Origin of the sequence: Spirosoma arboris, assembly GCF_009754945.1 — a bacterium.
Classification (GTDB): Bacteria; Bacteroidota; Bacteroidia; order Cytophagales; family Spirosomataceae; genus Spirosoma; species Spirosoma arboris.
Window position 1 is genome coordinate 403700 of record NZ_WPIN01000007.1, and the last position, 47714, is coordinate 451413.

Annotated in this window: 52 protein-coding genes, 1 tRNA gene and 1 pseudogene (1 of these 54 cut by a window edge); 29 read left to right on the top strand and 25 right to left on the bottom strand. The window is 45.6% G+C overall.

Annotation, left to right across the window (positions count from 1 at the left end):
• From GO755_RS20690 to GO755_RS20705, 5 genes and pseudogenes are all read left to right on the top strand, one after another.
• Nucleotides 1-45 carry the final stretch of a DUF6766 family protein gene (locus GO755_RS20690; protein WP_317165925.1) on the top strand. It extends 498 nt beyond the left edge of the window, so only the last 45 of its 543 coding nucleotides appear in the window; its start codon lies beyond the left edge, outside the window; the stop codon is at nt 43-45.
• A gap of 16 nt (nt 46-61) precedes the next feature.
• Nucleotides 62-145: pseudogene (locus GO755_RS42020) on the top strand (hypothetical protein); the annotation flags it as partial.
• Nucleotides 146-160: 15 nt separating this feature from the next.
• Nucleotides 161-346 carry a hypothetical protein gene (locus GO755_RS20695; RefSeq protein WP_157587184.1) on the top strand — a complete coding sequence of 62 codons (186 nt, stop codon included), beginning with the start codon at nt 161-163 and terminating at the stop codon, nt 344-346.
• Between the two features lie 526 nt (nt 347-872).
• Entirely contained in the window at nt 873-3761 is a 2889-nt protein-coding gene (locus GO755_RS41490) for a PAS domain-containing protein (RefSeq protein ID WP_227687028.1), read from the top strand.
• 112 nt (nt 3762-3873) lie between these two features.
• Complete coding sequence (locus tag GO755_RS20705) at nt 3874-4278, top strand: response regulator (protein WP_157587186.1); 405 nt, start codon at nt 3874-3876, stop codon at nt 4276-4278.
• An 87-nt stretch (nt 4279-4365) separates the two neighbouring features.
• Here the strand turns inward: GO755_RS20705 and GO755_RS20710 are convergent, their stop codons facing one another.
• On the bottom strand, nt 4366-4980 hold the full coding sequence (locus GO755_RS20710) for a cysteine hydrolase family protein (protein WP_157587187.1): 615 nt from the start codon (nt 4978-4980) through the stop codon (nt 4366-4368).
• Nucleotides 4981-5146: 166 nt separating this feature from the next.
• Here GO755_RS20710 and GO755_RS20715 point away from each other — a divergent pair, with 166 nt between their 5' ends.
• On the top strand, nt 5147-6094 hold the full coding sequence (locus GO755_RS20715) for a hypothetical protein (RefSeq protein ID WP_157587188.1): 948 nt from the start codon (nt 5147-5149) through the stop codon (nt 6092-6094).
• Between the two features lie 36 nt (nt 6095-6130).
• A complete protein-coding gene (locus GO755_RS20720) occupies nt 6131-6607 on the top strand; it encodes a low affinity iron permease family protein (protein WP_157587189.1) in 477 nt (158 codons plus the stop codon).
• A gap of 114 nt (nt 6608-6721) precedes the next feature.
• Here the strand turns inward: GO755_RS20720 and GO755_RS20725 are convergent, their stop codons facing one another.
• From GO755_RS20725 to GO755_RS20735, 3 genes are all read right to left on the bottom strand, one after another.
• Complete coding sequence (locus tag GO755_RS20725) at nt 6722-7162, bottom strand: SDR family NAD(P)-dependent oxidoreductase (RefSeq protein ID WP_317165926.1); 441 nt, start codon at nt 7160-7162, stop codon at nt 6722-6724.
• Between the two features lie 126 nt (nt 7163-7288).
• Nucleotides 7289-7894, bottom strand: a complete 606-nt coding sequence (locus GO755_RS20730; protein WP_157587190.1) for a hypothetical protein — start codon at nt 7892-7894, stop codon at nt 7289-7291.
• Nucleotides 7895-8004: 110 nt separating this feature from the next.
• Nucleotides 8005-8520, bottom strand: a complete 516-nt coding sequence (locus GO755_RS20735) for an inorganic diphosphatase (RefSeq protein WP_198174882.1) — start codon at nt 8518-8520, stop codon at nt 8005-8007.
• Between the two features lie 473 nt (nt 8521-8993).
• Between GO755_RS20735 and GO755_RS20740 the strand changes: the two genes are divergently transcribed.
• Entirely contained in the window at nt 8994-12602 is a 3609-nt protein-coding gene (locus GO755_RS20740) for a response regulator (RefSeq protein WP_157587192.1), read from the top strand.
• A gap of 332 nt (nt 12603-12934) precedes the next feature.
• Here GO755_RS20740 and GO755_RS20745 read toward each other — a convergent pair whose 3' ends face one another.
• The gene (locus GO755_RS20745; RefSeq protein WP_157587193.1) at nt 12935-13138 is read right to left on the bottom strand and encodes a hypothetical protein; all 204 of its coding nucleotides are present in this window, start codon (nt 13136-13138) and stop codon (nt 12935-12937) included.
• A gap of 649 nt (nt 13139-13787) precedes the next feature.
• Between GO755_RS20745 and GO755_RS20750 the strand changes: the two genes are divergently transcribed.
• From GO755_RS20750 to GO755_RS41495, 5 genes are all read left to right on the top strand, one after another.
• Nucleotides 13788-13967 (top strand): hypothetical protein, encoded by a 180-nt coding sequence (locus GO755_RS20750; RefSeq protein WP_157587194.1) that lies wholly within the window; start codon nt 13788-13790, stop codon nt 13965-13967.
• Nucleotides 13968-14083: 116 nt separating this feature from the next.
• Complete coding sequence (locus GO755_RS20755; RefSeq protein WP_157587195.1) at nt 14084-14716, top strand: HD domain-containing protein; 633 nt, start codon at nt 14084-14086, stop codon at nt 14714-14716.
• Between the two features lie 47 nt (nt 14717-14763).
• Nucleotides 14764-14910, top strand: a complete 147-nt coding sequence (locus tag GO755_RS20760; protein WP_157587196.1) for a hypothetical protein — start codon at nt 14764-14766, stop codon at nt 14908-14910.
• Between the two features lie 137 nt (nt 14911-15047).
• The gene (locus GO755_RS42025) at nt 15048-15506 is read left to right on the top strand and encodes a hypothetical protein (protein ID WP_317165929.1); all 459 of its coding nucleotides are present in this window, start codon (nt 15048-15050) and stop codon (nt 15504-15506) included.
• Entirely contained in the window at nt 15413-15847 is a 435-nt protein-coding gene (locus tag GO755_RS41495; protein ID WP_317165927.1) for a DDE-type integrase/transposase/recombinase, read from the top strand. The genes GO755_RS42025 and GO755_RS41495 overlap by 94 nt, the downstream gene beginning before the upstream one ends.
• Nucleotides 15848-16058: 211 nt before the next feature.
• On the opposite strand, the gene GO755_RS20770 is transcribed toward GO755_RS41495, so the two are convergent.
• Nucleotides 16059-16382 carry a hypothetical protein gene (locus tag GO755_RS20770; protein WP_198174883.1) on the bottom strand — a complete coding sequence of 108 codons (324 nt, stop codon included), beginning with the start codon at nt 16380-16382 and terminating at the stop codon, nt 16059-16061.
• Nucleotides 16383-16695: 313 nt separating this feature from the next.
• Nucleotides 16696-16923 (bottom strand): hypothetical protein, encoded by a 228-nt coding sequence (locus tag GO755_RS20775; protein WP_157587199.1) that lies wholly within the window; start codon nt 16921-16923, stop codon nt 16696-16698.
• A 729-nt stretch (nt 16924-17652) separates the two neighbouring features.
• Here GO755_RS20775 and GO755_RS41865 point away from each other — a divergent pair.
• The 7 genes from GO755_RS41865 to GO755_RS20810 all read left to right on the top strand — a co-directional run bounded on the left by GO755_RS41865 (nt 17653) and on the right by GO755_RS20810 (nt 21937).
• Complete coding sequence (locus tag GO755_RS41865) at nt 17653-17778, top strand: hypothetical protein (RefSeq protein WP_262887023.1); 126 nt, start codon at nt 17653-17655, stop codon at nt 17776-17778.
• 268 nt (nt 17779-18046) lie between these two features.
• On the top strand, nt 18047-18829 hold the full coding sequence (locus GO755_RS20785; RefSeq protein ID WP_157587200.1) for a DUF2490 domain-containing protein: 783 nt from the start codon (nt 18047-18049) through the stop codon (nt 18827-18829).
• Nucleotides 18830-19310: 481 nt separating this feature from the next.
• Nucleotides 19311-19535, top strand: a complete 225-nt coding sequence (locus GO755_RS20790) for a hypothetical protein (protein ID WP_157587201.1) — start codon at nt 19311-19313, stop codon at nt 19533-19535.
• Between the two features lie 158 nt (nt 19536-19693).
• On the top strand, nt 19694-20176 hold the full coding sequence (locus GO755_RS20795) for a hypothetical protein (RefSeq protein WP_157587202.1): 483 nt from the start codon (nt 19694-19696) through the stop codon (nt 20174-20176).
• Nucleotides 20160-20507, top strand: a complete 348-nt coding sequence (locus GO755_RS20800) for a hypothetical protein (RefSeq protein ID WP_157587203.1) — start codon at nt 20160-20162, stop codon at nt 20505-20507. Before GO755_RS20795 ends, GO755_RS20800 begins: the two co-directional genes overlap by 17 nt.
• Nucleotides 20508-20658: 151 nt before the next feature.
• Nucleotides 20659-21114 carry a response regulator gene (locus tag GO755_RS20805; protein WP_157587204.1) on the top strand — a complete coding sequence of 152 codons (456 nt, stop codon included), beginning with the start codon at nt 20659-20661 and terminating at the stop codon, nt 21112-21114.
• 280 nt (nt 21115-21394) lie between these two features.
• The gene (locus GO755_RS20810; protein ID WP_157587205.1) at nt 21395-21937 is read left to right on the top strand and encodes a hypothetical protein; all 543 of its coding nucleotides are present in this window, start codon (nt 21395-21397) and stop codon (nt 21935-21937) included.
• Nucleotides 21938-22136: 199 nt separating this feature from the next.
• Here GO755_RS20810 and GO755_RS20815 read toward each other — a convergent pair whose 3' ends face one another.
• From GO755_RS20815 to GO755_RS20835, 5 genes are all read right to left on the bottom strand, one after another.
• Nucleotides 22137-22400, bottom strand: coding sequence for a hypothetical protein (locus GO755_RS20815; RefSeq protein ID WP_157587206.1), 264 nt, complete (start codon nt 22398-22400; stop codon nt 22137-22139).
• Nucleotides 22401-22431: 31 nt separating this feature from the next.
• A complete protein-coding gene (locus tag GO755_RS20820) occupies nt 22432-22854 on the bottom strand; it encodes a hypothetical protein (RefSeq protein WP_157587207.1) in 423 nt (140 codons plus the stop codon).
• Nucleotides 22855-23464: 610 nt separating this feature from the next.
• Nucleotides 23465-23911, bottom strand: a complete 447-nt coding sequence (locus GO755_RS20825; RefSeq protein ID WP_157587208.1) for a response regulator — start codon at nt 23909-23911, stop codon at nt 23465-23467.
• Between the two features lie 463 nt (nt 23912-24374).
• On the bottom strand, nt 24375-24713 hold the full coding sequence (locus tag GO755_RS20830) for a LytTR family DNA-binding domain-containing protein (RefSeq protein ID WP_157587209.1): 339 nt from the start codon (nt 24711-24713) through the stop codon (nt 24375-24377).
• A gap of 342 nt (nt 24714-25055) precedes the next feature.
• Nucleotides 25056-25394, bottom strand: coding sequence for a hypothetical protein (locus GO755_RS20835; RefSeq protein WP_157587210.1), 339 nt, complete (start codon nt 25392-25394; stop codon nt 25056-25058).
• A gap of 460 nt (nt 25395-25854) precedes the next feature.
• Between GO755_RS20835 and GO755_RS20840 the strand changes: the two genes are divergently transcribed.
• Both GO755_RS20840 and GO755_RS20845 read left to right on the top strand, forming a co-directional pair.
• Nucleotides 25855-26352, top strand: coding sequence for a helix-turn-helix domain-containing protein (locus tag GO755_RS20840; protein ID WP_157587211.1), 498 nt, complete (start codon nt 25855-25857; stop codon nt 26350-26352).
• Between the two features lie 287 nt (nt 26353-26639).
• Nucleotides 26640-26900 carry an integrase core domain-containing protein gene (locus tag GO755_RS20845; protein WP_317165928.1) on the top strand — a complete coding sequence of 87 codons (261 nt, stop codon included), beginning with the start codon at nt 26640-26642 and terminating at the stop codon, nt 26898-26900.
• Between the two features lie 832 nt (nt 26901-27732).
• Here GO755_RS20845 and GO755_RS20850 read toward each other — a convergent pair.
• Nucleotides 27733-28938, bottom strand: coding sequence for a site-specific integrase (locus tag GO755_RS20850; RefSeq protein ID WP_157587213.1), 1206 nt, complete (start codon nt 28936-28938; stop codon nt 27733-27735).
• Between the two features lie 91 nt (nt 28939-29029).
• Between GO755_RS20850 and GO755_RS20855 the strand changes: the two genes are divergently transcribed.
• Nucleotides 29030-29141: transfer RNA gene (locus tag GO755_RS20855), tRNA-Phe, on the top strand.
• 278 nt (nt 29142-29419) lie between these two features.
• On the opposite strand, the gene GO755_RS20860 is transcribed toward GO755_RS20855, so the two are convergent.
• From GO755_RS20860 to GO755_RS20875, 4 genes are all read right to left on the bottom strand, one after another.
• On the bottom strand, nt 29420-31273 hold the full coding sequence (locus tag GO755_RS20860; RefSeq protein WP_227687020.1) for a MutS-related protein: 1854 nt from the start codon (nt 31271-31273) through the stop codon (nt 29420-29422).
• Nucleotides 31274-31362: 89 nt separating this feature from the next.
• A complete protein-coding gene (locus tag GO755_RS20865) occupies nt 31363-31779 on the bottom strand; it encodes a Fur family transcriptional regulator (RefSeq protein ID WP_111345849.1) in 417 nt (138 codons plus the stop codon).
• 66 nt (nt 31780-31845) lie between these two features.
• Nucleotides 31846-33651 (bottom strand): ABC transporter ATP-binding protein, encoded by a 1806-nt coding sequence (locus GO755_RS20870; RefSeq protein WP_157587214.1) that lies wholly within the window; start codon nt 33649-33651, stop codon nt 31846-31848.
• 91 nt (nt 33652-33742) lie between these two features.
• Nucleotides 33743-34732: a gliding motility protein GldB-related protein gene (locus tag GO755_RS20875; protein ID WP_157587215.1), complete on the bottom strand. Its 990-nt coding sequence runs from the start codon at nt 34730-34732 to the stop codon at nt 33743-33745.
• A gap of 39 nt (nt 34733-34771) precedes the next feature.
• Between GO755_RS20875 and GO755_RS20880 the strand changes: the two genes are divergently transcribed.
• The gene (locus GO755_RS20880) at nt 34772-35668 is read left to right on the top strand and encodes a porin family protein (protein WP_157587216.1); all 897 of its coding nucleotides are present in this window, start codon (nt 34772-34774) and stop codon (nt 35666-35668) included.
• Nucleotides 35669-35752: 84 nt separating this feature from the next.
• On the opposite strand, the gene hisF is transcribed toward GO755_RS20880, so the two are convergent.
• The 5 genes from hisF to hisH all read right to left on the bottom strand — a co-directional run bounded on the left by hisF (nt 35753) and on the right by hisH (nt 39035).
• Nucleotides 35753-36508 carry an imidazole glycerol phosphate synthase subunit HisF gene (gene hisF / locus GO755_RS20885; protein WP_157587217.1) on the bottom strand — a complete coding sequence of 252 codons (756 nt, stop codon included), beginning with the start codon at nt 36506-36508 and terminating at the stop codon, nt 35753-35755.
• A complete protein-coding gene (locus GO755_RS20890) occupies nt 36508-36930 on the bottom strand; it encodes a GNAT family N-acetyltransferase (protein WP_157587218.1) in 423 nt (140 codons plus the stop codon). The genes hisF and GO755_RS20890 overlap by 1 nt, the downstream gene beginning before the upstream one ends.
• A gap of 20 nt (nt 36931-36950) precedes the next feature.
• The gene (locus tag GO755_RS20895; protein ID WP_157587219.1) at nt 36951-37613 is read right to left on the bottom strand and encodes a hypothetical protein; all 663 of its coding nucleotides are present in this window, start codon (nt 37611-37613) and stop codon (nt 36951-36953) included.
• 7 nt (nt 37614-37620) lie between these two features.
• Entirely contained in the window at nt 37621-38343 is a 723-nt protein-coding gene (gene hisA, locus GO755_RS20900) for a 1-(5-phosphoribosyl)-5-[(5-phosphoribosylamino)methylideneamino]imidazole-4-carboxamide isomerase (RefSeq protein ID WP_157587220.1), read from the bottom strand.
• 101 nt (nt 38344-38444) lie between these two features.
• Nucleotides 38445-39035 carry an imidazole glycerol phosphate synthase subunit HisH gene (hisH, locus tag GO755_RS20905; RefSeq protein ID WP_157587221.1) on the bottom strand — a complete coding sequence of 197 codons (591 nt, stop codon included), beginning with the start codon at nt 39033-39035 and terminating at the stop codon, nt 38445-38447.
• A gap of 1 nt (nt 39036) precedes the next feature.
• Here hisH and GO755_RS20910 point away from each other — a divergent pair, with 1 nt between their 5' ends.
• The gene (locus GO755_RS20910) at nt 39037-39186 is read left to right on the top strand and encodes a hypothetical protein (protein ID WP_157587222.1); all 150 of its coding nucleotides are present in this window, start codon (nt 39037-39039) and stop codon (nt 39184-39186) included.
• A 28-nt stretch (nt 39187-39214) separates the two neighbouring features.
• Here GO755_RS20910 and GO755_RS20915 read toward each other — a convergent pair whose 3' ends face one another.
• Entirely contained in the window at nt 39215-40126 is a 912-nt protein-coding gene (locus GO755_RS20915) for a DUF72 domain-containing protein (RefSeq protein WP_157587223.1), read from the bottom strand.
• Nucleotides 40127-40286: 160 nt separating this feature from the next.
• On the opposite strand from GO755_RS20915, the gene GO755_RS20920 reads away from it, so the two are divergent.
• Nucleotides 40287-42962, top strand: coding sequence for a valine--tRNA ligase (locus GO755_RS20920; protein WP_157587224.1), 2676 nt, complete (start codon nt 40287-40289; stop codon nt 42960-42962).
• A 144-nt stretch (nt 42963-43106) separates the two neighbouring features.
• Nucleotides 43107-43625, top strand: coding sequence for a D-glycero-alpha-D-manno-heptose-1,7-bisphosphate 7-phosphatase (locus GO755_RS20925; RefSeq protein ID WP_157587225.1), 519 nt, complete (start codon nt 43107-43109; stop codon nt 43623-43625).
• Nucleotides 43626-43703: 78 nt separating this feature from the next.
• Here GO755_RS20925 and GO755_RS41870 read toward each other — a convergent pair whose 3' ends face one another.
• Together GO755_RS41870 and GO755_RS20930 are read right to left on the bottom strand one after the other, a co-directional pair.
• The gene (locus GO755_RS41870) at nt 43704-43832 is read right to left on the bottom strand and encodes a hypothetical protein (protein WP_262887025.1); all 129 of its coding nucleotides are present in this window, start codon (nt 43830-43832) and stop codon (nt 43704-43706) included.
• An 87-nt stretch (nt 43833-43919) separates the two neighbouring features.
• Complete coding sequence (locus tag GO755_RS20930; RefSeq protein WP_157587226.1) at nt 43920-45404, bottom strand: type III PLP-dependent enzyme domain-containing protein; 1485 nt, start codon at nt 45402-45404, stop codon at nt 43920-43922.
• A 277-nt stretch (nt 45405-45681) separates the two neighbouring features.
• Between GO755_RS20930 and GO755_RS20935 the strand changes: the two genes are divergently transcribed.
• Complete coding sequence (locus GO755_RS20935) at nt 45682-47055, top strand: UDP-N-acetylmuramate--L-alanine ligase (protein WP_157587227.1); 1374 nt, start codon at nt 45682-45684, stop codon at nt 47053-47055.
• A 37-nt stretch (nt 47056-47092) separates the two neighbouring features.
• Nucleotides 47093-47644, top strand: a complete 552-nt coding sequence (locus GO755_RS20940; RefSeq protein ID WP_157587228.1) for an LOG family protein — start codon at nt 47093-47095, stop codon at nt 47642-47644.
• The last annotated feature ends 70 nt before the right edge of the window (nt 47645-47714 follow it).

Below are 47714 nucleotides of genomic sequence, written 5' to 3' on the forward strand. Positions count from 1 at the left end.
GACGAGCGAATTCTGATTTCAGTCGCGGCAAAACTGGCAGAGTGAGTTTCTCTCCGTACTCTCAATTGTGATCCTCTCTATTTTTCTGCGTCGCCTCAATCCAAGCCGGTCGATGCACCAAATCAGCAGACAGGAGACTAATTGAACGGGGACCAAGTTTATGGCTCATCTCATTACCTATAGTCGATACCATTTTTTCAATGGAATTCTTCAAGAAGCTTTTTCAAAAAAGAGGCTCCAACACATCGGATTCTCCGGCAAAGTTGAATTGGCGGATTCTTTGAGTCAGGTTGCTGAACTGCCGTTAAGTGATCAGCATAAGGAGGCCTTGCTTGAATGTGATTAAGCGGTAGTCTTCAATCCCAAAGCTCATTTACCCTATTCTATACAGCTTTTGGCAACCAATGCACTGGATGATCGAGAGAAGACGATTGGAAGCGATATGACTTAATTAGAAAACCTCACTTTAAAACCAATTACCCACTTTTTACTCAAGTTTGTATAACTACCCATTGGGAATCCACTCGCAGAGACAGAAAAATGCCGGTCAACGGTTTTAGGGTAAAGTGTAGCGAGAGAATAGAGAATTGTATAATTTCTGCAGGTTGCTTAACTGCTTATCACAAAGCAGTTTCCCGTAGGATAAAACTATATTTTATTCGATTAGGTTATTTGCAACAAGAATTACTTTTGTCACTCACAATCAACGGATGTGGACCTTGCTTGTGACTTAGGGCCCGAATGAGTAAGTGGTTTTAATTCAGGTAAAAGATCAAGAAACTACGTACAGGTAGGATCAAGCCATTCTTTTATTAACTGTGGGAATAACGACTACTGAAGATGAGTATCCCTTTTTAAAGGGCGGTGGAGAAATGGGTGAACTCACCCGCAGGTATGACTGGACGATGACGTCCCTGGGAACACCCGATCAATGGCCCCAAAGCCTGCGGACAACGCTCAGCATACTCCTCAACTCTCGCTTTCCCATGTTCCTGTTTTGGGGACCCGAGCACCTTTGTTTTTATAACGATGCGTACCGGCCTAGTCTGGGTAATGACGGAAAGCATCCGTACGCGCTTGGCAAACCCGGAGCCCAGGTGTGGCCCGAAATTTGGGAATTTATTAAACCTCTGATCGATCAGGTGCTGGCCGGTCAGGGCGCTACCTGGAACGAAGATCAACTGTTGCCCATCTACCGGAACGGCCAGATGGAAGATGTGTACTGGACGTTTAGCTATAGCCCCGTCAGTGATGAATCAGGGCATCCCCGTGGTGTGTTTGTCACGTGTACCGAAACCACCAGGTCCGTTATTGCCCGCCAGGAAACGCAGCAGGCGCAACGGCAGATACTGGATTCCTTCGAAGAATCTCCCGTAGGCATTGCCATCATTAACGAAGAGAACTTAACGTTCCGCATGGCCAACCCCTTCTATGGCCAGCTCGTCGGCCGAACACCCGGGCAACTCCTTGGTAAACCTTTATTGGAGGCACTGCCCGAAATCAAGGGCCAAGGCTTTGAGGAACTACTCCGGCAGGTGATCGCCACGGGTATTCCTTATATCGCTTCTGAAACAGCCGTTAACTTGGTTCGCCACCATCAACCGGAAACGATTTATGTGGATATGACCTATCAGCCCCGGCGGGAAATCGATCCAAAGACTCGTGAGGAACGTATTTCGGGTGTGCTCGTGGTAGTAACCGATGTGACTCAGCAGGTACGAAGCCGGCAACTAATAGCTGATCGGGAAGCCCGATTCCGCTCCTTGATTGAGCAGGCACCCGTGGCCACCGGCTTGTTCGTAGGAAAAAATTTAACCATTGAGCTGGCCAATGGGCCTATGCTCCGCTTTTGGGGGAAAGGGCCTGATGTGTTTGGTAAACCGTTAGCGGAGGTGCTGCCCGAATTGGCCGAGCAACCTTTCCTCAACATTTTGGACCAGGTGTATACGACCGGCCAAGCCTACCAGGCCATGGCTGATCGTTGCGATTTAGTAATCGACGGCCAGGTACGTAACTTTTACTTCAATTTCGCCTATCAGCCCATCGTGGATGAGCAGGGCCAGGTCTATGCCATTCTGGATATGGCAGTCGATGTGACCGAGCAGGTGCTGGCCCAACAAGCCTTGCAGGAGAGCGAGCGCTTTTCCCGCACCGTCTTCTACAACTCTCCCGTCGCCAAGCTGGTCTATATTGGAGAGGATATGATCCTACGGGAAGCCAATGAAAAGATGCTTGCCATCTTCGGGCGGGATGCTTCGATCCTGGGAAAGCCCATCATGGAAGCCATCCCCGAATTAAAACAGACTCGCCTACTGGAGAAGTACCGACGAGTACTGGCCACCGGCGAGATTCATGTGGAAGTGGCCGAGCGCATTGAGCTCCTCAAGCAGGGTGAGTCCTATTGGGGTTATTACGATTATACTTATAAGCCGCTGTTTGACACCACTGGGAAGCCGTATGGGGTTATTTTCACGGTGATCGAAGTCACCGAACAGGTACTGGATCGGCAAAAGCTGGAAGAAACCCAAGCCAGCCTGCGGGGGGCCATCGAGTTAGCACAACTAGGTACCTGGAGCATTGATGTAGCCACCCATGGACTGACCTATTCAGACCGCTTGATTGAGTGGTTTGGCTATGATCCTAAAGCGCAGGACTACACTCAGGTGATTCCTATTTTGGATCCCAGCGATCAAGAGCGGGTTGATAGGGCCATCGCCTGGGCACTTCATCCTGAATCTAACGGAATTTATAATGAAATTTATACCGTCATTCATCCTCAGACGGGCCAGAGACGAGTCCTGCATGCCCAGGGAAAGACGGTCTTTGATACTAATGGGAAAGCGGTTCGGCTCAATGGTACCGCTCAGGATATTACGATCCAACGGAATAGTCAGCTCGTTCTGGAACAGCAGGTACAGGAGCGCACCGAAGAGCTGGCTGCCACGAACGAGGAATTAGCGGCTATCAATGAAGAATTGGAGGCCAGTAATGAAGAATACGCGGCCATCAATGAAGAATTAGAAGAGGCCAGCGGGCAGTTGATGCGCTCAAATGAGAATTTACAACGCTTTGCCTATGTGGCTTCTCATGATTTGCAGGAGCCCCTGCGCAAAGTCCAACAATTTGGGGACTTGCTTAAGTCTCAGTATGCTGACCAATTGGGCGAAGGAGTTAGCTATCTGGAGCGGATGCAGTCAGCCGCTAGCCGCATGTCCAGGCTCATTAAGGATTTACTTGACTTCTCACGCATCTCCACCCAACGAGATACAGTGAGTTCGGTGGAAATGCGTGAGGTGATCCAGTCAGTACTAACTGATTTAGAACTGCGGATTCAAGAAAGTTTGGCTGTCGTCGAGGTTGATTCTCTACCGATCGTCGAGGGGGATCGGTCGCAGTTAGAGCAGCTTTTTCTCAACTTAGTGAGCAACGCGTTAAAGTTTCATCGGGCAGAGATTATCCCCCAAATTCGCATTCGTTCTCAACTTGTCCAGGCGGTTGAACTTCCTCCCTCGGTAAAGCCCGTATGGTCAACTCCGGTCTATCACCGGATCGATGTGATCGATAACGGTATTGGCTTTGATGAGAAGTATTTGGATCGCTTGTTTAAAGTGTTCCAGCGATTGCATGGGCGGAATGAATTTGCGGGCACCGGCATTGGATTGGCGATTTGTGAGAAAGTGGCTTCTAATCATGGCGGAGCCATTACGGCCCACAGTAGTCCCGGACAGGGAGCCACCTTTAGTGTGTATTTACCGGCTTAGCCTAAACCGGTCAGTTGAGTAACGCATACACAACTTAAATTTCGATTAGCGAATAAATTATTAGGCGCTTATTCCGAAATTAGCGACCACTCAACCGTATCGAATTAACTGTATGCCTAGGACCAACCCACCCCAAATCTGGATTGTCGATGATGATGAGGATGATCAATACTTGTTCGCGGGCGCTTTTAAATCCCTGTCCCCTTCGCTTCGCGTTCAGCTCTTCAATGATGGCGAGGATCTCCTACCCGCCCTCGCGCAAAGCACCCGATTACCCGATCTGATTATTTTGGATTTGAATATGCCCCGTGTGAATGGGTTTGAGGCGCTCAAGTTACTACGGGCGGAGCCGTCTTATCAACGTTTACCAGTCATTGTGCTAACCACATCGGACCAGTTAGAAGACCAGACAAAAGCCTTGGCATTAGGCGCGGATGGTTTTCTGACGAAACCGCCCTCGTTTGATAAAATTCTAATTCTGTTTGAACAGCTTGTGCAGCAATGGCAACTGGTCTAATGAATGGTTTACTAGTCCAAATTATTTAGCTCCGTATGCCGATTCCTCACCGGTCTCGTTTTAATCGTGTAGGATTAGATGCGGGCATTATTCCACATACCTGTCAGTCAGCAAAGCCTCCAAATTCATTTGCGGGGAAGATGTGATGTCGGCTTTCAACATCCGCTTCATATATACCAGCGCCGTTTGCGTATGCTCCTCCGATGCCGAGGCTACACAGTCAGCCGGAACCGATACAATTAATTCACGCATATAGGCATCAATGGCCGAGAACAAGATGCAGGCATCGGCGCTCAGGCCAGTTAGTATCACGTGCTTCACCTGTAAATAGCCCAGCAAGGTGGCTAACGTTGTCTCATAAAAAGCAGAATGTTTAGGCTTAAGCACAAAATAATCATCCGGTTCTGGGAGTAATAATTCGGCTAATCGTTGACCACGTACCTGATCGGTCAGACAATGATTAACTACTTCTTTAAGATCCGACCGCCAACGACCGAAGTTATCATTGATGTAAATGACCGGTATATGCAGGCATTTAGCTTGTTGCTTTAAGCGGGCAATTTTTTCAGCGGCTGAGGTTGCCGCTACGACAAAGAGATCACCCTCTGGAAACTCCAGATCGTTGATCATATCAATAATAAGCAAAGCAATCGGGCAGTTGTCCGGTGCATTTCCGTGCAAATTGGTATTCTGCTTTTCCATGGTTTGTTTACTAGCATTTCATTGAGTTGATGCGTAGCGTATTCTTGTTTGACAATCTGTAAACCGTTTCAACTTGGTGAGCGTTAATCGGAGATAGCCTGGTTAATATCGTTTAAACGATAATTCCTATTGTAAAAGGCTATAAGTGGCTATTCATAATTAAAAAGTGATTAAACCACCAACAGGCACCACTTTCTGGATGTATATAAAACAGCCTAATGGCTATACGGTTATGCACCATTTTTATTGGTTTCAGCACAGGATTGGGAACCACATTAATCAACGGCATCAAAACGCATTGGGTAGCCATTGTATACCGTTCGCGCTTTGCTTGAGCTTACTCAGTGGGTTCCTTTTTCTATTAGCGGGCTGCCAGCGGGTCTACCACGATCGACGGAGCATTCAGGAATTAAATCAGACCTTTCGGATCAATAAAGAACAATCCCTTTTTTACACCGACAAGCAACACAGGCAACAAAGTAAACAACTAACCAAGCCCGCAACGGCGGCCCTTTATGTCCAGAATGATACGCTGTTTGCCGAGTTTCTCAAAGCCTCCCTACCCCTTAGCGACGGCAATCCAGCGACGATTGATCAATCGGATTCCGCCTATGTCTTTTTAGTGAACCCTAAGCCTCAAAATATCCCCGTCGATGGTAAAAGTCCCTGGTTCCGCTATCATTTTACCTCCTTCGATATGGACCTGGTTACTATCCCTTTTAAATACCGCTTAGCCCAACCGGGAATGGTGGCTCAACTTACAACGAATGCCAATGCCGCTGTTTATCTAGGGTTACGCTATGACCAGGGCTATCAGCGGAACGTCTTTTATCACCATCAGCAACGCTCCGAGATTCGGTCGTTTAGCGTGGGTATAGGGGGTTTGCTGGGGCTTACAGCCGCCACGGTAGGCCCCTTTTCGACGACTAGTCAGGTAACCGATGAGTATGAGGGAGCCTGTTTAAGTTACGGGCTGGCTACCATTTTCGGGTATCGAGCGGTTACGCTTGGCCTGGCAGTTGGTTATGATCGGTTACTGGATTCAAATCGCTCCCTCTGGCGCTATCACCAAAAAAACTGGTTCGGCATCACGATTGGTCTGAATCTGAACTAATACCAAATCGAATATCACCTTTTAAACAAATCAATCATGAAAACGAATCCTACATCCGAAGAACCAGCGCCTAAAGGCTATTTTGAGCGTTTTTCCAGTTCCGTTGCTACGGCCACCGGCTCCTCAGCAGCCTTTATTCTGGCCCTCGCTGCGGTCCTCATTTGGGCCGCCTTAGGGCCGGTTTTTGGCTATTCCGAGAATTGGCAACTCGTCATTAATACGGGGACAACCATTATTACGTTTTTGATGGTGTTTGTCATTCAAAAGGCCCAGAACAAAGAATCCTTATCGGTCCAACTTAAATTGAATGAATTAATTGCGGCCACAAAAGGAGCCAGCAATCGTCTGGTAGCCAGTGAAACCCTCAGCGAAGAGGAGCTGGATGTGCTCTATAAACATTACTGCGCTATGGCGGAAGCAACCCGGCAAGCGACCGATTTACGCAAGTCGCATTCGGTTGAAGAAGCCATTGACAACACCCAGGAAAAATTAGAAAAGAAGCCCAAGGGCTAACTTATTGATGAATGGTTACTAATACATAAAATTTGGGGTTTACTACTTAACCTGGAGTTTTACCCGCTTCTTTATTTGTATGGAAGCGGGTAAAACTCCAGGCTATGTCTATCACTAATCGGCGGGTTTCTGCTGTACACCAACGCTTGCAGCCACTACACTTTCAGGCTTTAAATTACTCATTGTTAACTGTACTTTATTCTTAAAGCCTGACACGACTTTGTCATCCCCCGCCCTCTGGGCGTCATACCCATCTTTGGCTACATCAGCCGGACCAGCCAAGCTACCGTCCTGCACAATTTTAGAAGTCTCCATTTGGGCTTTGTGGAAAAAAACCGTATCGGTAGATCCCGGTTGTAAGGCGGTAATCGTCACTTGAGTATCCTTGACCTCTTCCCAAATGGCTTCAGTGAAGGAGAGCACAAACCCTTTGGTAGCGTGGTAGATCGCTTGCCTGAGACCCGTTAACTGACTGGCTGTAGAAGCTACATTCAGAATTTTGTCTTCATTGCGGCAACCATGTCTTGTAAAAAGAACTTGGTCAATACAACGTATGTTCCGATGTTCAACTGGATCATACCTAGTTCCCGTTCAAGGTCGTTATTAACAAGCAGACCGTACTGGCCACGAGGAACGAGGTACCATCTAGACGGAATTTTTCAAGACTCCCATATCCAAAAATCACAAATCGACAAGGTAATCTGTCAGGAGTTTCCATTGCATTTTCTGGTAGAACAACCAACCCGCTTCAGCAATCACTGTATTGATTAATGACCGTCCGCCGGCCTGAGGCTCTTCGTTGTTAATACCTTCGTGCTGGCCGATTTCAGAGGCAGTGATAGTGGTTCCCAGTCGCTCTACTCGAAACGTACTGCGCGCCTGCGGTTGAAAGAAATGCTCAATGTGGTCTGGTTCATGGCCCATGGGATCTGGGCAGGGTTGAACCGTGAATTCTACCCGTTTCTCTTCAGTACTCGTATGAATGACACGTACCCAGTTTTCGGGCGTTGGGCCGGGTAGTACCACTTGAATATAATCCCCAACCTGAGGAGAGCCCGTCTTAGCGCTGCCTAACTGATCATACAGCTGAAAATCAGCAGTGAGACTGGATAAATCTGACCAGCCGCGTACGTTTAGTAATTTGGCGACTGAGCGCTCAAAGGCCTCTATAGCCATTGATTCACTTGGAAATGTATGCTGACTGTCATACCGCACGTCCTTGGTGGCTTCACCCTGGAGTACCTTGATTTCATGCTGAATTGGATCCGTTATCGCCTTGAGTTTCATCTTTGCTCCCGTAGAAAATAGTATATCGCTAGCTAATAAATTGCCCTGCTACTGTTTATTCACCAAATCTATTGGCTTTATACCCGATACGTCCGCTTTTTGTAATGGGTTTAGCTTTCTATTTTTTGGGTAATCCATTGAATGGCTTCTTTAGGCCCCTTCACGCCCAAGGGGGTAAACTGACTACCACTCATGGATCGATAATATTTAAAAAAATGAGTGATCTCCTCGATCCATTTTGGCCCCAAGTCATCAATCGTTTGAATCAATTCATATTCATGGGATACTATCGGGATGGCCACAATCCGGTCATTACGTTCAGGTTCTTTGCCTTTATCTTGTTGCTCGGCCTGGATTACCCCTACTATCCGGCATTCCACCCAACAGCCAACTGCTAAACTATGACTGGCGAGGACCAGTACATCAATCGGATCCCCGTCATCGGCTTTCGTATCTGGAATAAAGCCGAAGTTCAAGGGAAAAACCGTACCCGCTGGAAGAATTTTGGTTAATTGGAACAGCTGCAAATCGGGATCGAACACATACTTACCAGGGCTCCCTTTAGGTGTTTCAATGATTACCTGAATATGAGCGAAATCCTTCGAAAAGGGAGGTGGTAATTTCATTTGACTAGCTATGGCTAATGAGTCGTCATTAATAGCCATAACACCAATGATACTAATTGGTTTAACGAGTGTAGTATTCGGTACTCACGCCTAAGTCTACTGGCAAAGAAGCGAACTGGATGAGCCGGGAAATGGTGCTTAAATAGTTGTTGAAGCAGAAAGCGATAATCAGCGTCATCATCAATGACACAGCTTAAGTCAGAAGCTGCCATCAGGTTGTAGATTAATTTGGGATTAAACCGACTAGCCGATATTTGTTTATTTTCTTAGAAAAGGGTCTATCTGATTCATCGATAAACGGCCGTTCGTCTTAGTTTTACGGTAGCGAAAGGCTATGTATAGCCATAGCCTTTCGCTACCACCCCAGCATTACACTCAACCAAAATAGGTGTACAATTTCCTCAACGAACCAGATCCTTCCGCTTACAGAGATTTCAGCCAACAGCTCAGATAGCTAGTCTACCCAATGCCTTATGCCACAAACCGTACTCGCCAATTCAATAATTCGGCAACTTCAAATTGTCTTTTCCTTTTCTACCCTGCTACTGCTGATCAGTCTAATAGCTTCGTTTTATAGCATCCAAAAGCTGATTGGTAATTCCCAATTGGTCAATCATACCAATCAGGTGCTCATCGAAGCCGAAAACATTATTTCCTTCATGAAAGATGCCGAAACGGGCCAGCGTGGTTACCTGGTTACGCTGGATCCCCTCTTTTTGCAACCCTACACCGGCAGCTACCCAAAAGTAACGACCTCCTATCAGCGGCTGCGGGATTGGACCGTCGATAATCCAGCCCAACAAACCAATCTAGAAGAGGCAAAAGCGCTTTATGAAGCCAAATTTAACCAGATGCGCACCAGCATTGCGCGCAACAGAGGCCGTTCGATTGCCAACCGGGATACCACGGGTCAGTATCTAGCCATGGCCCGTGGCAAACAAACCATGGACTCCCTTCGGGTGGTGGTGAATCGAATAAAAAACCAGGAGGAGAAGCTGCTCAAAAGCCGAATTGACCAACAGCAAATTTACATTACGGCTACCCCTTTTCTACTGGTAATTGCGGCCATCGTGTCCATGCTGATTACGGCCTTTACCTATGTGCGCATCAAACAGGATCTGGCCGCCAGGCTTGCCCGCCAGAAGCTGGATGAAGAAAGATATATCGAAACCGCCGGACGCATTACGCGGCTGGAAGCCATTACCCAGACCATTGCGGAAGGGGACTACGCGGTGCGAAGTGCGGATGCTGGCGACGATGAGTTGGGACGGATAGCCAAGGCACTCAACCAGATGACCTCCTCACTCGAACAGACCTATAAAGAGTTAACCGATAAAAACTGGCAACAGGCGGGTTCGGTTGCGCTCAGCGAGGCCATTCGGGGTGAAAGAGACTTGAAAAAGCTGGCCACTCAGCTCATCGACACCATCGCCACTTACGTCAAGGCCCCCCTGGGTACGATTTATCTGCTTGATCAGGAAGCCAGCTTTAGGCTGGCCGGTAGCTATGCGGCTCAACAGGTGCCTACGATGGTCATGGCCGGCGAAGGGCTGATTGGAAAGGTGATTGAACGGAAGAAAACACTTATTGTCGAAGACATCCCCTCCGATTACCGTCGGATCACTTCGTCGCTGGGCGAGGCTCGTCCAACGACCTTAGTGATTGCGCCACTCCTTTACGCCAATACCTGCGTGGGGGCTCTTGAACTGGGCTTTTTGCGCAAACCCGATCCGTTAGTGATCGACTTTATCGAAAGCAATCGGGAAGCGATCGGCATTGGGGTCAATGCCGCCCTGGATTATAGTCAGCTACAGCACTTTCTGGAAGAGACCCAGGCCCAGTCGGAAGAATTGCAGGCCCAGCATAATGAGCTGGAAAACCTGAATGGAGAGCTGGAGATGCAGGCCCAGAAACTCCAGGCATCAGAAGAGGAACTGCGGGTTCAGCAGGAAGAACTTCAGCAAACCAATACCGAACTGGAAGAACGGGGTCTTTTGCTGGAAGAGAAAACCACCGAGATTCAGAAAAAGGCGGACGAACTGGAGCTGGCCACCCGCTACAAATCGGAGTTTTTGGCCAACATGTCGCACGAGCTTCGCACACCCCTGAATTCGATCTTATTATTGAGTCGATTGCTGGCCGAGAATACCGACCAAAATCTGACCGATGATCAGGTTGAATACGCCAGCGTCATTCAGTCGTCGGGCAATGGGCTGCTGGGCCTTATCGACGAAATCCTTGACCTGTCCAAAATTGAAGCCGGGCAGATGACACTGGATTATCAACAGGTAGCCATCCAGGCCGTAACCGATGAATTGCAATCGCTGTTTGGCGTGCTGGCCAAAGAAAAAGGACTTGATTTTTCCATTATCGTTGAGCCAGCTGTACCGGCAAGTATTGACACCGACAAAATGCGACTGGGACAAATTCTCAAGAATCTACTCTCGAATGCCCTCAAATTCACCTCCCGTGGTAGCGTCACCTTAACGATTCAACTGGACAAGGTGACACCTAACCGACCGACGCTTAGCTTTGTAGTGCAGGACACAGGCATTGGCATACCGCCTCAAAAACAAGTGGCTGTTTTTGAGGCGTTCCAACAGGCCGATGGTTCCACCAAACGGAAATACGGCGGAACCGGTTTAGGCCTCTCCATCAGTCGCCAACTGGCTAAACTATTGGGTGGGGAAATTAACCTGAAGAGTACCGTCAATGAAGGGAGTGAGTTTACCCTTCATGTGCCCGTATCGGCTTCCGATGCAGTAGCGCCATCCGAAACAATAATCCGCTCGGCACCGCCGGAGCGACCTGCACCCCTCCAAACCGTAGCCCCCAATCAATACCTGAGTGCCACCATTCCGGAAGCCATTCCCGATGACCGAAACACGGTCACGGACCAGGACAAGTCGATCCTAATTATTGAAGACGACACCCACTTTGCCAAATCGCTGCTGGAGTTCACCCGCCAAAAAGGTTACAAAGGGATTGTATCGGTTCGGGGCGACGAAGGCCTGAAGCTAGCCTCTATCTACAAACCCATCGGGATTCTGCTCGACATCCAGTTGCCGGTGATGAGTGGTTGGGAGGTAATGGACGCCCTGAAAGCGGATCCCCAGACTCGCCCGATTCCGGTGCATATCATGTCGTCGCACAAACTGAAGAACGAGAGCTTACGGAAAGGGGCCATTGATTTCGTGGACAAGCCGATAGCGTTTGAGCAGATGCAAGCCATTTTTGAAAAGCTAGACTACGTCTTGAATCGCAACGCGAAGAAAGTGCTGATTATTGAAGATAACCCCCAACATGCCAAAGCGTTGGCTTACTTTCTGGCGACCTGCCACATTAGCTCGGAACTAACAAGTAACCTGGCAGAGGGCATTGATGCGCTTCAGCGCAAAGAGGTCGATTGCGTCATTCTGGACATGGGCATTCCGGATCATCACGCCTACGAAACCCTCGAGGAGGCCCGGAAAAATCCCGGTCTTGAAAACCTGCCTATCATCATCTTCACGGGCAAAAGCCTGTCTATGACGGAGGAGTTGAAAATTAAAAAATACGCTGACTCGATCATTGTCAAGACCGCTCATTCCTACCAGCGCATGCTTGACGAGGTATCGCTTTTCCTGCATGTAGTCGAGGAAGCGAAACAGCCAGACTTCACCACCAGTGGATCGAAGACGATGCGGGACATGAGCCAGGTGCTGGCCCACAAAACGGTTCTGGTAGTCGATGACGATGTGCGGAATATATTCTCCTTATCGAAAGCCCTGGAACAATTTGAGATGAGTGTCATTACGGCCCTGGATGGCCAAGAAGCCTTGCAACAGCTGGACGAGAATCCAGGTATTGACGTTGTGCTACTGGACATGATGATGCCCCAGATGGATGGCTATGAGACGGCCCGCAAAATTCGGGCGCATGACCGGTGGAAGCCCTTACCGGTCATTGCTGTTACGGCCAAAGCGATGAGTGGCGATCGGGAGAAATGCATTCAGGCGGGGGCATCGGACTATATCACCAAACCGGTTGATATCGACCAACTCGTGTCTTTACTGCGGGTCTGGTTGTATGAGCGGACCTAGCAGACAAAGATCGGGTAGGAACACCTATTTCAGATGTACTAATGAGTGAGCGTACCGTACAATGCACTTGAACCGCTTTCAGTCTGAAGCAGCATTTTTTGTTCGGACGAATATAGGCGCGTGAACAAGATATCATTTACCCATTTCGTACTTTGGAAAGTAAAGTACGAAATGGGTTCTTTGGCTTCTTTACTAATGTGTAGACTAGTGGTTAATCGGTTTCATTTTCTCTGCACAATCCCAATGCTCGGCGATTTTTCCATTTTCTACCTGAAACATATCAAACTACGTAGTCGTATATTTTTTGTCTTATCGACCGGGTCAGACTTTTCTTAAGCGAAGCTGATCGTTACTAAATTGCCCTCGGCTAGTATGGCCACAACGGGCGCTTTAATAGTGTCAGATATGGGTTGTAGTTTCATGAATTTTGAAAAGAATGCAGCCAGTGCTTTCCGCACGGTAGCCGCGTTTGGGTTATGTTGTCTATAGGTGTCGGTAAAGTATTTCTCAGCCACCTCCATGTGTGTCCCCTCCAAAACTCCCGCAACATGTCGTAAACGAGTTTTTTATTCCGAGCCAGTTGTGGATTATCGCTTCGTAATAATTCCTGTTGAGAGGCAAGTGATTTGACAGGCAGTTGAGCGAAAGCTCCGTTTGGCAATGTCAGGCCTACAAAGGCTACTCCAGCTAGTAAGCAAGTGATCGTTTCACGTTTCATCGTTCGTTTTTGTTCATTCGCAAATCCAACTGATTAATAACCTATGATAAAGAGGTGAAGGCTTTTACACTATGAACGTTTATAAGATTGTGTGGACTTATTTATTATTCGGGGTAGGCAAGGCAGAAAATACGACCGCGAAAAACTCTTCATCTCTTTCCAACTCTAGAGCGGCTTATCCTTGAATCAATGGAAGCGTTATATTTGTACAAACACAACGCTTGGTCTGGGGAGCCCAGATAAATACAGCGGTGAATAATGAATTGGTGAATGCGTACGAAAGAGATTCACTGCACGTAACGCGAGTTATACGCCAACTTGCTTTGGAGTGGGCGCACACTCATTTGCCCGCAGACGAAATCACATTTGTAGATTGTCTCAACACGGTCACTAGCCTTCAAGGGGCCACCCGAAACGTCGATCAAACAGTTACTATTTTTGAGGCCGTCTTTAACCAAGCCTGTGATTTGGAAAAGTCTTCCGAGTGGCTGGCGATGGAATTGCAATTTGAGGCCTTGGCTCAGGCCGTTCCAAGTCGAACCGTCCTAGCGTTACTGTATCTGGAGCATGGAGGAGATGTAGTCGATGATGAAGCGTTGGATCTCTACAATGAGCGGATTAAGCGATTTGATGGCATCGTCCCTTAATCTGGCTGCTCAAATTTCTTGACATTTATGATACTGATTTAAGAAGGTCATTTCTAGACGATTCCAACCAACCAATTTCTAATTGATAGTTACTCGTAAAAACTCTGATTTACCTAATGACAACCCTTACCCAACTCCAAGCAGTCCTGGACGTATTAAAACTGGCCGAACGGCTTAAATTTGAACTTCGACATAGTTACACGTCGAGCGGTCGGCAAGAGAGCGTTGCTGAGCACACCTGGCGAATGTCGCTTATGGCCGTCTTGATGGAACCTCATCTGGAACAAAAAGTCGATATGGTCAAACTGCTTAAAATGGTTATTATTCATGACCTGATTGAAGCGGAAGCCGGAGATATGTCAGCGCTGGATGTGCTGCGTAATCCATCGCTTCGGCTGGTTAAACAACAACGTGAAATACAGGCCATCGAAAACTTACGCGCAAAATTAGGAGAGCCACTTGGACCTGAAATTTACGAGCTCTGGTTTGAGTTTGAGGAAAAGACTACCTATGAAGCGAAAGTGGCTAATGCGTTCGATAAGCTGGAAGTTCAGCTTCAGCACAACGAAGCGGATATTACGACTTGGGAAGAAATTGAGTATGACATGTCCTACATGATGGATAAACACGTCACTTTTGAACCAACCTTAAAGCGGCTAAAAGACTTAATTGAGGAGCAGGCTGATGAAAAAATGAAAGCCTCAGGTATTGATACAGAACTGATCCGATCACGGGTCCTAGCCAGATAAATCTGGGCTTAATCGCTTGGTTTTCCAATTCGTCCATAAACGTTCTGATGAATAACGAATCAATTCAAGCGGGTTACGACCAAATGTGTGCGGTTGGAAAAACGGATTTGGTCCGGGGAATTGTGGATGTTGACCGGGTTCCAGATATAAGCTGTGATGGTTCGCAACATCCGCTACATTTAGGGGTATGCTGAAATTCTTAGAAAAAGACTATTTTCGGTTAGCCATTCCTTTTTAACCCTAACCGTGTCAGCTTATCAAATTCAGGCTCGCCAAACTTGGCTAGCTGTCTATAAACAAGTGGGCTCTGTCAGCGTAGCCGCCCGTCGATGTGGTATTGCTCGATCAACCCTCCAACGATGACGGTCCGCCGTTGCGGATCAAACGACAAGCGGATGAAGGGCTGGCAGACCATTCTCGTAGACCTCATTATTTAGCTCATCAGAAGTTTGATAGCCGACTGGAAGAAGTAGTGCTTCAGATTCGAGACAAGTATAACATCGGGAAAATCCGCATCTCCCCTTTTCTTTTTCAACAGCACTCTATTCAGGTATCGGCTTCAACGGTAGCTCGCATTCTCACTAAGCATCAGCGTGAACCCACCAAACGCTATCGTAAAAATCAACCACCCATTCGCTATTCTCGACCGGACCGGAAGACCAAGTGCAAATGGACGTTTGCAAGATTGAGCCGGGTATTTATCACTACACCGCTATTGATGATTGTAGCCGATTTAAAATCTTACACACTTATCAACGTCGCACAACTACCAACTCAATTGATTTCCTAGACCGTGTATTGGAACAATTCGTTTATCTCATCCAGGGAATACAGACGGATCGAGGGCGAGAATTTTTTGCTTACTGTTTTCAAGAAAAGCTACGGGAGTATTGCATCAAATTCCGACCGATCAAACCCCGTTCATCGCATCTGAATGGCAAAGTAGAGAGGAGTCAGCAGACGGGCTTACAGGAGTTTTACCGAACGGCTGATTTAAAAGATCCTGCTTTAAACGACCGCTTGGCCGAATGGCAGTTTTACTATAATTATCAGGCCCCACAGTTCATTACAAGGCAAAACGCCAGCCCAAGCCGCAGCCGAGAAATCAGCAGGCTCCCCATTTTGGGATGAAGTGGTTGCGAGTTATGACCCCGAAAAAGAGCCTATTCGAGTACAATCGTACAAACGGGACAAGAAGCTTAAGAACTTTCGGAAAAGGGCCAAAACGTAGTTTTATCCTACTTTTTTCCCTTTCCAAGTGTAGCGTATCTATTGAACCACTACAGTCATGCTGAGAGGGAGTTAGAAAGTCAGTGATAGTATCCATGTGGTCTAAATAGGATTAATTCATATGGGAAAGGTAATCATCGGCCAGATCTGGGTAGGAAGTCAGAATGGCCACAATAGTTTGCCAATAATCGCTTAGAAACCAGTGTATCTCCATCGTTGGATCGTCAATCTGCTCAAAGGCATCAATCATATCTCTGTTTTGGAAGGGGTGGGCTTTTGGGATGATAAATTTTAATCCAAAGTAAATGGCGTCGATCTCGGATGAACTAAATTCATGACCTAAGCCGCGTGGCAGAACGCCAGGAAAGACCACTTCGGTCGCGACCAGTGTTTTGATGAATTCCTTCAACAAGTAGATGTTCTTTTGCAGGGGCATCGATATACTGCCAACGGTAAACAGAAGGCTAGGTTTATCGTAACAAAGAGATACTAGGTCACTAAAAGTACCTCTGTTGGACACAGAGGCTGTTTTTCTAGTAGGAAGATACGAATTCACTATTCCCTGAAAGATTAAAGAGTGTCAAATCGATGATATATTAATTAAATGGGGATCAAGCTTTGTAAATCACTCTGCTAGGCTTTTTAATGTCCTTAGAACAGTAATTTTGTTTCTTTGTCTTGGAAGAACTGAGAGGGACTTCCAACCCACTCTACAGTAAAGCCTGGTAGATCAACCTACCAGGCTTTTTTTATATCATTCCTTTATCGTTAATGGATTTCAGATGGAACAATACCTCTCTGTCGGTCAAGGTGTCACCCCAACCCGCAACGATATTGACGACCGCATCATCTAATTTCAATTCATGCAGGCTTAAGGCCATAGTAAATGGCGGCTCAGAGAACAGGTGACTTAAATCGGCCTTTATGCCTTCGGCGCGGCAAATGATCGCGATTTCGTGTCGTATACGGTCGTGCATCTACAGCTATATGCAGTTGGAGCCTTCAAGGACTGTGGAGGGGCAGCTTTTGCAATCGGAATAAGCGCACGGTAGATTGTCAGTAGGTCCCATTAGCGTTCCTGTCAAGCGTTTTAACCGGTAAATGCTTGGCCTGCGAACAGGTTAAGTGCTCGGCTTCAGGATCATAGAGAAAGCCTTCGATTTGTGGTTTATAATTGCCGAAGACGGGTAACCAGCCGCACGGCGGCCCGGCTGTGATGTTCCACTGCTCCAGCAAAGCCTAGTTACCTCCATTGGAGTGGTTGCAACGGCGCCCCGGTCATCTCAGCCAATAGCTCTTCTAAGCGCAGCATCATTAGATCTAGCTGCTACTGAAGCTTCCATGTAAATAGCTAGCTGACGCCGAACGATTTTGTCAATTCTTCAAGAAACTGTATCAGGTTTTAAATCTACTTGAGTACATGAAACAGTTGCACAAACATACCACGTTAGTAGTACGTTTGTGCAACTAATAGATCAATGGTCTTACGAAATGACCGCTTAATAAGCTTCTCTTTTCACCAGTATCTGTGCACTTTCATTTGACAACGTACACCTATAACTACGATGAATTTTGATAAGTCACTGGCTAAACAGCTTGGGTCTAAAGGGATTTGGGTAAAAGGCCTTGCACCAGGCCCTATCTAGACACCCTTGCAGCCCAGCGGTGGGGTCACGGCGGAAAAAGTAAAAAACTTTGGTGGCAATATGCCACTTGGTCGACCTGGACAACCTGCCGAACTAGCCTCCATTTATGTACAGCTGGCTGTTAGCGATGGGAGCTATGCTACGGGCCAGGTATATGGAGCCGCTGGTGGTGCCGGTCAACCCTAATTGGTAATACCTACCGAATCTAGCGAAGCCGTGGTTAGTTTAAGCTGACCCGGCTTTTTTTGTGGTAGGAATTTAACAACTGAACGGGATGATAAGGCTTACCCGCGTTTTGGCCGCCTGATGAGGCAACACCAGTTGAGAACGTAATGAGGATGAACGTATAGGTAGTGGCTCCTAAACGCGCTCATTATAACAGATTAAAGAACTCCAATGCCGGGTCAGTGGTTAGTTACTGAGGACAGCTTATACCGTTCCAATGTCTTGCCTTATGCGACAGTTTGTCTATCTACTTATTCTACTCTATTTGACGCTATCAACTTGCTTTGGGCAAACACCACGGTTGACTGATGCAAACGCATTAGGATGGTTTGTTTATACGGGCGATCATCAGATTAGCCCCAAATGGGCAGTCCATACCGAATATCAGTGGCGTCGAGCTGGCGGGTGGTTAGAAGCCCCCCAGCAGCACCTGGCCCGGTTGGGTTTAGTACGCTTGCTAACCGACCGTCTGAAGGTATCGGGTGGCTATACTTATTTTCAAAGTCATCGGTATGGAGGGTATCCCGAAGTGATAGGCCGCCCAGAACCAGAAAACCGTATTTATGAAGACATTACCTTAAAAGACCAGCTAGGTCGTTTAGGACTTGACCAGCGCGTCCGGCTAGAGCAGCGTTGGTTGGGCTCACGTGACCAAACCGGGGAAGGCCCTGTGCAGAAGTGGGACTATCAACACCGCATCCGCTATCAACTGTCTTTGGAGCTCCCCCTCCAGGGATCTACGGTTGATGATGGGGAGTGGTACTTGAATGCTTTTGATGAGCTGTTTATTGGTTTTGGAAAAAACGTGGACGACAATGTCTTTAATCAAAACCGGCTCTCGGGCGGGCTGGGCTACCAGTTTACGAATAACGCCAAATTGGAACTGAACTACCTCTATCAGATCCGTCAACACGCTAATCCTGATGCGGTTGTCAAGCGGTCTGTGGTCGAGCTTAATCAGGGCTTTCGGTTGAATGTCGTTTATAACCTGGATTTTACCAGAGCCCCCTAGACGGCCCGTGCAGAGCTGAGACCTGATGGTTTTCTATGCCAATACTTAGTATCAGGCATCAGTTTACTTCGGCTAAGGCATCATCCAGAATCGCCGTGATGTTATATAGTCATGGCCATCGGCGATGCGCACTTCACGCGCCGTTTCCTGCACGATTCTGCAATGTGACCCATTTTCGAAGTACGAAAAAAAGCTACGTAAAAACACGGATATGTTAAGGATCGGCCTATTTAGGCATTAAAGTGGATTTACATTTTTATACTTTACTTTCCAAAGTACGAAAAGTGCCTCATCCATACTCGCATAAAACCTACCTTGTATCAGCCCATAAGCTGTCTGGGATCCACTTCAACTGCCCCTAAAGGAAAAGTCTATCAACCATCATATAGAGTGATGATAGCGATCATTGCTAGACAATTCATCAAGGCCCATTTTTGCTAAATAATTATAGGATCAAATTCTTTATAAATAGTTTAGCAATATGGTTGTTCAGGTTGGTAAGCTCAAGGGGCCATTTCGAGGCTTTAATAATCGACAAACACGCTTTACCTTTTCTAATGGGACAACTTGGCGACAAGACCAGCCTAAGTATTTTTATTTCTATGCCGCTAACCCTCGGGCACGAGTGATTTATCAGGAAAATGGTACTTACAGCTTAGAAATAGATGGGACGGATGAAACGGTCCAGGTAATCCCGGAAGTCTAACCCAATCTATATAAACCTGTTTTGGTTGGTTCAGAAGCTCTTTAGAATCCGTTAGAGACTCACCGGATAGTCTAGCTAGATAATCAGTTCGTACTGAGTCCCTTCTCCGCTCCTGTTGTCTAAGCTGTCGGTCAAGCCACTCCAAAACTACAGCGTTAATGATTCAGGTAGATGTGAAACACAATGCTGAAGTGCGTCAGCGATTTGTAACTGATTATAGTTCGATAAAGAACCAGATACTGTCTTTGCAAAACCTCAATAATCAAATCTCAGTCAAGCTATATTCATTACTAGAAAAGAATAAAGCGATACAGGCGAAATGTTTTACAGGCATCTATCCGCCTACCTATACTTTCTTTTGTAATGTCTACGCGCCCAAACTATGGGAGTTTATTTTAAGCACCCACCTACCCAATTCACAGGCAGAAGCGATTTTGATTAACACGCTGATAAAAGCCTGGCAGCAATTTGATCCCCATACACTTCGGGAAAAACATCTTTTTTCCCGACTGCTGAGGTTGGCTTGCAGTGAAGGGTTGCCCACGGATTGTCTGAAAGCTATTTTGCAAGCCGAACAGATAGTAGAGAACAACTGCATCAATTTACACCCTTATCCCTCAGCTAATGAAACTTTCTCTTAGACCCGTTGAGATTCCCTTTATGGTCGGAGATACCGTCTGGGTGGATCAACCCTTTGGAGGCACCCATGAATTTCCCTATTTTCAAGGCATCATCCTGCAAATTATCTTAGATGGTAGTCTAGCCAATACCCTCCTGATTCGACAGCGAACAGAAACGCATGAATTAGTGGTGGGTAGTGCGATCTATGGTCTTAAGCCCATTGGGGAACATGCTGGCTCCCCCAGAGTCAATGTAAACGTGCAGCTTGATCCACCACAGACTAGTTTATTCGAGACCAAACAAGACCCGTTGGATCATCAAAATCAATCTGATCGAGCAGCCACTCTCTAAAAAAATGCTGACGTTATCAGCATTTTAATCTAACCCATAAGAGCTTGCCTAAGTAGACGATCAACCTAGAAAGTGCTTTTTGAAGTCGAATGTTCATTTATTTCCTTCTGGGCAATCGTAGGATTGCCATAAACAACTTAACCCATCCCTTTTGAAATCAGCTCCTATCCGCCCAAATCAATCATTTTATGAATTCATTGCGACCGCTAACCCAGACGATCAGCTTTTAATCGCTCAAAGTTTACGCGGCTCCATGCCTACAGTTCGATTAAACTATGCCCAGACACCTGAACAGACACTACAGTGTCTAGTCGACTATACCGCCGAGTATTATAATTTCCCCCGGCTACTCATCCTGGATTTAGCGATTGCCGAGGAGCAACTTGCCTGGCAATTGCTCGAAGCGATCCGGGTTCATTATCCAACATTGACCATTGTCATGACCAGTTTGGACCACCGCTCAGAAACAAGGCGCCAAGCCTATACATTGGGGGCTCATGCCTTTATCAGTAAATCAAGGGATTGGGCTCAGTGGAAAGAGCAGGTAGATGGATTAGCGCATTATTGGCTTAAGCTTGCTATTCTGGCTGGACAACCCCTGTTTTGAGTTAATTTTTACGAGCGGTGCGAAACGACAATCCTATCGCTCCCAACTCTGAACCCACTAGTTTCAGACCGTCACGATACCCGCTCTGTATTTCCATAAGTCAGCTAGGCCCAATCGAAATTCTCGTCAGCGACGCTAACCAGGACTCTTCCTGGTCGAATTAATCAGAAGCCTAGGTACCACTGCCTCACTTTGCTCGAACATAGTTCTTTCTAGTAGGGTTGGTTTGTAACCAACTAGGCTTTCTTAGTTGGTTTACGCAACAAAACCCAATAGTCTCATGATTAGTCAAACAGACAATACCAGCTTGACCAGTTCTTCATCTACCGAATCTTCTACCCTAATGACGACTATTTTTGCCGATCATGACGCGGCTGAGACGGCGTATAATGAGCTGTTAGCTCATGGTTTTTCGCCAACTGAGGTAAATGTCGTTATGACGGATGAAACCCGTAAACAGAATTTTGAGCCTAGTAGCTCGGATAATTCTGCGTTAACGGATAAAGCCATGGAGGGTGCTGGCAAAGGATCTGCTATTGGGGGTACGCTGGGAGCGGTAGCCGCTGCTATAGCAGCAATAGGCACGACGCTGGCTTTACCAGGCTTGGGCTTACTGATTGCGGGTCCCTTGGCGGCTGGCTTAGCGGGTGCTGGTGCAGGGGGTCTAGCGGGTGGCTTAATCGGTGCTTTAGTCAATTCGGGTATTCCGGAAGAAACAGCCAAAGCCTATGAATCGGGGCTGAAAAGTGGAGGTATCGTGGTCGGAGTCCATCCTAGGGATGAAGCGGATAAACTGTATTTGACTCAACAAGGCTTCCATTGAGGCTAAGCTTGTCAGGAAACTGAAGAGTGATTTGAATCGGATAAATCGCTCACTCAATAAATTCTTTCTCAGTAAAATAGAACGGCTCTATCTGGGCCGTTCTGTTTTACTGGATTAATTCAACTAAATATCAATTCCGATTAATTAACGCTCATAACAAAAAAGGCTGACCTGAGCCAGTATTTTTGATTACTATCTGCTACGATCTCTTATCTGGCAGGGAGATATATATCAGAAAAGAGTTTGGATAGGAACAATGGTGAGCAGGTGCCAGCTCGATTTCATGGTTCAAAACACCTAGTTTCAGTAAGGAAGATTTTAGCTTAGCGAAGCTTTTGGGCTCCTTGGGCGTGCTGGGAACAACCCAGCCTACTTTGCCATCCGGAATCTGATCGTGGTGTAAAAACCAACAGCCACTCGACTCCAGTTTTTCAAGAACAAGTCGGTACGAATCGTAAGTCATCCATTAAGCTGGGTTATTTTAGCAAAGGGACTTACCCCCCAATGAGTTTTTTGAATTGACTGTACTCTACCGGGTTCATGTCCGAAATATTCATACTCAATAAGCGATCAATGGGCTTGCGCCGTTCAAAAAAAATCTGACTACTCCTAGCCGACTTATAGCTCATCAGTAACTCATTCAGTTGAATTGTATGGCGCATCACTAGTAACAGGGTACGCCGTGGGTTATTTTCACTGGGGTCCCACAGGTCAGCCTTGACATAGCCACCGAGCCCTGTCTGTTGCTTGAGGGTTTGCCTGTAGCGAAGCAGCTTTTGAATAGCGGGAAAAATCACGGTTAACTCCGCTGGTGAATAGATGGCGAATTTATGCTGCTCGGTCAATTCAAGATTGATGGCTCGCTGGAGATAGGCTTGAATGGCGTCTATCTCTTCGCTGCTTATAGCAGATTCCATTTGTTGTTTCTTTAAAGAGTTGTAGCTGTTGCCTAGTAACTCAACTAATTAACTTACGAAGAAAAGAACCTTAGCGATTGAGTGACCTTCTAGTTTAATCGCTTATTCATTTTTGGAGCACTATCCTTGCCAGGAGTTAATGCATACCGTGTATTCGGCTACTCGCTTTCCTGAGCCCCTGATTGACGTCCCGAAGAGCACTTTGACCGAATGACCCTTTCGGAAAGCCGTCTCAGTGCTGGTTTGACCATAAGGCCCTTGAATTAGCAAGTCTTTAAATCTCATCTGCTCCTCAACGGATAAGCCAGATAAGTCAGTTTGGTGAACTCGTTGTTCATATCGTTGGGAGTACGCCCCTCAGATGGCGAAAAGCGTTAAGTTGCGTAAGCGTGCTTAGCGTTCGCCACAAAAGGGGTTAGCAAGTTGATGGACTATTTTCCCCCTTTAAGGCTATGGACTAAGGATAATAGGTAGTTAGATAAGGATTCATACTGAAAAAGGCCAACGGCCAGTAAGAGCACGATAAGTAGACCTGCTAGCATGAACAGCCTTTTTACCGGCTTTCCAAATGGTTTATTCACGAGAAATTGCTTTTGTTGAGTAGGGGAAACTAGTTAATTATTTCGTCTAAGATACTGGGCAAGGGAGAGGGTGTTTGAACAGTCTCGAACCAGTATACGTGTAAATTTTGGGCTAGGGCATTCAAGCCATCAAAGTCACTAGGTTTGGTTAAAAAGCTATTCGCCCCAAGCGCATATGCTTTATCTATATCTTCCTGGTGATCGGAAGTGGTTAAGATCACAATGGGTACATGACGATAGCGAGATGAGCCTTTCAGGTGATCGAGCATTTCAAAGCCATCTAGAAAAGGCATATTCAAATCCAGAAGAATTAGCTCAGGTAAGACCGGGTTGTTTTCAATACAGCCAAGCCCTTCCAGCCCATTGGAGGCCAACTGGATTCTATAGCGAACGGAAACCCGCTCAAATGCCATCCTGATAAACAATTGATCATCGGGGTCGTCATCGACCACTAGTATGTTGTACATCTTCTTCATAGTCTATAGTTGACGAAGTGAAAACGAAAAGAGACTAAGTGTGAATTACCCGTTCAGCCTTAAAATAGCTTTTGGGCCATCCATGGATAAGCCAATGTCACCAGGTGGGAAAGAAGCTGTTTTCCGCTAAGCGTAGGGCGGTCAAATTACTGCCAGGCTGTGGTCAGGGCAGTGATCACTACTGCCTGGGGAATTAGTAAAATAAGGTCCCATTGTTTAGGCGCGTAGGTATCGTAAAAAGGGGCATAGGCTAGTGGATATAGAGCAGCAAGACATTTAGTGAGCCAATCAAACGATAGATTGTAAAATGATAAAAAATGAGAATTTAGGCTACATATCGCAAGCTATTTCCAGTCATTTAGAGGTACAAATGAATGAAGTTATACGGAACATTTTTTTCTAGAGCTTACTTGGCTCAACTCTAAACTGGTATACTAAAACGAGTGATTCGCAATCTGACGGATTAACCTGCTACCTGAATTTGATTTAGTAATTGGCGTACCCCTAACAAACGCCGTCTGGCAATTTCAAGCTGTGCATTGTCTACCATAACAATGTAACTCGTTGTTTTAGAGTTGTTGCCCGGTCTATAGAATGAAATGTATGTTTGATTAATCAGCGCCTTTTTATGCACCCTAAGAAAATGAGGCCATTGATTAACAAACCATTTTAGGGTTCGGCAGGACATAATTACCTCGCCGTTCAACATATGCAAATAGCAATAATTAATGTTGCCAATGAGGTAGAGCACCTCCTGTGGGTTATAAGAATGCTCTCCGCGTTTACCCAGAAGTCGTTTCATAATGTATAAACCATATTGAGTCAGTACCTTTCAAGCGATTAGTGAATTGGTTTAGTAGAATAGAGCCCTACGAATCTCCGTATGCAAAAGGCCCTATGGAGGAAAACAAAGCCCTTATCCAAACATTTAATTAGTCAGGGGTTATACTTAATAAAGGGAAATTGATGGGTGGCTCCGTAGGGTTGATCGACCCGGACCATAGCCCCAACCATGAACAGAATTTCAACCGGTGTAAGAAATAGTTTCATCAACAGAAGGAGATTGATTAAAATCGAAGAACCAAGCTAGTGATATTCATTAACGAGTTCACTTAAAACGAGTTAGTCATTTTTCTAGGGCTCGCTACCAGTCCCCATCCGGTTTTATTTCGTTGAGCGTCCCTGACCCAATCAAGATATAGTCATCAAAGCTGCCCCTCACTGGCAGTCCTTTGGCCACTACTTCGGTAAAGGCTTTGTCACGAAAGCGGTTCTTCTTGAGTCTATCTGCCCAGACATAACTAGCGATACTGATTTTTAGAAACTCATCAGCCTGTTGAGCGGAGTAATAAAAATCGTACTGTTGAGGCGGTACAGACTGGATTCGGGTACTGTCATTGGCAACCCGCACCGCTGTCTGGCTATGAGCGGGCGTCGGAGTCAGGGCTAGATTGAGGCCCACTACGAAGAAAAGAAGTTTCATAATCGACTGTTGTTTACAAAGAGATTAGGGCAAAACAAGTCTCGCTGGCGTAGGTAACCACTCTAAAAACGGGTCGGGAAAGAGCCGTTAGTTCGTCAAGCAAGGAAGCGTTTATGGTGGTGGCTGCCAATGGGTAGGTGAATCAAGGCAGCTGTGAGTAGGTCAATAAGAAACCAAAAGTAAGTTGTTGTTGTGAAGCAATCTATGTCCGGCATCATGGCCCAAGCTGATGGTTATCAACTTAACAAATGACGAGCTGAATCGTTGGCAAGTCCGATTCTGCCTATAAGGAATCGCTTTGCTGAATCGTAGCGGGTGGCATCATAGTGGCCAGTGGCAGCATGGGTCATACCACTGAGATCCCCAATGAATAAATCGCTTTTTAACAGTGAAAAACATCTTGACTTGGTTTTGTGCAATTCGGCAAAAATGAAAACTTTGTGTTTGGAAGTACGAAATTTTGAGTTTAGAAAAACGACATACACATGACCCAGTCCGAAAAGATAGCGGACGCCGCGCGGAGATCATTACGTTGGTCGAACAATCGTCCCTGAGCGTTAAAGCCATCCTGAAGGAGTTAGGTATCAATCGCTCGACGTTTTATCAGTGGTATAAACGCTATTTGCAGAATGGCTATGATGGCTTGGCCGATCCGGCTTATCGGCGGACCAGTACTTGGAATCAATTACCACCCGCTGAAAAAGGCCGCGTAGTGGAGCTAGCCCTAGAAAAGCCCGACCTGTCATGTCGAGAATTAGCTTGCTATATTGTTGATAACGAAGGTTGGTTTGTCCCAGAGTCAACAGTCTATCGTATCCTGAAAAGTCGGGGCTTAATTACGACTCCCGTTTATCGACTCATGGAAGCGGCCGACCAGTTCTATAACCCGACTACAGCGCCCAACCAGCTCTGGCAGACCGACTTTACCGCACGGGCGGCCCCGCTATTTCAAAATTAAGCACTGGGGTTGGTACTACCTCTCGACGGTACTGGATGACTACTCGCGCTACATTTTAGTGTGGGAACTTTGTCCAGGTATGTAGGCTATGGACGTGGAGCGAACCCTGCAAGCGGCTCTAAAGGCTAGCAGTCTGAAAAGCGGGCAAAGGCCCCGCATGCTTTCGGACAACGGGTCAGCCTATGTGTCTAGGCATCTGAAGCAATATTTGAAAGGGGAAAGCATTGAGCATATTCGCAGTGCGCCCTTTCACCCCATGACGCAACCGAGCCGCCGGAGCGGGCAAAATCGAGCGCTATCACCGATCGATGAAAAATGTGCTGTTATTGGAGCACTACTATAGTCCAGATGAACTGAGAGAACGCTTAACGGAGTGGGTGGGTTATTACAATCATCAGCGGTATCATGAATCGCTAGATAATGTACGACCCGCCGACGCTTACTGGGTCCATCAAGACCAGATTTTGGCCGAACGCCAAAAAACTAAACAACTATCAATGCTGAAACGACGGAAAAGTCATATTTTTCAGCGCGTCCAAAGTGGCTAAAACCATATCTTCTCTTTTCACCCGTATCTGTCCACTTTCGGTTGACGATATACATATTGTAGTCTTTTAGGGTCTAAAGTCCGAGAAAAAATGTAAATAAAGAACGGGAAAAATAGCCTTTCGGTAAAGGTATTTTTCCCATTCTTTATGCGCTCTACATGTGGCAATTTTACCGCTGTTTACTCTGATTTTCTTTCAGAGTTACTTTGTAACTTAGTCTGCACTGCAAAATGGGACCAAACACGGTGGTTTGTCCAGCTCATTGGCAGATTCAAAAAGCCAAACCTTTCTGAACCACAATCCACTATCACTAGCTAGGGGTAGAATTTGCTACAAGGCAAGGTCAAAAAATAGGGCAAAAATGATTATACCTGTTTCTTTATGATACCAATTTTCTGAACTAAGATTTGACTACACACGGCTTTGATAGGTAAGTGATGAATTATTCGGTCAGTCGGTGCTGTACATTCTCACAGAATTATCCATGAGGATTTATGTAAGATTCTGCAAATTTACCCAAATTACGAAAAGCACTCTTTAATCTCTTTTCAAAAATGTTAATTAAGTGCGTTTTACAGACGCATGAGGTTCGTAAAACTCACTTAGGTAACTAGAACTAGAGTGATGGCTTTGCTCGCTATCAAGCTGAAGACGTACAGTATCGACTTACCGACAGGAAAAAATGGCCCGGGACTAGAAGCCCAAGAAGAAGGCTATCATGTTACGAACTACTTTACCGAGAATGAGAGTGGGAAGAAAAACAGCAATTGTTCTTTCTGTTCGTAGGCATATAGGGTTAGGGAATGATTATGCCTATACGCACCTTGGCGGGCTAAGAGTTTAGCACTTTATCGAGGGCATCATCCGCATCCTTGTTTATGAAAGCCGCTTGATAACCGAGCGTTGTGGTAACATTTGAATGCCGGTAAAGCTTTTGCAACATTTGAATGGGGATTTTATCGCCTGCTTCCGTCGCAAAAGAGTGACGTGCAATATGCATGGTGAGTTTCTTGGTGATATTTGCGGCAGGGGCAACATCCCTTTTCAGGCATTTATCAATGGCACTGGTTTTGAAAGCGATGGTGCGCTCAAGGACAAATTGATCTGTAACATCTACGTCTTTTAGCTCCGGGAAAATGAAGTCGTCGTTCTGTTTTTTGAAAGGCTTATACTGCATTAAAATTGCATTGGCCTTTTCAGGAACCTTCAATGTCCCAACTTTATCATTTTTACCCATCACATAGATAAGGCGGCCATCTTGAATATCATTCCACCGTAATCGCAGCACATCCGACACGCGCATGCCAGCGAAATAATAGGCAAAAAGCCAAAGATTGCGGCAGTGATTGGGTCTTTCTGCCAAGTGCACTGTTTCAAGGTTTTTAATTTCAGCCGGGCTCAATCCGACCTTACCGGATTCAGGGAATTTGATAACCATCTTATCCTTACCAAAAGGGGAGCTATCCTCCTTTATCAGCTTATGTCTCTTAGCGTGACTGAAAACCGAGCGCACCATAGAAAGGTGGTTCATGGCCGATCTCTCAGACAGTTTCAACGTGTTTTTGATATAAGCTTTAAAAGCTTCAAGCGTTGAAACTTCGATTTCCGGGAAAGCAATATCTCGTTTTAAAAATTCTTTGAAGTGTTTGACTCTCGGTTTATCGGCAGTGTATTGATTGTATTTTCCGGCAGTTTTAAGGCCTGAGAGATATAAGTCTGCCTGATGAAAAAATAGCGCAACGGGGGCCTTCTTCTGGCTTCTCTTGATATGATTTGCTGTGACCTCTTGCTTTTCCGTTTCAAGCTCAATGGCTTTGCCGCTTAATTCGGCAAGGCGCTTGGCAATAAGATTGTTAAGCCGTACAGAGTTTGGATAGTTTTTGCGAACGCATCCTTGAGCAGAGTCCCATTGGTCTAGCGTGACACTATATCCAATAGGCTCATAGTTCGTCTTGCGGTTCTTAGTGATCCTAATCACGATGGGAAAAGTCCCATCCTTTTTTTGATCGGGTTTGATGACTGCTTTGATCGTTGCCATGATCAAAGTTACAAAAAAGATTCGTAAACTATTCGTAAACAAACCGCGTTTTTACTTGAATTCATATGGATACATATAAGACCAATCCAGCAGATAAGTAGTTGATTATTAGCCCTATACATATCTTAAAACGCAACAGAGGTACTTAAATCAAAGGACTGAAAATCCTTGTGTCGGCGGTTCGATTCCGTCCATCACCACCACCCTAGCGTCAAGCCTTCTCAACTGAGAAGGCTTTTTTATTTCCTCTATACTACTTCCATTTGCAATTAGTTGACCTTTCAGCATGCCTTTTTAGCAATTATAAAAAAACAGTATGCTTGCATACTGTTTTTCATTGAGGCAAATATACTGCTTTCGTACTATCTAACAAGTACTCATAGAGGTTGTTTTGGCTTTATAGAAAGCTCCTAAACCTAGTGTAAGATTGCGATTTTCGCCTGGTCAAAAATTTAAATAGTAAGGCATGCAAGGAATGCCTTTACTTCTTAACAACATCCATCTCAATGCCAATAGCTTTCATTAGCTGACTGGCATTGAAACTTTCACAGATGCCATTACGGAGCTTGTAATCGAATACAAGTTCGCCATCGTGTAAGTCAGATTGAAAATGGAAGTTGCGTACAAAATTATCGGCATCTGTAAGCTGACCCAATTCGAGATCGTGGGTCGAAACAAAGCCAGAAGCAGTCGTTTGGTGTAGTTGCCTAATGAGTGCTTCCGCTCCTCGGTGGCGATCAGCAGAATTCGTTCCTTTTAGAATTTCATCCAAGAAATAGAGAACTGGTAGGCGATCCTGCGGCAAGCGACTCTGATCAGTAGATGTGATTGGCTTTGTGAGGCCAATGAGTGTTTGAAGCCGTTTTAATTCAGCATAGAACGATGATGTGCTTTCTTCTAGTGAGTCCTGTGTTCGCATACTCGTAAATACCCGAACAGGTGAACACCAGAATCGATCGGCGCTTACAACGGCACCTGCCAGTGCCAGCACGACATTGGCACCAATAGTGCGTAGGAACGTGCTTTTCCCTGACATATTTGAGCCTGTAATCAACACTGTCTGCCCGGCACCACTCAATGTAAGTGAATTGGCAACGCTACGATCGGGGGGTAATAATGGGTGAGATGCCTGCGTAAAATCCAACAGGAACTCGTCGTCAACAATGTCGGGGGTTGTGTACGTCGGATTCGCATAAGCAAACCCAGCCAAACTATTGAGTGCTTCTAGTTCACCGAGTGCTTTGAACCAACGACTAAGATCGGGGCCGTACTGCTGTCGCCAGCGTTCGAGCCGGAACAAGTAATGAATATCCCACAAACTAGCGATTCCAAACAAGAGAAAGAAATAGGGATTTCGTCGGTAATTTAATCCTTCGGTTAGCTGACTAAGTTGGCCAATTGCTTCGGATGCCGAGCGATCTTTGGACGTCAATGCCTCCCGAATAGCTCGTAGGCGAACTGAATCGCCCTGCACTTGTTCTGCCTGCTTAATGAGCGACTGAAATGCCCGCAAAGCCGCCGAAATTTCGAATGTTTGTTCGCTTGCGTCTTTGGTCTTTGCCGCTGTTTGACTAAGTATCAAGCCATGAACAGCTAAACTAACTAATACAGCTGTGCCAGGTACGTAACCCAATAGCCAAGCCACGAATAAACCCAGTGTAATGGCTGGAAATAAAAATCGGACAACATTCAAATAGCCAGGCAAAGGTGAAGTTTCTGCTATTGCCCACTTAATCAATGCATCGGGCGAGCGGCCAATGGTTTCTTCTATGTCTGCCAGAGCTTCAAGTTGCTGTCTCCAATCGATTTGGGGCTTTAGTTCAGTAGCAGCTTGTTGGCGAAGTCGAATCGCATCAGGGTTGGATGGTACCTTGAGCCATGTTGCCAGTCGGCTCTGGCCTTCATACGTATGTGTACGGTTAAGAAGACGGAAAAGCGAATGCTTACCAAATACGTCTAAATCACCTGAATAATGGTGTGTTGGGCTACCAAATAAATCGCCCGTTTCGGGGCGTAGATACTGGCGTTTAAGTCGGGCAGCTTCGTCCTGGTTAATAAAAACCAGCTGATGGCTCAGATCGCGCTCACGCCGAACGGATTGGTGTTTTTTCAATAGTATCAAAAAGCCAACTATGCCAGTTAAAAAAGCAACTACGGCCCCAAGTTGATAATCAAGTCGAATGAGGAGCCAAACAGCTGCAACACTGCCTATAAACCAGACAAGCCGCCAAAAAGCCAGTTGGTTATGCTGACGTTGGGCGGCTTGTTCGGCCTTACTAAATTGCTGTTGACGGTCTTGAAAAGTGGTTTCGGGAGTCATTCTATTTTTTGTCATGCTGACGAAGGAAGCATCTTAAAATTTGCCAATGAGTACGTAAGGGAATTTTAAGATGCTTCCTTCGTCAGCATGACAAAAAAGCTGCGCTATTTATTACAATCCAGGCAAACGCCCTGAATCAGTAGGTTCATTTCTTTCCGATTGTAGCCTTCAGGAAGCGCTACTGAAGGGATACTAACCTGATCCAAACAGGTCGTTTGCCCACAGGCTTCGCACTTAAAATGAACATGGTCGTGGTGATGGTGGCCATCGGCACATCGCTCACGGCAAAGGGCATATTTAGTGCCTCCTTCATCATCAAGAACTTTGTGTAAGAGTCCTTTATCTAAGAATGTGCGAAGTGTTCGATAAATCGTGACTCGGTCGTGATCGGGACCAAGGCCATTTTCTACATCGTTGTGCGCTAGTGCATGACCAGCGTTCAGAAACAAATCCAGCACCTCCTCACGACCATTGGTGTGGCGGAGGTTGAAGTCTTTCAGGGTTTTTTCGGCTAGTGTCATGGTATATAAATCGATAGTCAGTTGTCGATAGTCTATTTACTAATGATTATCGACTAAAAACTCATTTTATTCTGTTATCTCAAACTGCAATTTAACCAGATTTGCATAGATGCCGTCTTCCTGAATCGCCAACTCATCGTGCGTGCCCGACTCAGCGATTTGCCCCTCGCGCATCACATAAATTCGATCTACTTTCCGAATTGTCGCCAGGCGGTGGGCAATAATGATCGTTGTTCGATTTTGCATCAATACGTCCAACGCTTCCTGCACTAGCCGTTCCGATTCGGCATCGAGCGAACTTGTGGCTTCGTCCAGAATTAAAATAGCGGGGTCTTTCAAAATAGCGCGTGCAATAGCAATTCGTTGCCGTTGACCTCCTGACAATTTAACGCCCCGTTCGCCAACAATCGTTTGCAATCCTTCGGGAAATGAATCAATAAATTGAAGAGCATTGGCCTTCCGAGCAGCTTCCCGTATTTCAACTTCTGTTGCACCAGGTTTACCGTATTGAATATTTTCCAGAATGGTGCCGCCAAACAACATCACTTCCTGTGGTACAACAGCAATGTTTTTCCGTAGTTCTGTTACGTTGAAACCTGACAGATCGCGATCATCCACCGTAATTTGACCACCGCCGATTTGGTAATAGCGCATCAACAATTGAACGATAGTCGATTTTCCAGCACCACTTTGGCCAACCAGAGCAATTTTTCGTCCGGCAGCCACATCAAACGAGATGCCTTTTAAAACGGGTATTTCAGGGCGCGATGGATATGAGAAACGGACATCGTTGAACTGCACATGACCATGCACTGGCACAAACAGGGGTGTTTCCTCATCAGGATTTACTTCCGAAGGCTCTTCCAGAATTTCCAGAACCCGCTCCGATGAGCCAATCGTCCGCTGTAATTGAGCGTATAAATCGCCCATTCCTGCTACAGAGCCACCGATAAACGTTGTGTAGACAATAAACGTGAGCAGATCAGCAAAAGGCATTTCACCAGCCATAACCAACGATCCACCAAACCAAACTACACCAATAATACCGCCAAAAAGGGCGAAAATCACAAAGGATACAAATACTCCCCGGAATCGGGCTGCTCGCAAGGCCGTAGCCACTACTCGCTGCAACGCCGTGCCATAGCGGTTAATTTCCAGCTTTTCGTTTGTAAAGGCCTTTACCACATTTACTGACTGAAGCGTTTCCTCAACAATTATGTTTGCCTCAGCCAGCAAATCCTGAGCCTGTTTTGACAGTCGGCGGATAAACCGACCAAAGAACATGGCAGCTACGATAATAACCGGAAAGGTGGCCAGCATGAACAATGTCAGCTTCCAGGAAACGTAAAAAATAATGGCTGTACCAATTGTCAGCGTACCGACTTGCCGAAATAACTCAGCTACTGTCAGTGTCAGTACGTCTTGTAACTGGGAAATATCAGCAGAGATACGGCTAGTTAATTCACCTACGCGTCGTTGCTCAAAAAATCGAATGGGCAGGGTAATAATTTTACTGTAGGTCGCCTGACGTACATCGGCCATAGCCCGCTCGCTTACCTGCGAGAAAAAGTAAATTCGGAAGAACGAAAAAACTGCCTGTGCTATCAGCACGCCCACAAAAAACAGCGTCACCTGATTGAGAGTAAATGCAGATTTCCCCTGAATAACGCTGGTAATCTGACCAATAAGCAGCCCGAAACTCATCGTTGTACCAGTCGATAAGATCAGAAATACAAACCCAATGATGTATTGAAACCGATACGGTCTTACAAACCGAAATATGTTCAGGGCTTTTTTAAATCCTTCTTTACTAAATTTCTTTTTATCCTCTTTGCTGGCTTCTTCGCCAAAACCTCGTCCTCGTTTCGCCATTATTTTTGGTGGAATGGTGTAGTGGATTATTATGTGCAGTAGGTTTCAGAGAATGACTAACTACACTTATTTTACCACTATCACTGATTCACTAGTCTTTTTGTCCTTTATATCCTGATTGTTCAAAAATTTGCCGGGCATCAGCATTTCGCATTAAATCAGCGATGCTTACACCACTATGCTCGTCATGGTACCGCCCCACAATTCGCCAACCAACCCAACGACCAATAGCGCCGGGGCAATCCGGACCGATTTCAGCCGTGAAAGGTCGCTCATTCAAATATCGCTGTTTTATTGCCGGATTTGTCTGATACAACAACTGATTATCAATAAAATGCCCCCAAACGACATCCTGGGCATTAAACGTTTGCGTTAGTTGTTTGTCTGAGTAACCGATGACAAGGCTATCTGCAATGGGTTCTCCACCGATATCAGGCATCATTGTTTTCGTAAATATGTAGCCTTTGCCATAGTACATCATATCGGCCAGCATCGTTTGGTCAGTCCGGTTCGTGGCATTGTATTTATCTGAGATCGCGAAAACTATAGCGGGAACAATGTATTCTTTCGTGTATCGACGTAAAATATATTGTGGATACTCAGGGCCTTGTGGGCGATATTTCACTTTCGGACCTGCAAAGTAGTCGAGACCAATAACGATTAAACTATCCGTAACCACCAGATCGGGGCCCAGGAATCCCGTCACAACGGTTGCGACTCTGGGCGAATGGAAATCGGGGAAGTCTTTTTTTATGTTTGTAAAAGCTTGAGCCAATTGACTGCGTAAATCAGTCATGTCGCCAAACTCATCCTGAATCTGGGCATTGAGTTCATTGAGAGCCGGGTTATTGACCCGGTTGGTCAATTCATGAACGAGGGCTGTATCATTTCCGGCTCTGTTCGCGTTAAAGTACAATTGAGAGACAACCGGATTCTGGTTCAGCAATGACTTGATCTTGTCGGGTGATTTACCAGAAAAAAGTTGCTGGTCGAACCGGATAAGCGTAACGTCTTCGTTTTTAGTACACGAAGCCAATAAAAGTAAGCAAAAAAGCCCCGCAAGGGCTGTGTGTATTCGCATGAAAATCACGAGTTTTCAATATAGAAAACGTGCAAAATTATGAAAAAAGTTGCAGGGTTAAGTTTGATTTTGGTCATCCTGACAATTAGCCATGGTTGGGCTCAGTCAACATCACCCGCATTATATAAGATGCGCACCAAAGAATCGAGCGTAACAGAAAAACGATTCCGCAAAATATTAGGGGATAATTACGATGGACAGGACAAGAATCGTCAGGAGTATGACGATGATCGAAAACGCCGTCGTCGGAAGCAACAAACTGGCGAACAGACTGAAAACAATGGATATGGATCTGGGCCAGATTACGCCTGGGTGAGCCACCTAATCGAAATGAGTATCCGGTTCGCTCCGTCGCTCGACCTGAATACAGCTCAGGGAACAGGTACTTATGCTGGTTTCCGCGATAATGGTGCAGGTGTGCGAATGAGTGTTGGGGCGTCACTCGATTATTTTTTCTTCAAAGACCGATACGCGTTTAGTTCAGGGCTTTGGTACACGATCAAGCGATCTGGCTTTCAAATGCCTGGTACGTTTGGTTCAAGTGTATGGAATCCGGGCGCACCCGAGAAGGAGTCAATCTACAATTTACAGTATCTACAGATTCCAGCCACGGTAAAAATGTTCGCCAATAACATCGCGCCGAATATGCGTTTGTATATTCAAACTGGTGGCTTGTTCAGCATTAAACTGGCCGAAAAAGCCCTGGATGAAGCTCGAAATGGACTTTATACCGCCGAAAGTGGAGGCAGTCGACGGCAGTACGGATTTGGCGATGTTGAGTTGCTACTGGGAACGGGAATACAATATAAAATCAATCAGAATAACGCGTTCAATCTTGGTATGAGTTACCAGCGAGGTTTAATCAACGTTGCACGCGGTAGTGAGTTGGTTTCTAAAAGCCGGATTGTCTCGCTGGAGTTAGGGTTCAAGTTTTGATTATGAAGTGCGGGTAGAAACCCGCGTATAAGTACTACACAATCTTAATCTATAACTACGCGGGTTTCCACCCGCACTTCATAATCAAATCCGCATTTCAATTCCTTTCTCACGCAGATAGCTTTTCAGCATTGGAATTTCGATTTCTTTGAAGTGGAAGATACTCGCGGCTAGTCCGGCATCTGCTTTCCCGGTAGTGAACACATCTACGAAATGTTCCATTGAACCCGCTCCGCCTGAGGCAATGACCGGAATATTAGCGACTCCCGAAATTTGTGCTGTTAACTCAAGAGCAAAACCCGCTTTAGTACCGTCAGTATCCATTGAGGTTAGCAGAATTTCGCCCGCTCCCCGGTCTTCCACTTCTTTTGCCCAGGCAATAGTACGTAGTTCGATAGGTCTACGACCGCCATGCGTATGAACGATGTGTTCGTCATTTACATAGCGCGTATCAATCGCCACGACGATGCATTGACTACCAAATTCCAAAGCCAGTTCGTTGACCAAATCTGGGTTTCGTACGGCCGAAGAATTAATAGAAATTTTGTCAGCACCAGCATTTAGGAGAGCCGATACGTCTGCCACAGACGATATTCCTCCCCCAACGGTAAATGGAATATTAATGGTGTGCGCGACATTTCTAACTAGGTCAATCAACGTTTTGCGTCCATCTACGGTAGCCGTAATGTCCAGGAAAACCAGTTCATCAGCGCCTTGTTCAGCATAGACAGCAGCGAGAGCAACCGGATCGCCAGCATCACGAAGGTTGACAAAGTTGGTTCCTTTTACAGTTCGACCATCCTTTATATCAAGACAGGGAATAATTCGTTTGGTAAGCATCAGTAAGCAGTAAAAGCTTTAATAGACATGGTATTTTCGGGAGTATCAATTGGCTGGAAGCCAAACTGTTTGTACAATCCGTGAGCATCTCGCGTAACCAGCATGATACGACGCAAACCTTGTAATGATGGATAATCCATAATGAACGCCACGAGTTTTTTGGACAAACCCAGACCCCGATGTTCGGGTAGAATAAATACATCAGCCAGATACCCGAACGTAGCCGTATCTGTGATGACCCGCGCAAATCCGACTTGATTTTCATCCTGGTAAACACCAAAACAAAGCGAGTTCTCAATAGAGCGCTGGACAATCTCTAGCGGAATATTGAGACTCCAATAAGCTTCCTCGCTCAAAAAGCGATGAATAACTTCCAAGTTGAGTTTAGTTTTGTCTGTGCTAATGGTATATTCTACAGTCATAGATTTAGTGGCTCATTATATTATTTGGGCGCTGGAAAAAAGGATACGATTTCGTTTAAAATACTAACCACCTTTTGAAGTCCAATAACATTAGGCATAGCATGTAGATATGCTTCAGGATTATCGTATTGATGAATTTGATAACTACTTGTCCCAAATACTTCAAAATAATAGCTTTCGCCGTCTGTAATCCATACTGACCGTTCTGTTTTATAGCCGTATATAGTAAAACTACCATCCTTTTCTATGCTTCCATTAACATGTTCAGAATGGCTTTTAGGGGCAGGATGAAGTTGATTATTAATAACTCCTTCACTAGGCAAGTTTAGAATATCTTGTTGTACTAATTGTAGCCACAAGCTATCTGTGACAGATTTGTTTGCGTTAATTTTCTTGGCAGATTTAAACCTAGTTTTACTAGACTTAAGAATATATTTGGATAAGCCAACTTGATAATTCCTATTGGTTAATACATAAAGTATTTGTGCATCACCATAATGAAAAGACTGATTATTCCAGATACGAATCTCGTACTCTCCTTCTGTCAGCTGTGGCGTTTTTAACCCTATTTCGCGGGCAAGCTTTTCAAATCGTTGTTGCCCTGACAGTTTATTCTGGCAGATTGCAATAAATGGAATTAATAAGCAAAAGCTGCATAGAGAGATAGTGAACCAGCTTTTCATATAACCTTTATATCCCGTTAATCATTTGTAGCTGCTTCAGTGTCACCCGTCCTTCATAAATCGCCTTGCCAACGATAACGCCGAAAACATCCATATCGGCCAGCATTTCAATGTCATCCATGTTGCTGACTCCCCCACTGGCAATGATGTTCAGATCGGGAAATTGGTCCTGCATGTTGCGGTATAAGTCAAACGAAGGTCCCTGCAAGAGACCATCCTTGGCTACGTCGGTACTGATAACATACTTTACGCCTTTCTCGGTCCATTTTTCCAGAAAGTCGTAAATCCAGACTTCAGTACCTTCTTCCCAGCCACTTACTGCGATTTTCTCATTTTTAGCATCGGCTCCAAGAATAATTTTATCTGGGCCATGCTGTGATAGCCAGCGCTCCAGTACGTCAGGTTGCTTTACAGCAATGCTCCCACCCGTAACCTGCTTGGCACCACATTCGAATACCATCCGCAAATCATCATCAGACTGAACACCTCCACCAAAATCAACGTGTAGACTAGTTTTGGATGCGATCAATTCCAACACCTTCCAGTTAATCACACGTTTTTCCTTGGCTCCGTCAAGATCAACCAGGTGCAGGCGCGTCAGACCGGCATCTTCAAATTGCTTAGCCACTTCCAGCGGCCGGGCGTTATATTCTTTTTTCTGGTTGTAGTCGCCCTGCGTTAAGCGGACGGCTTTGCCTTCGATAATGTCAATAGCAGGTATGATATACATATTTTAAACCGCACCGGCGGACCGGAAGAGATAGCAGAGAATTCACAGAGGAAACAGAGAATTGCTTTGCGCACTCTGTATAACCTCCCTATCCTCTGCGTTTAAGAAAGTTTCAAAAAATTCTCCAGAATCCGCTGGCCAACGTTGCCGCTAATTTCAGCGTGAAACTGAGCCGCGTAGAAGTTATCTCGATGAAGCATGGCACTAAACGGGCGAACATAATCGCAAATAGCTGTCGTTTCGGAGTACACATCTGCGGCATAGCTATGCACAAAGTACATATAGGCGTTTTCGGGTAAGCCTTCAGTCAAAGGACCTCGCAGGGTATGAATATTATTCCAGCCCGTATGGGGCACTTTAAAACCAGGCTCAGCAGGAAACCGCCGAACGTCGATATCGAAAACGCCCATACAGGTCGTGTCGTTTTCTTCTGAATACCGGCACATAAGCTGCATACCAACGCATGTGCCGAGTACAGGCTGTTTCAATGATGGAATCAATTTATCAATTCCACGCTCCCGCAGATAGGCCATAGCTGTGCTGGCTTCACCCACGCCGGGAAAAATAACTTTATCGGCTGAGCGAATTTCTGCTTCATCATCGGTAAGCAAGTAACTGGCTCCCAGACGTTCTAGTGCGTACATGACGGACTGAACGTTACCGGCGTTGTATTTGATAATGACAGTTTTCATAATGCAAAAGCCCGGTTCCTTTGCAGAACCGGGCTTTGTATATTGTGGTAATCAGAATTTTCTCTCCGAATTCACAAACACGAGCATCTTGTTCTGCTGCGCTACCGCTCAGAATGATGATGCCGATGGTTTGTGGTTGCTGAAATCATAAGGCAAAGGTAAACGCTTGCGGTTGTAAATCAAAACAAACTACCCTGCACGACTTTAGGCTGCAAGACTGGCTCGCGAAGATTCAGCCCACAATGTTTGTTCAACTCACGAATCCAATAGAGAATCAATTCGGGAGCGGTATCATTGTCGCCACCGCCGTGAATAAATAAATAGGCGGTTTGTATCCCTTTCTCAAACCAGGTTTTTAGTCGTTGAATCCAGGCATCGGTGCGAGTATAATCTGTAGGATGGCCTTCATTGGCAATAAATCGGAGCGTTAACACAGGGCTACTGAGGCCCATATGCAGCACATCGCGTCGGCCTGCTACATCTGTAATGACAACATGCCGACGTAACATATAAAGCCGTTCAAGTGTCTGTTGCCAAACCGTTGCTTTGCTAAACCAATCCGGATGGCGAAACTCAACGGCCACATCCAGCTCATCGGGCAAACTTTTGAGATAGGCTTCCAAAATGGGCCATTTATCAGGTCCGAAATTGGGAGGTAGTTGCAAAAATGTCATACCCAGAAATTCTTCCAGATTCAATACCGCATTTATAAATTCTTCGGTAAGCCCTTCGGTAGCAATCAATTGACGTTCGTGACTGATAATCTGCGGAAATTTCGGGCAATAAGTAAACCCATTAGATGCTTCGGCTTTCCACCGCTCGATCATTCCTGCCGTTGGAATCTGGTAATGAGTCAGGTTTAGCTCAATCGTGTTGAACTGGCGTGTGTAATAATGCAGGAAATCGCGCTCCTTCGCGTTCGACGGATATACCTTACCAACATAGTCTTTATTGGCCCAGATAGGTCCGCCAATAGATACCATAGGTCGATGCGTTGGTTCAACGGCTGCCCAGATTCGAGCGTTGAACGACGAACCGGGTGGCAGGGAAAAATTTACGGCATCAGGGTTCTGTATTTTTCCGAATTCCATACCTGTGTCGGGGAAGTATACCGATAAAACTGGTAAAGACCCGCTTTCGTTTTTTCGCCCTATCCAATTTAACTAATTTTGTCTTTTATCCATAAAACCCCAGTCGGTTTTTACTATACGGAATTGGTTTCGAGGTAAAACGGCGCAGGTCTCTTAGATTATGATTTCAAAGACATATGCCCCCCAGGAGATTGAAGAAAAATGGTATCAATATTGGCTTGATAACCAATTTTTCAAGTCTACACCCGATGAACGCGAACCTTACACGGTCGTCATCCCACCGCCGAACGTAACGGGTGTGCTGCATATGGGCCACATGCTCAATAATACCATCCAGGATGTGCTGGTTCGCAAAGCTCGTATGGAAGGCAAGAATGCTTGTTGGGTACCGGGCACCGACCACGCCAGCATCGCTACAGAAGCGAAAGTGGTGGCTATGCTTAAAGAACGAGGTATCAGCAAAAAGGACCTGACTCGCGACGAATTTCTGGAATATGCCTGGGAATGGACCCACAAATATGGTGGTATCATTCTCCAGCAGCTCCGTAAACTCGGTGCGTCCTGCGATTGGGATCGCACTCGTTTCACCATGGAGCCAGCGCTCCACGATTCAGTTATTGACGTATTTGTTGACCTCTACAACAAAGGCCAAATCTATCGGGGTGTCCGCATGGTCAACTGGGACCCACAGGGCAAAACGGCCGTTTCTGATGAAGAGGTAATCACGAAAGAAATTCAGCAGAAGCTGGTTTATATCCGGTACGAGATAGCGGGGGGCGCCGATCAGGATTATATCACGATTGCCACTGTTCGTCCAGAAACGATCATGGCCGATGCAGCGATTGCGGTCAATCCAAACGACGAACGTTATACGCATTTGCATGGCAAAAAAGCCATAATTCCGCTTATTAATCGCGAAATCCCCATCATTACCGACGAATACGTAACGATGGATTTCGGAACGGGTGGTTTGAAAGTGACACCTGCTCACGATCCAAATGACTATGCACTGGGCATTAAGCACAATCTGCCTGTTTTGGATACGCTTAACGACGACGGTACGCTGAATGAGAAAGCCCAGATTCTGGTCGGCATGGATCGATTTGCCGCTCGGAAGGCCATTATCAAGTTGCTGGAAGAGTCTGGTAATCTGGTAAAAACCGAAGACTATAAGTCAAACGTTGGTACGTCGGAGCGAACGGGCGCCGTTATCGAGCCTAAGTTGTCGTTGCAATGGTTCCTGAAAATGGACGAGCTATCGAAGCCCGCGCTCAAGAACGTTATGGACGATACCATTCAACTCGTTCCGCCCAAGTTCAAGAACATGTACCGATCCTGGATGGAGAACGTACATGATTGGTGTATCAGTCGGCAATTGTGGTGGGGCCAACGGATTCCTGCGTTTTATATGCAGGACGGAACGATTATCGTGGCCAAAAACAAACACGAAGCGCTGGAAAAAGTACAGCACGAAATGCTGCTTTTTGCCATGACCGAAGCCGATCTGACTCAGGACGAGGACGTTCTCGATACCTGGTTCTCATCGTGGCTTTGGCCCATATCGGTATTCGACGGACTGAAAGATCCCAACAACGCCGATATCAATTATTACTACCCAACGAACGATCTGGTTACAGCGCCCGAAATTCTGTTTTTCTGGGTTGCCCGGATGATTATTGCTGGCTATGAGTACCGGGGCGAAGCGCCATTCAAAAACGTTTATCTGACAGGTATTGTCCGCGATAAGTTGGGTCGTAAAATGTCGAAATCATTAGGCAACTCGCCCGATCCACTCGACCTGATTGAAAAATATGGAGCCGACGGCGTTCGTACGGGTATGCTGTTCAGCTCAGCGGCTGGTAATGACCTGATGTTCGACGAAAAGCTGGTTGAGCAGGGCCGTAATTTCAGCAACAAAGTCTGGAATGCATTCCGATTGGTAAAAGGCTGGACGGTTAATGAATCGATTGATGGAAAAACCAATCAATTGGCCATTAACTGGTTTGAATCGAAACTGAACACAACGTTAATCCAGATCGAAGACGATTTCAGTAAGTTCCGTATTTCAGACGCACTGCAGGCTGTTTACAAGCTTATCTGGGATGATTTCTGTTCGCAATATCTGGAACTAATAAAACCTGCTTTTGATACGACTACGGGCACACCTCAGCCTATAGACAGTGCTACGTATGAAGCTACGATCAATTTTTTCGAGCGACTAATGGGGCTGGCGCATCCGTTCATGCCGTTCATTACAGAAGAAATCTGGCAGGATATCCGTGAGCGCAAAGAGGGAGAAAGTATTTGTATTGCCCCATTCCCAAAAGCAGGAGCCATCGACTCCCAAATTCTGACTGATTTCGAGACGTTGTTCGATATCATTTCCAATGTTCGGAACATTCGAAACTCCAAGCAGATTTCGCCTAAAACCGAACTTCCGCTAGCAATCAAAACAACTACGTCCAGTCGTTTCGAAACGCTGGAACTGTTAATTCAGAAAATGGCTAATGTCTCAGCCATTAGCTACGTTGGTGAGGCTGTTGACAGCGAATCCACGCCGAGTGAGTCTTCTTTAGGCGTTTCGTTCCTAATCAAGAGCGATGAGTTTTTCATCAATCTGGCGGGCGAGATCGATGTTGAGCAGGAAATTGCAACGACCCGTAAAGAGTTGGAGTACAATATTGGCTTCCGCGATTCGGTATTAAAAAAACTATCGAACGAGAAGTTTGTTGCTAATGCAAAGCCCGAAGTTATTGATCGTGAGCGACAGAAGCTGGCTGATGCCGAATCTAAAATTCATGCATTAGAACAGCGGCTAACCGATTTGGTGGTCTAGGTAACACTATCTTTTTATCATGTTTACTTCCTGATTATGACCATCTTTTGGCCACTCAGGAAATATTAACAATTATTTTAAGGCAATAATACAATTATTTAATTAAATAATTGTATTATTGCCTGCTATCATTTCTTATCATCAATGAACAAATGTATTTTTCTGGATCGCGACGGTGTTTTGAACGAAGATCGAACGGACTACGTCTATCGCGTTGAGGACTTCATCATTCCTGATGGTGTGCCAGAAGCATTGCGTTTATTAAAAGATGCAGGCTATTTGCTGATTGTTATAACAAATCAGGCAGGTATTGCCAAGGGGCTATATACCCGTGAGGACGTAATGATGTGTTACAACTATTTGCAGGATCAGTGTGGCAAGCTCATTGACGATATTTATTATTGCCCACATCACCCTAAATACGACACAGAATCGCTTACGCGTAAGCCAGGTTCATTGTTGCTTGAAAAGGCAATGGCCAAATATAACATCGCACCAGATGGCTCCTGGATGATTGGCGATGCTCTGCGCGACATGCAGGCGGGTAAGCGTGTTGGTGTTCGAACAGTACGTATTGCGCACGATCCACAGCATTCATCAGAATGTGATGGTTACGCAACTAATCTCTTGGAAGCCTCCCGGTTTGTATTGGAATGTGCTTAATTTTTCATTAATCAATAGAAAAGCCCGATTTATACAATGTATAAATCGGGCTTTTCTATTGATTAATGAATCGTTTCCTTACGCTCGTACCTGTGTTGGCGCGGGCTTCTTCTGCACACTACCATAGGCGGGACAATTTGCCTTACGGGAGCAGGCTCCGAGCGAGAGGGTAGCTAGTACAGTCCCAAGAATCAGTAACTTTTTCATGAAGTTGTTCGTCCGTTTGTCTCGTTAACCTCCAGATTGTTAAACGAAAATAGTGCCAAAAACTGTACAGTTTACATTTTACCGGGACTAATTTTCCTCCTTTAAAAGCTCTGCTTCTTCCTCACGCTCTTCAGCGGCTTCAGTAGCTTCCAGTTCGGTCATACCGGGTTCCGCACCGCCATAACCCAGAATCTTCAGCATAACTTCGCTATTTTGCTCAGGAGCGAACAAACGAGTCCGTAAATTACCTTCCTCGTCTTTGTCCACAATAACGTGTTGTGGGGCAGGAATCAGGCAATGCTGGATGCCGCCATAACCCCCCAGCGACTCCTGATAAGCTCCTGTATGAAACAGCCCAATATACTGATCTTCGGTATCCTGATCGAAAATCGGCAGATATAAGTCAGCACTGTGAGCTTCGGTATTATAAAAATCGTGCGAATCGCAGGTCAGGCCACCCAGATTTACTTTTTGATAGGGATTATCCCAGTTATTCACTGACAGCATTATGTATTTCTGTCCAAGCCCCCACGAATCAGGTAGTTGCGTAATGAATGAGCCGTCGATCATATACCACAGCTCTTTGTCATTCTGTAGTTTCTGATCAATCACTTTGTAGATAACGGCTCCGCTTTCACCCACTGTATACGAACCAAATTCGGTAAAGATATGCGGAACAGGAACGTTGCTTTTATTGCAAATCCACTGAATACTTTCCACGATTTGGTCAATCATGGCCTGGTAGTCATACGTGAACTGGAACGACGTTTGAATCGGCATACCACCACCAATGTCAATCGAATCAAGATCTGGGCAAATTTTTCTCAATTCGCAGTATTTGTACATAAACCGGCTCAATTCGCTCCAGTAGTACGCGCTGTCTTTGATACCCGTATTGATGAAGAAGTGAAGCATTTTCAGCTTAAACTTCTCGTTGGACTGGATTTTACTACGATACAATTCGTTCACATCGCTGTAGCGAATACCTAGTCGTGAGGTATAGAACGCAAAATTCGGCTCCTCATCTGTAGCGATTCGGATACCAAAATTAACTGTGTCGGCAGTTATAGAATTTTCGTAAGCCTCAATTTCCTTAAGATTATCGAGTACTGGGATACAGTTAGTAAAACCCTCATTGATAAGTTCGCTGATATATTGCGTATACAAGGGGCGCTTATAACCATTACAAACAATATACGTGTTCTTGGAAACCTTGCCCATCTTAACTAATTCCCGAATAATAGGAATATCATAAGCTGAAGAGGTTTCGAGGTGAACATTGTTTTTAAGCACTTCGTCGAGCACAAACCGAAAATGGGACGACTTTGTGCAATAGCAATATGTATAGTTCCCTTTGTAGTTATACCGCTTCATTGCATTCTTAAACAGCAGCTTGGCATGCTCAATATGCTCAGTAATTTTCGGTAAATACGTCAGTTTCAAGGGCGTACCGTACTCCTTGACAATGTCCATCAATGGGACATTATTGAACATCAGCTCGTTTTTCTCGACATTGAATTCCCGTGTTGGGAATTCAAACGTCTGGTCAATCAAATCATAGTATGTCTTCATCCCTACGTTCGACGCATAAAGTGGGCTGTGCCGCTCCGGCGTGCTAGCCGTTGCAGTTTGTGGTTATAAAAAAACAGGCGCGAATTTGGCCCCGAAAATCGGGCTTTCCAAGTAAAGTCTATTCGCAAGCTAGTCAACGAAAAAGTAAGCAGTTTGATTCGGGAATCGTACAAATTTAATAGTAGGAAAACACACAAAATCAGCTCACTGTTTAAGTTCGTCGGGCAAACCGAAAAGAAGCCGTACTTTTGCTTCTTGACATTGATTGATTTATCGAATGCCCCAGTCTATCCATTTTATATCTATCGGTGGCAGTGCCATGCACAATCTGGCGCTTGCACTCCAGCAACAAGGCCACACTATTACTGGCTCCGACGAAATCATCTACGAACCTTCGCGAACGCGTTTGCAGCAGTATAAGCTACTGCCTGGAGAGATGGGTTGGTTCCCGGATAAAATCAACACCGGTTTAGATGCCGTTATCGTTGGCATGCACGCCCGCAAGGATAATCCAGAATTAGCAAAAGCACTCGAATTAGGATTACCTATTTATTCGTATCCTGAATTTATTTATCAACAGAGTCAGGAAAAACAGCGAATTGTCATTGCAGGCAGTCACGGCAAAACGACTATCGCAGCTATTATTCTGCACGCGCTGAAATACCATAACCGAATCTTCGACTATTGGATTGGAGATCCAATTGATGGTTTTGACACGACAGTTCGATTGTCTTCAAACGCACCATTGATTATTATTGAAGGAGATGAGTATGCGTCGTCGCCAATTGATTCACGCCCAAAGTTTCTTCACTATAAGCCGCATATTGCGCTTATAAATGGGATTGCGTGGGATCATATTAATTTATACCCAACTTGGGATGAATACGTTGACCAATTTGAGTCATTAGCTGAAGCGATGCCCAAAGCAGGTATCCTGATTTTTGATGAGTCAGATGATATGCTTGACGTTATTGGTCAGAAAGAACGGGATGATATAACTAAGGTCCCGTATTTTCCTCACCCAGGAAAAGTTATTGATGGCCAAAACTACCTGATTACGAAACAAGGGAAACAGATACCCATCAATCTGTTCGGTCAACATAACCTTAAAAATATTGCCGGAGCTATGACTGTTTGTGATCGTATCGGCATCACTGAAGAACAGTTTTACGAAGCTATTCCAAGCTTCAAAGGGGTGAGTTGCAGGCTGGAAAAAATAGCTGAATCAGCCAACCGAATTGTTTACCGTGATTTCGCTCACTCACCAGCTAAAGTTGAAGCGGCAACCGAAGCGGTGAAACAGCAATACCCTTCCAAAGAATTAATAGCCGTAGTCGAGCTTCATACCTTTAGCAGCTTAAACAAAGCCTTCCTGGATCAATACAACGAGACTATGAATGCCGCTGATGAAGCTGTGATATTTATTGATACAAAAACGTTAGTAGATAATCAATTGAGTTCGATCTCAACTGACGAAGTTAAAGCAGCATTCGATCACAAGAATTTACACGTTTTTACTGATGCATCTGTCTTGCATGATTATTTACAAACCAAACAAAGTAAAAAAGGCCAAGTTTTCCTGCTAATGAGTTCTGGAACATTCGACGGAATGAATATAAAAACTGTGGCAGACGAATTAACCCATTATTAACACTAAAATCACAGACGGCCTGAAGCCGTCTTTTTTTATGCAAAGCATTGTCGTTTATTGTGCATCGAGTCTTGGCACCAATCCAATTTACAACGAAGTAGCTGTTGAACTCGGCGAAAAAATGGCCGTTCGTAATATCCGCCTTATTTATGGTGGAGGAGGTTTTGGTCTAATGGGTAATGTTGCAAATGCTGTTTTACAAGGTAGTGGCGAAGTAACGGGCGTTATTCCAAATTTTCTTGCCGACCTTGAAGTTGCACATACCACACTTACAGAATTGCATTTTGTGGAAACCATGCACGAACGGAAGTTCAAGATGGTACAATTGGCAAAAGGAGTTATTACGCTTCCTGGTGGTTATGGCACACTCGACGAATTATTCGAGATTTTAGCATGGCGCCAACTTAAGCTTTATGATGGCCCTGTTGCCATTATTAATACTAATGGTTATTATGACCTTATGCTGCAACAACTTGACCGTATGGTAGCCGATGGTTTCCTGAAGGCCGAAAATCGTAAGCTGCTCCTTGTCGCTAATACGGTCGACGAAGCGTTACAAATGATAAGTGATTATTGGGAATCTGTATAGGCCTATAGGTCTCTTTTCTGGAAAGCTCCTAAAAGGCAGAGAGGGTCGTTTTCGATTGAAAACGACCCTC

Excerpts from the sequence above, each read along its gene's own strand:
- GO755_RS20875 (WP_157587215.1), bottom strand. The coding sequence starts at position 34,732 with ATGCGAATACACACAGCCCTTGCGGGGCTTTTTTGCTTACTTTTATTG.
- GO755_RS41870 (WP_262887025.1), bottom strand. The coding sequence starts at position 43,832 with ATGAAAAAGTTACTGATTCTTGGGACTGTACTAGCTACCCTCTCGCTC.
- GO755_RS20935 (WP_157587227.1), top strand. The coding sequence starts at position 45,682 with ATGCCCCAGTCTATCCATTTTATATCTATCGGTGGCAGTGCCATGCAC.
- GO755_RS20815 (WP_157587206.1), bottom strand. The coding sequence starts at position 22,400 with ATGACTTACGATTCGTACCGACTTGTTCTTGAAAAACTGGAGTCGAGT.
- GO755_RS20695 (WP_157587184.1), top strand. The coding sequence starts at position 161 with ATGGCTCATCTCATTACCTATAGTCGATACCATTTTTTCAATGGAATT.
- GO755_RS20930 (WP_157587226.1), bottom strand. The coding sequence starts at position 45,404 with ATGAAGACATACTATGATTTGATTGACCAGACGTTTGAATTCCCAACA.
- hisF (WP_157587217.1), bottom strand. The coding sequence starts at position 36,508 with ATGCTTACCAAACGAATTATTCCCTGTCTTGATATAAAGGATGGTCGA.
- GO755_RS20735 (WP_198174882.1), bottom strand. The coding sequence starts at position 8,520 with ATGAAATTACCACCTCCCTTTTCGAAGGATTTCGCTCATATTCAGGTA.
- GO755_RS20810 (WP_157587205.1), top strand. The coding sequence starts at position 21,395 with ATGATTAGTCAAACAGACAATACCAGCTTGACCAGTTCTTCATCTACC.
- GO755_RS20915 (WP_157587223.1), bottom strand. The coding sequence starts at position 40,126 with ATGGAATTCGGAAAAATACAGAACCCTGATGCCGTAAATTTTTCCCTG.
- GO755_RS20865 (WP_111345849.1), bottom strand. The coding sequence starts at position 31,779 with ATGACACTAGCCGAAAAAACCCTGAAAGACTTCAACCTCCGCCACACC.
- GO755_RS20850 (WP_157587213.1), bottom strand. The coding sequence starts at position 28,938 with ATGGCAACGATCAAAGCAGTCATCAAACCCGATCAAAAAAAGGATGGG.
- GO755_RS20820 (WP_157587207.1), bottom strand. The coding sequence starts at position 22,854 with ATGGAATCTGCTATAAGCAGCGAAGAGATAGACGCCATTCAAGCCTAT.
- GO755_RS20705 (WP_157587186.1), top strand. The coding sequence starts at position 3,874 with ATGCCTAGGACCAACCCACCCCAAATCTGGATTGTCGATGATGATGAG.
- GO755_RS41490 (WP_227687028.1), top strand. The coding sequence starts at position 873 with ATGGGTGAACTCACCCGCAGGTATGACTGGACGATGACGTCCCTGGGA.
- GO755_RS20755 (WP_157587195.1), top strand. The coding sequence starts at position 14,084 with ATGACAACCCTTACCCAACTCCAAGCAGTCCTGGACGTATTAAAACTG.
- GO755_RS20910 (WP_157587222.1), top strand. The coding sequence starts at position 39,037 with ATGCAAAAGCCCGGTTCCTTTGCAGAACCGGGCTTTGTATATTGTGGT.
- GO755_RS20835 (WP_157587210.1), bottom strand. The coding sequence starts at position 25,394 with ATGAAACTTCTTTTCTTCGTAGTGGGCCTCAATCTAGCCCTGACTCCG.
- GO755_RS20790 (WP_157587201.1), top strand. The coding sequence starts at position 19,311 with ATGGTTGTTCAGGTTGGTAAGCTCAAGGGGCCATTTCGAGGCTTTAAT.
- GO755_RS20775 (WP_157587199.1), bottom strand. The coding sequence starts at position 16,923 with ATGCACGACCGTATACGACACGAAATCGCGATCATTTGCCGCGCCGAA.
- GO755_RS20730 (WP_157587190.1), bottom strand. The coding sequence starts at position 7,894 with ATGAAACTCAAGGCGATAACGGATCCAATTCAGCATGAAATCAAGGTA.
- GO755_RS20800 (WP_157587203.1), top strand. The coding sequence starts at position 20,160 with ATGAAACTTTCTCTTAGACCCGTTGAGATTCCCTTTATGGTCGGAGAT.
- GO755_RS20880 (WP_157587216.1), top strand. The coding sequence starts at position 34,772 with ATGAAAAAAGTTGCAGGGTTAAGTTTGATTTTGGTCATCCTGACAATT.
- GO755_RS20920 (WP_157587224.1), top strand. The coding sequence starts at position 40,287 with ATGATTTCAAAGACATATGCCCCCCAGGAGATTGAAGAAAAATGGTAT.
- GO755_RS41865 (WP_262887023.1), top strand. The coding sequence starts at position 17,653 with ATGCCACTTGGTCGACCTGGACAACCTGCCGAACTAGCCTCCATTTAT.
- GO755_RS20770 (WP_198174883.1), bottom strand. The coding sequence starts at position 16,382 with ATGCCCCTGCAAAAGAACATCTACTTGTTGAAGGAATTCATCAAAACA.
- GO755_RS20740 (WP_157587192.1), top strand. The coding sequence starts at position 8,994 with ATGCCACAAACCGTACTCGCCAATTCAATAATTCGGCAACTTCAAATT.
- GO755_RS20795 (WP_157587202.1), top strand. The coding sequence starts at position 19,694 with ATGATTCAGGTAGATGTGAAACACAATGCTGAAGTGCGTCAGCGATTT.
- hisA (WP_157587220.1), bottom strand. The coding sequence starts at position 38,343 with ATGTATATCATACCTGCTATTGACATTATCGAAGGCAAAGCCGTCCGC.
- GO755_RS20890 (WP_157587218.1), bottom strand. The coding sequence starts at position 36,930 with ATGACTGTAGAATATACCATTAGCACAGACAAAACTAAACTCAACTTG.
- GO755_RS20760 (WP_157587196.1), top strand. The coding sequence starts at position 14,764 with ATGAATAACGAATCAATTCAAGCGGGTTACGACCAAATGTGTGCGGTT.
- GO755_RS20860 (WP_227687020.1), bottom strand. The coding sequence starts at position 31,273 with ATGACAAAAAATAGAATGACTCCCGAAACCACTTTTCAAGACCGTCAA.
- GO755_RS20940 (WP_157587228.1), top strand. The coding sequence starts at position 47,093 with ATGCAAAGCATTGTCGTTTATTGTGCATCGAGTCTTGGCACCAATCCA.
- GO755_RS20785 (WP_157587200.1), top strand. The coding sequence starts at position 18,047 with ATGCGACAGTTTGTCTATCTACTTATTCTACTCTATTTGACGCTATCA.
- hisH (WP_157587221.1), bottom strand. The coding sequence starts at position 39,035 with ATGAAAACTGTCATTATCAAATACAACGCCGGTAACGTTCAGTCCGTC.
- GO755_RS20895 (WP_157587219.1), bottom strand. The coding sequence starts at position 37,613 with ATGAAAAGCTGGTTCACTATCTCTCTATGCAGCTTTTGCTTATTAATT.
- GO755_RS20870 (WP_157587214.1), bottom strand. The coding sequence starts at position 33,651 with ATGGCGAAACGAGGACGAGGTTTTGGCGAAGAAGCCAGCAAAGAGGAT.
- GO755_RS20720 (WP_157587189.1), top strand. The coding sequence starts at position 6,131 with ATGAAAACGAATCCTACATCCGAAGAACCAGCGCCTAAAGGCTATTTT.
- GO755_RS20710 (WP_157587187.1), bottom strand. The coding sequence starts at position 4,980 with ATGGAAAAGCAGAATACCAATTTGCACGGAAATGCACCGGACAACTGC.
- GO755_RS20825 (WP_157587208.1), bottom strand. The coding sequence starts at position 23,911 with ATGAAGAAGATGTACAACATACTAGTGGTCGATGACGACCCCGATGAT.
- GO755_RS20830 (WP_157587209.1), bottom strand. The coding sequence starts at position 24,713 with ATGAAACGACTTCTGGGTAAACGCGGAGAGCATTCTTATAACCCACAG.
- GO755_RS20925 (WP_157587225.1), top strand. The coding sequence starts at position 43,107 with ATGAACAAATGTATTTTTCTGGATCGCGACGGTGTTTTGAACGAAGAT.